Annotated in this window: 42 protein-coding genes (2 of these 42 cut by a window edge); 21 read left to right on the forward strand and 21 right to left on the reverse strand. The window is 56.1% G+C overall.

Going from position 1 to position 57,671, the window contains the following annotated elements; translation table 11 throughout:
- Window positions 1-638 carry the 3' portion of a gamma-glutamyl-gamma-aminobutyrate hydrolase family protein gene (locus QRN20_RS01375; RefSeq protein WP_096766884.1) on the forward strand. The gene continues 124 nt to the left of window position 1, outside the view, so 638 of the gene's 762 nt are visible here — the last part of the coding sequence; its start codon lies beyond the left edge, outside the window; it ends in the stop codon at window positions 636-638.
- 103 nt (window positions 639-741) lie between these two features.
- Entirely contained in the window at window positions 742-1,290 is a 549-nt protein-coding gene (locus tag QRN20_RS01380; RefSeq protein WP_029242594.1) for a cupin domain-containing protein, read from the forward strand.
- Window positions 1,291-1,310: 20 nt separating this feature from the next.
- On the opposite strand, the gene QRN20_RS01385 is transcribed toward QRN20_RS01380, so the two are convergent.
- Complete coding sequence (locus tag QRN20_RS01385) at window positions 1,311-3,461, reverse strand: TonB-dependent receptor family protein (RefSeq protein ID WP_502942008.1); 2,151 nt, start codon at window positions 3,459-3,461, stop codon at window positions 1,311-1,313.
- A 243-nt stretch (window positions 3,462-3,704) separates the two neighbouring features.
- Between QRN20_RS01385 and QRN20_RS01390 the strand changes: the two genes are divergently transcribed.
- The 3 genes from QRN20_RS01390 to QRN20_RS01400 all read left to right on the forward strand — a co-directional run bounded on the left by QRN20_RS01390 (window position 3,705) and on the right by QRN20_RS01400 (window position 5,599).
- Window positions 3,705-3,929, forward strand: a complete 225-nt coding sequence (locus QRN20_RS01390; RefSeq protein ID WP_122434661.1) for a metallothionein — start codon at window positions 3,705-3,707, stop codon at window positions 3,927-3,929.
- A gap of 215 nt (window positions 3,930-4,144) precedes the next feature.
- A complete protein-coding gene (locus QRN20_RS01395; RefSeq protein ID WP_122434660.1) occupies window positions 4,145-4,987 on the forward strand; it encodes an OBAP family protein in 843 nt (280 codons plus the stop codon).
- A 45-nt stretch (window positions 4,988-5,032) separates the two neighbouring features.
- A complete protein-coding gene (locus QRN20_RS01400; RefSeq protein WP_058432940.1) occupies window positions 5,033-5,599 on the forward strand; it encodes a cupin domain-containing protein in 567 nt (188 codons plus the stop codon).
- Window positions 5,600-5,626: 27 nt separating this feature from the next.
- Here the strand turns inward: QRN20_RS01400 and QRN20_RS01405 are convergent, their stop codons facing one another.
- From QRN20_RS01405 to galE, 4 genes are all read right to left on the reverse strand, one after another.
- Entirely contained in the window at window positions 5,627-6,796 is a 1,170-nt protein-coding gene (locus tag QRN20_RS01405) for a zinc-dependent alcohol dehydrogenase (RefSeq protein WP_122574509.1), read from the reverse strand.
- Complete coding sequence (locus QRN20_RS01410) at window positions 6,796-7,650, reverse strand: YgaP-like transmembrane domain (RefSeq protein ID WP_285359927.1); 855 nt, start codon at window positions 7,648-7,650, stop codon at window positions 6,796-6,798. The genes QRN20_RS01405 and QRN20_RS01410 overlap by 1 nt, the downstream gene beginning before the upstream one ends.
- Window positions 7,651-7,745: 95 nt before the next feature.
- Window positions 7,746-8,261 (reverse strand): ferritin-like domain-containing protein, encoded by a 516-nt coding sequence (locus QRN20_RS01415; protein ID WP_004882337.1) that lies wholly within the window; start codon window positions 8,259-8,261, stop codon window positions 7,746-7,748.
- Window positions 8,262-8,364: 103 nt separating this feature from the next.
- Window positions 8,365-9,393, reverse strand: a complete 1,029-nt coding sequence (gene galE / locus QRN20_RS01420) for a UDP-glucose 4-epimerase GalE (protein ID WP_043303620.1) — start codon at window positions 9,391-9,393, stop codon at window positions 8,365-8,367.
- 411 nt (window positions 9,394-9,804) lie between these two features.
- On the opposite strand from galE, the gene QRN20_RS01425 reads away from it, so the two are divergent.
- The 5 genes from QRN20_RS01425 to QRN20_RS01445 all read left to right on the forward strand — a co-directional run bounded on the left by QRN20_RS01425 (window position 9,805) and on the right by QRN20_RS01445 (window position 16,792).
- Window positions 9,805-10,962 carry a glycosyltransferase family 1 protein gene (locus QRN20_RS01425; RefSeq protein ID WP_285359928.1) on the forward strand — a complete coding sequence of 386 codons (1,158 nt, stop codon included), beginning with the start codon at window positions 9,805-9,807 and terminating at the stop codon, window positions 10,960-10,962.
- Window positions 10,950-12,146: a UDP-galactopyranose mutase gene (glf, locus tag QRN20_RS01430; protein WP_122428284.1), complete on the forward strand. Its 1,197-nt coding sequence runs from the start codon at window positions 10,950-10,952 to the stop codon at window positions 12,144-12,146. Before QRN20_RS01425 ends, glf begins: the two co-directional genes overlap by 13 nt.
- Window position 12,147: 1 nt before the next feature.
- Window positions 12,148-13,293: a family 1 glycosylhydrolase gene (locus QRN20_RS01435; RefSeq protein ID WP_285359929.1), complete on the forward strand. Its 1,146-nt coding sequence runs from the start codon at window positions 12,148-12,150 to the stop codon at window positions 13,291-13,293.
- Window positions 13,294-13,296: 3 nt separating this feature from the next.
- Entirely contained in the window at window positions 13,297-15,051 is a 1,755-nt protein-coding gene (locus QRN20_RS01440) for an ABC transporter ATP-binding protein (protein ID WP_122770316.1), read from the forward strand.
- Between the two features lie 133 nt (window positions 15,052-15,184).
- Window positions 15,185-16,792, forward strand: a complete 1,608-nt coding sequence (locus QRN20_RS01445; protein ID WP_029242606.1) for a hybrid sensor histidine kinase/response regulator — start codon at window positions 15,185-15,187, stop codon at window positions 16,790-16,792.
- A gap of 96 nt (window positions 16,793-16,888) precedes the next feature.
- Here QRN20_RS01445 and QRN20_RS01450 read toward each other — a convergent pair whose 3' ends face one another.
- A complete protein-coding gene (locus QRN20_RS01450; protein WP_029242607.1) occupies window positions 16,889-17,494 on the reverse strand; it encodes a TetR/AcrR family transcriptional regulator in 606 nt (201 codons plus the stop codon).
- A 119-nt stretch (window positions 17,495-17,613) separates the two neighbouring features.
- Here QRN20_RS01450 and QRN20_RS01455 point away from each other — a divergent pair, with 119 nt between their 5' ends.
- The 3 genes from QRN20_RS01455 to QRN20_RS01465 all read left to right on the forward strand — a co-directional run bounded on the left by QRN20_RS01455 (window position 17,614) and on the right by QRN20_RS01465 (window position 23,353).
- On the forward strand, window positions 17,614-18,798 hold the full coding sequence (locus QRN20_RS01455; protein ID WP_029242608.1) for an efflux RND transporter periplasmic adaptor subunit: 1,185 nt from the start codon (window positions 17,614-17,616) through the stop codon (window positions 18,796-18,798).
- A 15-nt stretch (window positions 18,799-18,813) separates the two neighbouring features.
- Window positions 18,814-21,909, forward strand: coding sequence for an efflux RND transporter permease subunit (locus tag QRN20_RS01460; protein WP_032663895.1), 3,096 nt, complete (start codon window positions 18,814-18,816; stop codon window positions 21,907-21,909).
- Window positions 21,910-22,333: 424 nt separating this feature from the next.
- The gene (locus QRN20_RS01465; RefSeq protein ID WP_058432932.1) at window positions 22,334-23,353 is read left to right on the forward strand and encodes a hypothetical protein; all 1,020 of its coding nucleotides are present in this window, start codon (window positions 22,334-22,336) and stop codon (window positions 23,351-23,353) included.
- A 122-nt stretch (window positions 23,354-23,475) separates the two neighbouring features.
- Here the strand turns inward: QRN20_RS01465 and QRN20_RS01470 are convergent, their stop codons facing one another.
- The 3 genes from QRN20_RS01470 to QRN20_RS01480 are packed head-to-tail and all read right to left on the reverse strand — an operon-like array spanning window position 23,476 to window position 26,563.
- Window positions 23,476-24,399 carry a sugar phosphate isomerase/epimerase family protein gene (locus QRN20_RS01470; RefSeq protein WP_096766894.1) on the reverse strand — a complete coding sequence of 308 codons (924 nt, stop codon included), beginning with the start codon at window positions 24,397-24,399 and terminating at the stop codon, window positions 23,476-23,478.
- Window positions 24,400-24,459: 60 nt separating this feature from the next.
- Window positions 24,460-25,629, reverse strand: coding sequence for a Gfo/Idh/MocA family protein (locus QRN20_RS01475; RefSeq protein WP_058432931.1), 1,170 nt, complete (start codon window positions 25,627-25,629; stop codon window positions 24,460-24,462).
- A gap of 13 nt (window positions 25,630-25,642) precedes the next feature.
- Complete coding sequence (locus QRN20_RS01480; protein WP_058432930.1) at window positions 25,643-26,563, reverse strand: TIM barrel protein; 921 nt, start codon at window positions 26,561-26,563, stop codon at window positions 25,643-25,645.
- A gap of 146 nt (window positions 26,564-26,709) precedes the next feature.
- On the opposite strand from QRN20_RS01480, the gene QRN20_RS01485 reads away from it, so the two are divergent.
- Window positions 26,710-27,759 carry a LacI family DNA-binding transcriptional regulator gene (locus QRN20_RS01485; protein ID WP_122570160.1) on the forward strand — a complete coding sequence of 350 codons (1,050 nt, stop codon included), beginning with the start codon at window positions 26,710-26,712 and terminating at the stop codon, window positions 27,757-27,759.
- A 49-nt stretch (window positions 27,760-27,808) separates the two neighbouring features.
- On the opposite strand, the gene QRN20_RS01490 is transcribed toward QRN20_RS01485, so the two are convergent.
- Window positions 27,809-28,678, reverse strand: coding sequence for an NmrA/HSCARG family protein (locus QRN20_RS01490; protein WP_122509837.1), 870 nt, complete (start codon window positions 28,676-28,678; stop codon window positions 27,809-27,811).
- 131 nt (window positions 28,679-28,809) lie between these two features.
- On the opposite strand from QRN20_RS01490, the gene QRN20_RS01495 reads away from it, so the two are divergent.
- Together QRN20_RS01495 and QRN20_RS01500 are read left to right on the forward strand one after the other, a co-directional pair.
- Window positions 28,810-29,685, forward strand: coding sequence for a LysR family transcriptional regulator (locus QRN20_RS01495; protein ID WP_242787971.1), 876 nt, complete (start codon window positions 28,810-28,812; stop codon window positions 29,683-29,685).
- A gap of 224 nt (window positions 29,686-29,909) precedes the next feature.
- Entirely contained in the window at window positions 29,910-30,314 is a 405-nt protein-coding gene (locus QRN20_RS01500) for a DUF2251 domain-containing protein (RefSeq protein WP_122606809.1), read from the forward strand.
- Window positions 30,315-30,321: 7 nt separating this feature from the next.
- On the opposite strand, the gene QRN20_RS01505 is transcribed toward QRN20_RS01500, so the two are convergent.
- Window positions 30,322-30,627, reverse strand: coding sequence for a hypothetical protein (locus QRN20_RS01505; protein WP_122509839.1), 306 nt, complete (start codon window positions 30,625-30,627; stop codon window positions 30,322-30,324).
- 301 nt (window positions 30,628-30,928) lie between these two features.
- Between QRN20_RS01505 and QRN20_RS01510 the strand changes: the two genes are divergently transcribed.
- Genes QRN20_RS01510 through QRN20_RS01520 form a run of 3 tightly spaced genes read left to right on the forward strand, consistent with a single transcriptional unit; the run spans window position 30,929 to window position 35,788 of the window.
- Window positions 30,929-32,182, forward strand: coding sequence for a tyrosine-type recombinase/integrase (locus QRN20_RS01510; protein WP_285359930.1), 1,254 nt, complete (start codon window positions 30,929-30,931; stop codon window positions 32,180-32,182).
- Between the two features lie 11 nt (window positions 32,183-32,193).
- Window positions 32,194-33,714, forward strand: coding sequence for a tyrosine-type recombinase/integrase (locus QRN20_RS01515; RefSeq protein ID WP_285359931.1), 1,521 nt, complete (start codon window positions 32,194-32,196; stop codon window positions 33,712-33,714).
- The gene (locus QRN20_RS01520) at window positions 33,701-35,788 is read left to right on the forward strand and encodes a hypothetical protein (protein WP_285359932.1); all 2,088 of its coding nucleotides are present in this window, start codon (window positions 33,701-33,703) and stop codon (window positions 35,786-35,788) included. Before QRN20_RS01515 ends, QRN20_RS01520 begins: the two co-directional genes overlap by 14 nt.
- 601 nt (window positions 35,789-36,389) lie before the next feature.
- Here the strand turns inward: QRN20_RS01520 and QRN20_RS01525 are convergent.
- The 9 genes from QRN20_RS01525 to QRN20_RS01565 all read right to left on the reverse strand — a co-directional run bounded on the left by QRN20_RS01525 (window position 36,390) and on the right by QRN20_RS01565 (window position 53,055).
- A complete protein-coding gene (locus QRN20_RS01525) occupies window positions 36,390-36,839 on the reverse strand; it encodes an Xre family toxin-antitoxin system antitoxin (protein ID WP_285359933.1) in 450 nt (149 codons plus the stop codon).
- A 739-nt stretch (window positions 36,840-37,578) separates the two neighbouring features.
- A complete protein-coding gene (locus QRN20_RS01530; RefSeq protein ID WP_285359934.1) occupies window positions 37,579-38,751 on the reverse strand; it encodes a hypothetical protein in 1,173 nt (390 codons plus the stop codon).
- A gap of 145 nt (window positions 38,752-38,896) precedes the next feature.
- The gene (locus QRN20_RS01535) at window positions 38,897-44,437 is read right to left on the reverse strand and encodes a DEAD/DEAH box helicase family protein (protein ID WP_285359935.1); all 5,541 of its coding nucleotides are present in this window, start codon (window positions 44,435-44,437) and stop codon (window positions 38,897-38,899) included.
- Complete coding sequence (druD, locus tag QRN20_RS01540; protein WP_285359936.1) at window positions 44,418-45,287, reverse strand: Druantia-type antiviral defence protein DruD; 870 nt, start codon at window positions 45,285-45,287, stop codon at window positions 44,418-44,420. The genes QRN20_RS01535 and druD overlap by 20 nt, the downstream gene beginning before the upstream one ends.
- 158 nt (window positions 45,288-45,445) lie before the next feature.
- Window positions 45,446-47,338, reverse strand: coding sequence for a hypothetical protein (locus tag QRN20_RS01545; protein WP_285359937.1), 1,893 nt, complete (start codon window positions 47,336-47,338; stop codon window positions 45,446-45,448).
- Window positions 47,335-48,978: a competence protein CoiA family protein gene (locus tag QRN20_RS01550; protein ID WP_285359938.1), complete on the reverse strand. Its 1,644-nt coding sequence runs from the start codon at window positions 48,976-48,978 to the stop codon at window positions 47,335-47,337. Before QRN20_RS01550 ends, QRN20_RS01545 begins: the two co-directional genes overlap by 4 nt.
- A 42-nt stretch (window positions 48,979-49,020) precedes the next feature.
- A complete protein-coding gene (locus QRN20_RS01555; RefSeq protein ID WP_285359939.1) occupies window positions 49,021-50,256 on the reverse strand; it encodes a Druantia anti-phage system protein DruA in 1,236 nt (411 codons plus the stop codon).
- Window positions 50,257-50,539: 283 nt separating this feature from the next.
- Window positions 50,540-52,435, reverse strand: coding sequence for a caspase family protein (locus QRN20_RS01560; RefSeq protein WP_285359940.1), 1,896 nt, complete (start codon window positions 52,433-52,435; stop codon window positions 50,540-50,542).
- Window positions 52,435-53,055, reverse strand: coding sequence for a hypothetical protein (locus QRN20_RS01565; protein ID WP_285359941.1), 621 nt, complete (start codon window positions 53,053-53,055; stop codon window positions 52,435-52,437). Before QRN20_RS01565 ends, QRN20_RS01560 begins: the two co-directional genes overlap by 1 nt.
- A 324-nt stretch (window positions 53,056-53,379) precedes the next feature.
- Between QRN20_RS01565 and QRN20_RS01570 the strand changes: the two genes are divergently transcribed.
- Complete coding sequence (locus tag QRN20_RS01570; protein WP_285359942.1) at window positions 53,380-55,704, forward strand: AAA family ATPase; 2,325 nt, start codon at window positions 53,380-53,382, stop codon at window positions 55,702-55,704.
- Window positions 55,697-56,500 carry an HNH endonuclease gene (locus QRN20_RS01575; RefSeq protein ID WP_285359943.1) on the forward strand — a complete coding sequence of 268 codons (804 nt, stop codon included), beginning with the start codon at window positions 55,697-55,699 and terminating at the stop codon, window positions 56,498-56,500. Before QRN20_RS01570 ends, QRN20_RS01575 begins: the two co-directional genes overlap by 8 nt.
- Window positions 56,501-56,748: 248 nt before the next feature.
- Here the strand turns inward: QRN20_RS01575 and QRN20_RS01580 are convergent, their stop codons facing one another.
- Window positions 56,749-57,671: the 3' portion of a Shedu immune nuclease family protein gene (locus QRN20_RS01580; protein WP_285359944.1), read on the reverse strand. Its footprint extends 721 nt past the window's final position; 923 of the gene's 1,644 nt are visible here — the last part of the coding sequence; the start codon falls outside the window, past its right edge — the gene reads right to left on this strand; its stop codon occupies window positions 56,749-56,751.

Here is a 57,671-nt window from a genome sequence, read left to right on the forward strand (position 1 = left end):
CAGCACTCAACGTACCGACCGAGCCAGCGCAGATACTCGAGCACCTGGACGGCCTGCTGTTCACCGGATCACCTTCCAATGTGGAGCCCCATCATTACAACGGCACGCCAAGTATCGAAGGCACTGCCCACGATGTGTTCCGTGATCGCAACACGCTGCCGCTGCTCCGGGCCGCCATCGCCCAGGGCGTTCCGGTGCTGTGCATCTGCCGTGGGTTTCAGGAACTGAACGTCGCGTTGGGCGGCAGCCTGCATCAACGCGTTCAGGATCTACCGGGCTATCTGGATCATCGCGAGCCGCAGAGCGACGTGGTGGCCGAGCAATACGTGCCGCAACATGATGTCTCGGTGCAGCCGGGTGGCATCCTCGAGTCTCTGGGACTTGCTCCCGGCTTTGCAGTCAACAGCCTGCACAGTCAGGGTATTGATCGCCTGGCGTCCGACTTGCGCACTGAAGCGCTTGCGCCCGACGGGTTGGTGGAAGCCGTTTCGCTGCCCGGCGCACCGGGTTTTGTGCTGGGCGTACAGTGGCATCCCGAATGGGCGCTGATGGAGAATCCGGTGTCACTGAAAATGTTCGAAGCGTTTCGCGATGCATGTCAGGTTTATGCCCGCGCACGGTCAGCGATCAACTACTGAGCCTTGCCGACAAACATGATTTAATATCCGGCCTCATGGCTCCAGGCGCACCGCCGCGTCGGAGCCGGGTTTCTTCACCGGATATTTTTCGCATAAGGCCATTATGGATACGGGAGCACGACTCAAGCTGGTGCGTGAAAGCTACAAGCTGTCGCAACGCGAACTCGCCAGACGCAGTGGTGTGACCAATGCCACGATTTCCCTGATCGAACAGAACCGCGTGAGCCCCTCCATCAGTTCGCTCAAGAAGCTGCTGGAAGGCATTCCGATGTCGCTGGCCGATTTCTTCACGTTCGACCAGCCGCCGGGGCAGGACCAATACGTGTTTCGAGGCGGCGATCAGCCCGATCTGGGCCGCAACGGCGTGCGCCTGTTGCTGGTAGGCGCGACACTGCCGACCCGTCAGATGCGCTTTCTGCGCGAGCAGTACGCACCGGGAGCCGATTCGGGTGAAGAGCCTATCGTGCACAGCGAAGGCGAGGAGTGCGGTATGGTCACCCGCGGTACGGTCGAGCTGACCATCAATGGCCAGATCAATATTCTTGGTCCCGGCGATGGCTACTACTTTCCGACAACCTTGCCGCATCGTTTCCGCAACATTGGCCAGGATGAGGCCGAAATCATCAGCGCCAACACCCCCGCCAACTTTTGATCATCCCCGCTGACTGCGTCTTAACGCAGACTCCAGGACACGCCCGCATAGACGCCCATACCGTCGCCGGGCGTCGAGCGCGCCACGTCACGCCCGCCATCGTCGTAGCCCGGCGTCACCGTGTTGGCATAGCGTCGATTGGTCAGATTGCGCAGGTCCAGCCAGGTTTGCCAGTCGTCCTTGGGCGAGGCGTAGCCGAAGGTCGCGCCCAGCAAGGTGTACTGATCGGCGTAGAAGGAATTCGCGTAATCGACGGCGACCTTCGAGGCATGTTCCGTATTCAATCCTGCGTAAAACCCGGTCGGATGGCTGTAACGCAATTCAGCCTGGTAATAATGCCGTGGAATGCCGGGGAGGGCGTTGTCGCCAAACCGGTCATCGTCCCGATAGTGAAAGTCGCTGAATGTGTACGCCTGACGCAGATCCAGCTTGCCAGCGGCACCGCCTTGCCACAGCGGGCTGTCGAGGCTCAGCTCGACGCCGGTGTGAACCGTCGGGCTAGCGTTGGATTCGGCAATCACCTGCGAAGAGGTCGCGCTGGCGGCCTGTGTTTCGACGCTCAATAGCTCGTGCCTGACCTGCGAGTAATACCACCCCACTTCCCAGTCACCCATCCATCCCCGGCCGCGCCCTCCGAGTTCCAGAGTAGTCGCGGTCTGGTTTTCAAGTTTCACGCCCACTCGTTGCAGACCTGTCGCCGGGCCGCTTCCAGCGGGAAAGAACTGGTTCGAGCCCCAGATCATCGACCACGCATGAGGCGGTTCGACCGAGCGGCTCAGATTGCCGTAGACCTGCAATTGCGGTGTGAAGTCATAACGCAGGCCGAGACGTGACGCATAGTCCCAGTCGTGGGTGCTGACCGCTTGCTGGGTAGCGGGGTAGGTGACACTGGTTTCGCGGCGCGTGTAAATCGCAGCAACGCCTGTGGTCAGCCACAGGTCGGGAACCAACTCCAGGTCGTTGCTCAGTTGCAGAACGCTGTCCGAGCCCAGATAGCTGTAGTCACGGGTTCTGGTGCCTGGCGTATAAGTGGCGGTGTTGCCAGCAGGGATGCGCACGAATTCTGAAGCGCCATTGTTCGGCAAGCCCTTGGTGGTGCGCAGGCCCAGGGTCGTGTTGCTCTGGCGGCCGAACATGGTGTCCTGTCGAATGTAATTCAGCGTACCGCTGATGTCGGTGTAGGCGACCTTCAGGCGATTGGTGCCTTCGCGCAGGTCCATCGGATAGTCGTGATAGACCAGACCGGTTTCGATTCTGGAACTGTCATCCAGGTAGAGCGTGGTCTTGTTGCCCAGCCAGGTGCTGCCCGGCTGCAGGCGCTTGGAATCACGTGCTGCGTTGAGCGTGTTGGCGGCACGCGGATCGTGACGAATCTGATCGCGTGTCAGCCGACCCGGCGAGTCGTTGTCGGTCTCCCGGTAACGAAAGAAGAAGCGGGTTTCCAGATCAGGGCTGAAACGATAGCCGACGTTCGCGGCGATGCCCTTGCTGCCGCCAGCGCTGTGATCCTGAAAACCGTCGTAGTTGGAATCGGTCAGGGCGACGTAGTAATCCAGATCGCCGAGCACATCGCCGGAGCTGACTTGCCTTTTGGTGTAACCGTGACTTCCGGCTTCATAGCGTACTTGCAGGCGCGGCGCATCGTAGCCGGTGTGGGTGACGTAGTTGACTGCGCCGCCGAGTGCCAGCGATCCCAGTTCAAAACCGTTCGCGCCACGACGCACTTCGACATGATTCAGCCACAATGGCTCCTTGAGCTCATACGGTGTGCCGCCGGGGCCGGTGAGTGGCAATCCGTCGAGCATTTCAAACAGCCCCGAGGCGTGCGCGCCGGGTGCCCGATTCAGCCCGGAACCACGAATGGAAATCTTCGCACCTTCGTTGTTGGCCGCCTTTGCGTAGATGCCTGCCTGATAGCGGAACACGTCTTCATTGGTGGCCACGCGCCCCTGATCAACTCGATTCAGGTCAACAACGTTGGTGCCGCCGGGCACGCTGCGCAAGGCGTCGCGAGCTGCTTCTGCTCGGCTTTCCACGGCGTTGCCATCCACTTCGATACTGGAGAGGTTCACGGTCTGTTCGGCGCGTACCTGAGTGGCGCAGGCAAGCGCCGTGGTCACACCAAGCAGTTTCAACGCAGCAGCGAGCGGGAAGGGTGGAGTGTGTTGCACGTAAAGAGGCCTCTTGGCTGGGGCCGCTACGCACTGCAGAAGGTGACGGCCATCGCAGAGCCGGTGGCCATGCGTGTTCTGGGGACAGAGGGTTCGATGCCGGATATCCCTGGCGCGTCACGTCTCAGGATGCATCCGCCACCGCTGGTCGGTGTTCGGGCAGATTCCGACAACTATCCAGGCTGGCCTGTTTCGAAAATGACAGGCGCTAAATCAGGCGCTTCTTTAAATCAGGAGAGCTTTATGACTGATAACACCTGTGCTTGTCCGCAATGCAACTGCGCGGTCGACAGCAACACCGTTGTTAAACGTGATAATCAGCAGTTTTGCTGCGAGGCCTGCGCGAACCACCATGTGAATCATGAGAAATGCCAGTCGCCGGGCTGTCATTGCGAGGAGGCGGCGGAAGACAAACTGGATGAGGCAATCGAGGAAACCTTTCCGGCCAGTGACCCGATATCGCCCTGATACCGCTTTGTGCCAACACCATTTCAAGGGACAGAATCGTGACTTTCTCAACTACCTATCGCCGCCTGCGTCATCTGAAGCACTTGCAGGTGAGCAAACGTATTGCGCTGTTGGCGACGCTGACTGGATGAGGCAATCGAGGAAACCTTTCCGGCCAGTGACCCGATATCGCCCTGATACCGCTTTGTGCCAACACCATTTCAAGGGACAGAATCGTGACTTTCTCAACTACCTATCGCCGCCTGCGTCATCTGAAGCACTTGCAGGTGAGCAAACGTATTGCGCTGTTGGCGACGCTGACAGCGCTCTCTGCCTGCAACGGAACTGATACACGCCCGCCGGTCTCGCCGCCGGGCGCTGACAAGCAGGTCTCGACTGCGGTGCTTGAGACCGGCGCCGCCATGCTTCAATCACACCCGCCACTCGATGCGTTGAATACCTACCTGGATGGCTTTCATTTCTACAACGGCACGATCAAATCGCAGATGGAAGCGCACCATTACTGTTCGATTCTCAACGAAGAGGTCATTCAGTGTGTGATCTACGACGGCAACGTCAAGGATGCGCACTTGATGGGCGTCGAGTACATCATCAGCGCCAGGTTGTTCGAAGGTCTGCCGACTGAAGAAAAAGCCTATTGGCACAGTCATTCCCATGAGGTGACCTCGGGCCAGCTGGTTGCTCCCGGTATTCCAGAACCTGCCGAGCACGCGCTCATGGAAAAGCTGGTCAATACCTACGGCAAGACCTGGCATACGTGGCACACCGACAAGGACAAATCGCTGCCCTTGGGTGTGCCTCAGTTGATGATGGGCTTTACCCGGGACGGACAGGCCGACCCGCAGATGGTCAAGGCGCGTGACGAACGGATGGGGCTGGACAGCGTCGCCGAACGCGAGGCGCGCAAGGACATCAAGCCTCAGCCCGTGTTGCCGGGTGCAAACGCCTGGATGGACGGCAAGGTCATCCAGTTGCCCGATCCGAGCGGTACGGCGTCCTATCACCCAGCGCCGAGGCCACAGGATAAAGGCACCAACAGCCGGTCTCCCGCACCTTGAGTGTGGGCTACCCGCGTGAGTGCGGTTCGACAAAGGAGTGACTGCATGAACAGCTTGAATGAGGAGTTTGCGTACCGGGAGCTTTCACTGCTGGTGCCGCATGTCCTGTTCTTCGAAGACGACGGCGCCACGCCCAACAGCCGGTTTCCGGTGCTTGTTTATGAACTGGCGATTAACCCGGACATGGATGTGGCGACGGCTTTCGAGCGTTTGTTCGAAAGCAACGAATGGTCGCCACTCTGGCGGGACGGCGTATTCGACTACCACCATTACCACTCCACGGCCCATGAGGTGCTGGGCGTCGCCAGCGGGCACGCTACATTGCGGCTAGGTGGTGAGCATGGCAGCGATCACAGGGTCAAGGCCGGCGATGTGCTGGTTCTTCCAGCCGGAACCGGTCATTGTCGCATCAAGCAGAGTGAAGATTTTCTGGTCGTCGGTGCCTATCCGCGAGGCCAGGAATACTATGACATTCAACGTGTCGATCCTTCGGTGCATGATCAGGCGGTCGCTCGCATCGCCAAGGTGCCGACGCCGCTTACCGATCCGGTCACAGGGCAGGGCGGATCGCTGATCGATACGTGGATCGATGACGAGCACGACGGGGGCTGACCCCGTCGTGGTTGATGCAGCTGGCGGTCAGGGTTCGAAGACTGCCCGCAGGCAGTGATCGGTCTTTTCCTTGAACATCGCGTAGCCCTTCGGCGAATCCTCCAGACTCATGCGATGAGTCAACAGAAACGAAGGATCCAGCTCGCCATTGCGGATATGGTTAAACAGGGTCGGAGCATAGCGCTGGCCCGGCTGTTGGCCTGAGCGCAAGGTCAGTGCCTTGTTGACGATGGCACCCATTGGAAACTTGTCCAGCAGCCCGCCATAAACGCCGACCACCGACACCGTGCCGCCCTTGCGACAGGCGCGTATGGCCTGGCGCAGTACGGTGCCGCGTTCCGTGTGCAGGCGCAGCATTTGCTTGGCCTTGTCGTAGGCGTAATCGATTTCCGTGCCATGGGCTTCCATGCCAACGCAGTCGATACAGCGATCAGGGCCACGTCCCCCGGTCAATTCCAGCAGCGCTTCGTGCACATTGGTGGTTTCGTAGTTGATCACGGTTGCGCCGACCTTTTGTTGCGCCAGACGTAACCGGTCCGGATACCGGTCAATGGCGATCACCTGCTCGGCGCCCAGCAGAAACGCGCTGCGTATCGCCATCAGACCGACGCCACCGCAGCCCCAGACCGCGACGATATCGCCGGGCTCGATGTCGGCGTTATCCGCTGCGAAGTAGCCCGTGGGTGCAGCATCGGAAACGAACAGCGCCTGATCGTCGTTCACCCCGTCCGGCACCGTGAACAGGTTCACGTCGGCAAAAGGCACGCGAATGTAAGTGGCGTGGCTGCCTGCGTACCCACCGAAGGCATGGCTGTAGCCGATGATGCCGCAGCAGGGCTGGCCATAAGCAATGTCAGTGGTCGAGGGGTTGGGGTTCGAGTTGTCGCAGCACGAGAAGTCACTGCGTTTGCAGGGCTCACACTGCCCGCAACCGATAATTGAAATGGTGATGACCCTGTCGCCTTTCTTGACGGTTTTCACCGCCGAGCCGATCTCGACCACTTCACCGAGAAACTCGTGGCCGATGATATCGCCCGGTTTCATTGCCGGAACGTAACCGCCCAGCAGGTGCAGGTCCGAGCCGCAGACCGAGGACAGCGTTACACGAATGATCGCGTCACGGGGGTTGAGGATCGCAGGATCGGGGACCGTATCGACTTGCAGTTTGTTGGGGGCTTGCCAGGTCAGCGCGCGCATCAGGCATTCCCCCTTTCCAGCAGCGGTTGCGGACGCGGCAGGGCCGCTACCTCGGGCTGCTCATGCGCAGGCTCGGGGGTGTCGGTTGTCTGGCCGTGCAGGAACAGGAAGTCACGCACTTCGCTGGCCCGCATCTGGTTGGTGCTCACTTCGCCGGTCTCCAGATGCTGCTTGATATTGCTCAAAAGATTGAGCAGCGCTTTGTCGCTGAACGTGCTGATGGCCTTGGCCAGTGCATGACCCAGGCTTCCTGCGCCGGGCTCGCAGACGGCAACGACCTTCAGCTCGGTGCCGCGGTTGCCTGGTGCGGATTTGAGGTACGCCGAGATGTCGTGCTGCCATTTGCCTTCGGGCCGGGTACGCCAGTGAAGGCTGTCGTCGATGTTCGAAGGCTGTCGTTGCACGGTCCAGCTCAGCTTGCGACCCAGCGGGCCGCGCACGGTCCATCGACTGGTATCTGCGTCAACGGCTTCGATGCTGTCGACCCATGGAATCAGCGGACCAATGTTCTGCGGTTGCTCCAGAAAATCGCGTACTTCGCTGAGGGGCTTGCCGATGGTGACACTGCGGGAAACGGCTTCACTGGCCTTCCAGCCGTGAGCGTTCTGAAACTGATGTTCAAACGGGGTCGGGGCCAGGCTGCGCTTTATCGCGCAACGCCCGGTGGCGCCGCGAAACACGCAGTAAGCGCCAGCGGCCGCTCCCAGCAAGCCGACGACACCGCCGCGGTGCAGGGCGGTGAACAGCAGCAGGCTGCCGGCAGTGATGGACAGGGCGCGTTCGGTTGTTTTCAGCTCGGGGTGGTTGACGCGCCAGATGGTGGACCTGGCTGCAACCAGTGGTAGTTGATTCATGAGTCACTCCTCGTCGAATCAATGACAGCGGGATCGTCGAGCGGCAACTGCAGTGATACGCGCCCGACCACTGTCTGGTCTTTAGGGTATCGTTATCAGCGCTTTGCCTCGACGTTCGGCGATTCAGAGCGATTCAGGAACGCTCTGGTGATTTCAGGCAAGTGCTCGCGCAGCCAGTCCGCCATGGCGACTTCCTGCTTCAGGATCTGCTCGCAATCCTTGCGGATCTGAGGTTCGCCCGCCGCCTCTGCGGCCTCGATGAGTACGGTGTACGTCGCGATTTCAATGTTCTCGAACACATAACCGCTCATCGCGCCTTTAACGACTTCGTCAGACATCAACATACCGCCCAGTCCCTGACCGACTGCCATCAGCTTTCCGCCAATGTCCTTTATTGTCGAAGGGCTGCTGTCCAGACGCGTGAGGCATGCCTCGACTTTCTCCTGCTGGCCCCGCGTTTCCTCGATGTGCTGTTCAATCCTTTTTTTGAGTACCGGGTAGTGCTCCAGTCTTTCCGCCTGGGCCGTCAGCATTTTTTCCGCCTGTTGCTCCATGGCGTGTGCATCGCGCAGCCAATCGATAAGGTTGTCCTGTTTTGTCGTCGTGCTCATGGTGCGTACCTCTTCTGAGTGAGTGGTAAAAAGTAGAAAAATGCTGCGTTGAACCGGTTCCGAGGTTTGTAAGGCAGGGTGACGAATGGCTCTGAAACAGGCATCAGCCCACCAATACCTCGAGTTCCAGGCCCTGAGGGTTCATGCATTGCCAGCGCCAGGCATCGGTCAGCATGGCTTCAAGGTCATGTCGGGCCTGCCAGCTCAGTTCACGCTGCGCCTTGCCCGGATCCGACCAGCACGCGGCCACGTCGCCTGCGCGCCGAGGCTCGAAGACGAGGGGCACCTTTACGCCCGAGATTCGCTCGAAGGTCTTCACCACTTCGAGCACCGAATACCCTCGACCGGTGCCCAGATTCCAGATAGACACGCCGCGCTGGGTGCCTATGCGGGCCAATGCTTGCAAATGGCCCTCGGCCAGATCCATCACATGCAGGTAATCCCGTATGCCGGTGCCATCAGGTGTCGGGTAGTCACTGCCGAACACATGCAGGGCAGGGCGCTGCCTATTGGCGACCTGCAGCAGGAATGGCAGCAGGTTATTGGGTGTGTTGCGTGGTGATTCACCCAGCATTCCGGATGGATGCGCGCCAATTGGATTGAAGTAGCGCAACAGGCCAATGGCCCAGCGCGGGTCCGAACTGGCGGCGCTCTTCATCACGTGTTCGGCCATGAGTTTGGAATGGCCGTAGGGATTGGTCGGCAAGCCCAGCGCGCAGGTTTCGTCCAGCGGCATGCGGTCGGCTTCGCCATAGACCGTGGCTGATGAGCTGAACAGCAGGTTGAAGACGCCGGCCTCGGCCATCGCCTGGCACAGATTGACGCTGCCACTGACATTGGTCTCGAAATAGCGCAGTGGCTCACGCACACTTTCGCCCACGGCCTTGAGGCCCGCACAGTGCACGACCGCTTCTATGGGGTATTCGGCGAACAGGGCATGCAGAGTGGCCTTGCTGCGAACGTCTCCAGGAATGAAGTCGAAATGTCTTCCGGTGATGTTTGCCACTCGATCAAGCGTTTCTCGCGAGCTGTTGCACAGGTTGTCCAGCACCAGCACCTCGTTGCCGTGCTCAAGCAGCGCCAGCACGATATGAGCGCCAATGTATCCCGCACCACCGGTCACTAGGATCATGGTTGTCCTTCCTTTGGTTTTCGCGGCCTCGGGGAGAGGCAGGCTGACGACTCCGTCCCTCATGGATCAGGGCATACGGAGTGTTTGCGAGCGAAAATCAGGACCCATCGACCCAACAGACCAGTGACGTACTGCAGGTACCAAAAAAGCATTCGCTTATGACTAGGGAAATTTCCCCGCGCATGAGTTCAACGAACTTTTCCCAGTGGTGTGTGCACTTCATCGGGAGAACTGAACGGGCGGGCCGGAACACTCTCAATACCCTCAGTAAGGGCGGGCATCAGCAGAGCCTGTAAGGGGTTCAACGCTCATGGCCGCCTTGCTTTCATTAATGAATGCAGTCGAAGTTCAGCCCTCAAAGGCGCCCTTCAGATTCGTCCGGGCACTTTTTTTCATAAGAAGGGAAACTTCATGAACCGTGCAGAAGCGATTCATTCAGACCTGTCGACCGCATCGCAAGCCAAGCCAGACACACGCCCCGTTCTGCTCTGTCTCTCTCATCTGAGGTGGGGTTTTGTCTACCAGCGTCCTCAGCACATCATGTCTCGTATGGCTCGCGACTATGACGTGCTTTTTTTCGAGGAGCCGGTCTTCGCCGATTCCCCCGACAGTCGCCTGGAAGCCTTGCCGCAGCCTTCAGGTGTAACCGTGCTGGTGCCTCATCTGCCTCGTGATCTGCCGCCTGATCAAGCGGTTCTCGCGCAACGTCAGTTGCTGGATCACTGGCTTGAACAGCATCCATCACATGATCTGCTCCTGTGGTACTTCACGCCCATGAGCCTGGCGTTCACCGATCATCTCTGGCCGCAGGCGATCATCTACGACTGCATGGACGAACTGTCGGCATTCAAGGGCGCGCCGCCTGAGCTGATCGTCATGGAGCAGTACCTGCTGGAGTGTGCGGATGTGGTTTTCACCGGTGGCCACAGCCTCTGGGAGGCCAAGAAACAACGGCACGATAATGTGCACGCCATGCCCAGCAGCGTGGACATCGAGCATTTCGCGACGGCCAGACGTGGGTTGAGCGATCCGCCCGATCAACAGGGCATTCCACGCCCACGCCTGGGGTTCTTTGGCGTCATCGACGAGCGATTCGACATCGAGCTGATTCGTCAGGTAGCCAGCGTCCGGCCTGACTGGCAAATCGTGTTGATTGGACCTGTGGTCAAGATTGATCCGGGCAGCCTGCCGCAGTTGCCGAACATTCATTACCTGGGCGGCAAATCCTATGACGACCTGCCAGCCTACCTGTCCGGCTGGGACGTGGCATTGATGCCCTTTGCGATCAACGAGTCCACGCGCTTCATCAGCCCGACCAAAACTCCGGAATACCTGGCGGGCGGCTGCCCGGTGGTGTCGACACCGATCACCGATGTGGTCAGTACCTACGGAGACAGTGGTGTGGTGACCATCGCTGCTGACGCTGCGCAGTTTTGCGATGCCATTGAGGGTGCGCTCGGGAGGGGCAAGTCCAGCGAATTCCATGATCGTGCCGACGCCGTGCTTGCGGACAAGTCCTGGGACAAGACCTGTGTAGCCATGAAGGAGCAGATCCAATGCCTGAAATAACCCTCGACTCAGCCATCAATGCTGCACAGCCCTACGATTTTCTGATTGTCGGTGCCGGTTTTGCCGGCAGCGTGCTGGCTGAAAGACTGGCCGCGGGGCTCGGCAAGCGCGTGCTGTTGATTGATCGTCGTTCCCATATCGCAGGCAACGCCTACGACCATCTCGACAGCGCAGGCGTGCTGGTGCATCGCTACGGGCCGCACATCTTTCATACCAACGCCGAACGCATTGTCGACTACCTGTCGCAGTTCACCGAATGGCACAGCTACGAGCACCGGGTTCTGGCGCGGGTCGACGGCAAACTGGTGCCGATTCCCATCAACCTGGATACGTTGAATACGCTGTATGGCCTGCAGATGGACGAGCAGCAGGCCGAGGTGTTCCTGGCCGAACGTGCAGAGCCGGTGGAGATGATCAGGACTTCCGAGGATGTGGTGATCAATCAGATCGGACGAGAGCTGTACGAGAAGTTTTTCAGGGGTTACACGCGCAAACAGTGGGGCCTGGACCCTTCGCAACTGGACAAGTCGGTGACGTCCAGGGTGCCGACCCGCACCACGACCGACAGCCGCTATTTCGGCGACAGCTTTCAGAAGATGCCGCTGCACGGCTACACGAAAATGTTCGAGCGCATGCTGGATCACGAACGGATCGATATTGTGCTGGGCGTCGATTTTGCCGAGGTGCATGAGGCGTTGTCCTATCGGCATCTGGTGTACTGCGGCCCCATTGATGAGTATTTCGGCCACTGTTACGGACGGCTTCCCTATCGCTCATTGCGCTTCGAACACAAAACGGTTGATCAGACTCGGTTCCAGCCCGTCGCGGTGGTCAATTACCCGGATGAAGAAGTCCCGTACACCCGTATCACTGAGTACAAGCACCTGACAGGGCAGCAGCATCCGAAAACCAGCGTGACCTATGAATTTCCGACTGCCGAGGGCGATCCGTACTACCCGATACCCCGCGAGGAGAACAACGAGCTGTACAAGCGCTACAAGGCCCTGGCCGACCAGTCCGACGATGTCACCTTCCTTGGGCGCCTGGGCACGTACAAGTACTACAACATGGATCAGGTCGTAGGTCAGGCGCTGGCCTTGTATCAGCGTCTTGCCGAAGTGCATGCACCTGCTGCATCAGAGCTGAAACCGCCGGTGTTCAACGAACAGCCAGCGGGGAATTAGCATGCCAGGTCTGTTCAAGAGTTTTTTTGTGGGCGGATTCGAGTGTTCAACTCACCGGCGACGCGATGGCAAACGCCTGGACCTGCTGCATTCCACAGGCCACGCCCGCTGGCCCGGAGAGGACTTCGCGGCAATGGCGAACTGCGCCATGCGCACGGTGCGCAGCGGGCTGCGCTGGCACCTGATCGAAACGCGCCCCGGTGTCTATGACTGGAGCAGCTTCCTGCCCATGCTGCGGGCGGCTCGTGCCCAGGGCACCCAAGTGATCTGGGACCTCTGCCATTACGGTTACCCGGATGATATGGACATCTGGCGTCCACAGTTCGTGGAGCGTTTCGCGCGCTTTGCGGCTGCGGCGGCGCAGGTGATCAAGGATGATGGCGAAGTTGTGCCGTTTTATTCGCCGATCAACGAGATTTCGTTCTGGAGCTGGGCGGGAGGCGATGTCGGCTATTTCAATCCCGGCGCTGAACGCCGTGGCATGGAACTCAAACATCAGTTGATCAGGGCCAGCATCGCAGCGATCGAGGCGGTGCGCGACGTCGAGCCTGGCGCGCGTTTCGTGCAGGCTGACCCGTTGATTCATGTGTTGCCGTCAAGCGGGCGCAACGATGACATCGAGGCGGCTGAAAACTATCGGCAGGCGCAATTCGAAGCCTGGGACCTGTTGAGCGGACGCCAGTGGCCCGGACTCGGAGGGCGACCCGAGTATCTGGACGTGCTGGGTGCCAATTTCTATCCGCATAACCAGTGGATATTCAACAGTCGCCGCGTGATGCGCGGCGAACCGGATTATCGGCCGTTCAGCGGCATGCTTCGTGAGCTGTACGCACGCTACGGCAGACCCATTCTGGTGTCGGAAACGGGTGCCGAGGATGAACAGCGTGTGCCCTGGTTTCGTTATGTGACCGATCAGGTCAGCAAAGCCGTGCAGGCGGGAGTGCCGGTGGAAGGCATCTGCTGGTATCCGATCCTGGATTATCCCGGCTGGGATGACGGACGGTATTGCCCGGCGGGTCTGCTGGGCTACGCCGATGGCCAAGGTCAGCGTGCTGCGTTTCACCCGCTGCAACTGGCGATTCGTGAAGCAGATGAGGCGTTCGAAGCCCTGCATTCATCGTCTCTGAATGCTGACAGAGGCCGATGAAGCATGCGAGCGAGCACTGCGACACCTCTGCCGGAACGTGCCGTGCCCTTTTTGATTCGCTACGTGTCTTTGCGGCCCTGGCATTTCGGCGCCATGTTCTTACTTATCGTAGGCGCGGCCAGTTGCGCCGTGGCTGTGCAGTACGGCATGAAGATGCTGGTCGATGTCATGACCCTGGGCGACCGCAGAAGCGAGCACGTCTGGTTTCCGTTCTTCCTGTTCCTCGGGCTGATCGTGGTCGAAAACCTGTTCTGGCGGCTGGGTGGCTGGCTGGGTTGTCGCACCGTAGTCGCCAGTTGCGCCGACCTGCGTGTGGATCTGTTCAATCACCTTACCGGTCACCCGATGCGCTATTTCTCGCAGCATTTCTCGGGATCACTGGCCAATCGCATCTCATCGGCCGGTGCGGCGGCAGGCTCGATCTACGGTGGTCTGGCCTGGAAGATCATTCCACCCTGCGTCGACTTTCTGGGGGCCGTAGTGGTGCTGTACACGGTCAAGGTGGCCATGGCGAACGTGCTGATTCTGTGTGTGCTGCTGGTCGCTGTGTTGATCACCGTGGTCGGGGTGCGCGGTCGCTCGAAACACATCGACTTCGCCGCGCAGTCCGCCAGGGTCGGTGGCGAGATGGTGGATCTGGTCTCCAACATCTGGACCATCAAGGCGTTCTCCGCCCGCGAGCGCGAACGCCAGCGGCTCGAGGCATCGATTGGCATTGAAGCACGCGCACAGCGGCGCAGCTGGATCTACCTGGAAAAGGCCCGTGTGCTGCACGATATCTGTCTGTCGGTCATGGCCGGCGGAATGCTGGGATGGGCCATTCTGTTGTGGCGGGCCGATGCCGTGACCGCCGGTGACGTGGTACTGGTCAGCGCGCTGACCTTCCGTATCCTGCACGGCTCTCGAGATCTGGCTCTGGCGCTGGTCGACACCTCGCAGCAACTGGGTGTGATCGCCGATACGCTGCGCATCATCATCCAGCCCTATACATTGAGCGATGCCAAGGCCGAGTTGAAACCGAGTCGAGGGGCGATCCGGATTATTGATGTGGCTTACCGCTATCCAGAAGGACGTCGAATATTCGAGCACTTGAATCTGGATATTCCTGCTGGCCAGCGTGTCGGGATTGTCGGCTCCTCGGGCGCTGGAAAGTCCACCTTATTGAGCCTGTTACAACGTCTTGACGATGTCAGCAGTGGCGTGATTCTGATTGATGATCGCGATATCAGAGCCGTCAGCCAGGACAGTCTCAGGAAACAGATTGCCGTCGTTCCGCAGGAACCCACGCTGTTCAACCGCAGCATTTACGAAAACATCGCCTACGGGTTACCCGATGCGCGTTACGAAGACGTTATTCAAGCTTCGCGACAGGCTTACTGCGACGAGTTCATTCGCGCGCTACCGGAAGGTTATGACACGTTAGTGGGTGAGCGGGGCGTGAAACTGTCAGGCGGTCAGCGCCAGCGACTGGGATTGGCCCGGGTCTTTCTCAAGAATGCGCCGATCCTGATTCTTGACGAAGCGACGTCCGCACTGGACTCGCATTCCGAAGCAGTGATTCAGGCGGCACTTGCCAAACTGATGCACGGCAGAACTGTGCTGGTGGTGGCGCACAGGCTGTCTACTGTGGCCAATTTCGACCGGGTCATCGTGCTGCACGACGGACAAATCATTGAAGATGGACCGCCTATGCAACTGCGCAGACAAGGCGGTGTCTATGAGTCGCTCTGGGTCGCTCAGACACTCGTCGGCGAATGAATCAGGTTCTCCCGGCCCATCCATATGCATATAATTCTGTTTTTTTATTGCTGCATAGAACCCTTTCGAGGGTATTGAAGTCGTAAGCGGTGAGTGCGTGCAGTCACGCTGATATTATTCTGGGAGTTGTGGCGTGTCGGAAAACAAGACCCGTGTTGACAATACGGCGAGTGGTGACATCTCCCATAAGGGAAAGGATATCTTTTTCGCAGCGGTAGAAACGACACGCATGCCGATGATCGTGACTGACCCCAACAGTGAAGATAACCCGATCATCTTTGCCAACAAGGCGTTTCTGGAAATGACCGGATACGCCTCCGAAGAAATCATTGGCTCCAACTGTCGGTTCCTGCAGGGTCCGGAAACCGACCGGGCAGTGGTGCAGACCATTCGCGATGCGATTCATGAGCGCAACGATATCTCCACTGAGATACTCAACTATCGCAAGGACGGTTCGTCGTTCTGGAACGCTTTGTTCATTTCCCCGGTGTACAACGACGCGGGCGATCTGATCTATTTCTTTGCGTCACAGCTGGACATCAGTCGTCGCCGCGATGCCGAGGAAGCGCTTCGTCAGGCGCAGAAAATGGAAGCGCTCGGTCAACTGACTGGCGGCATCGCCCATGACTTCAACAATCTGCTGCAGGTCATGGGCGGATACATCGATCTGATCGGCACGGCGGCCGAAAAGCCGACCATCGACATTCCGCGCGTTCAGCGCAGCGTGCATCACGCCAAATCTGCTGTGGAAAGAGCGAGCACGCTCACCAAGCAATTACTGGCGTTCGCCCGGAAACAGAAACTGCACGGCCGGGTGCTCAATCTCAATGGTTTGATATCCAGCACTGAACCGCTGATCGAGCGTACGTTCGGCTCGGAAGTGACCATCGAGACCGATCTTGATCCGGGTTTGAAGAACTGCCGGATCGACCCGACGCAGGCAGAAGTCGCGCTGCTGAACATCTTCATCAATTCCAGAGATGCGTTGATTGGCAGGCCAAACCCCAAGGTCTTCATCGAGACGCGTAACCTGGTGGTCGATGAACTGGCCAACATGTCTTACGACGGTCTGTTGCCGGGACGCTACGTCAGCATCGCTGTGACGGATAACGGCATCGGCATGCCGTCGAGCATCCGGGACCGGGTGATGGACCCGTTCTTTACCACCAAGGAGGAGGGCAAGGGTTCAGGTCTGGGCCTGTCCATGGTGTACGGCTTCGCCAAACAGTCGGGCGGTGCAGCACGTATTTACACCGAGGAAGGCGTGGGCACCACCTTGCGCCTTTACTTTCCGGTTGACGAAGCCACCATTGCCAGTGAGTCGCCTCAGGCGCTTGAGCAGCGGCAGCGACTGGGCAGCAGTGAGCGAATTCTGATCGTGGAAGACCGACCGGATGTTGCCGAACTGGCCAAGATGGTGCTGGATGATTATGGCTACGCTTCAGATATCGTGCTCAACGCACGGGAAGCCTTGAAGAAATTCGAGTCCGGCAGCACGTACGATCTGCTGTTCACCGATCTGATCATGCCGGGCGGTATGAATGGGGTCATGCTCGCTCGTGAGGTCAAGCGTCGTTATCCCAAGATCAAAGTGCTGCTCACCACCGGCTACGCCGAGAGCTCGATAGAGCGGACCGATATCGGCGGCTCGGAGTTTGATGTGGTGTCCAAGCCCTGCATGCCTCACGATCTGGCCAGAAAAGTCAGGCAGGTGCTGGACGGGCCGAATGGTATTGCCTGACCGATGAGTGTCCAGTGACTAGAAAAGCCTGATTTCGATCAGGCTTTTTTTGTCCGGGTCATTGCGCTGAAGCCTCTCGGTGTTCAGGCGCGTTTATCAGACGCTGTAACCTCGCACGAAGGTTTCGACCGCTCGCTCTACCGCACTGTCGATTTCATCGGCGGTCAACGCGTCACGAATGCCCATCAGCCGCGGGAACACGGTTTCCGAGTCAAACAGGGCAATAAGGTGGCGAGTGACAATGTCTGGATCCGCACGGCGCATGCTGCCCGCATCCATGTGCACGCTGAAGAAATCGGCCAGCAGTTTGAATGCGATCCTGGGCCCTGCCTCGTGAAACAGCATGCCAATGTCGCTGCGCCCCGACTCGCTGATTACCGTGCGCAACGTCTTGATCATGGCTTCGCTGGCCACGACGGACAGCGTTGCTTTTCCAAATGCGGTGAGCACTGTCGACAGGTCCTTGTCCTCGGTAGCAAGCAGCTTCTCCAGACTGGGCAGCAACTGACTTTTCGCAGCCTTGCTGCTGACGGCTACAAATAGCGCTTCCTTGGAGTTGTAGTATCGGTAGAGCGTGGATTTGGAGCCACCCACCCGAGCTGCTATCGCAGCCATCGAAGCGGCTTCGAATCCATCTTCCTGAAACACCTGCGCCGCAGCGTCAATAATCGCGTCCCGCTTGGCATCTGTGAGCACTCGCACATTCAATTCTCCTATTACGATACCGAACTGTATCATTATCGCTTGACGGAACACGACCACCAAAATATAACAGTACCGATTGGTATCGTTATGTCGAATCGTTGTCCGGAGCTTCCCTTATGTGTTCTGTCTTTCTCTGTCGCCGTCATGTCATGGCCGCTTTTCTGTCGATCAGTGTTCTGACGGGATGCGGCAAGCCGCCGGGCGGCCCTCCACCTGCACCTGGAACACCTGAAGTCGGCATACTCGCGGTGCAGGCACAGCGAGTGGTTTTCAGCACGGAGCTTCCGGGGCGCACTGCGCCGTTCATGATTGCCGAGATACGGCCCCAGGTCAGCGGGATCGTTCAGAAGCGCAGCTTTACGGAGGGCAGCACGGTCAAGGCGGGGCAAGTGCTCTACCTGATCGACCCTGCCACCTACCGCGCTACGTACAACAGTGACCTGGCGGCGCTGGCCAAGGCAGAAGCATCATTGACATCGGTCCGGCTCAAGAACGAGCGCTACAAAGAGCTGGCTGCCCTCGATGCGGTCAGTCGGCAGGACTACGACGATGCCGTGTCTTCATTGGGTGAGAGCCGGGCGGATGTTGCCTCGGCCAAAGCCAATGTCGAAAGCAGCCGTATCAATCTGACGTATACCCAGGTCAACGCTCCGATTACAGGTCGAATCGGTAAATCCGGTATCACCCCGGGCGCACTGGTCACTGCGAACCAGACCTCGACCATGGCGACCATTCAGCAACTTGACCCGATATACGTCGATGTCACGCAGCCGAGTGCGGCGTTGCTGCGCCTGAAAAAATCGCTGAGCAACGGCGAAATCCAGAAGAGTGGCGCCACTGCCGCCAAAGTGAGGTTGAAGCTTGAGGACGGCAGTCTCTATCCGCTGGAGGGCACCCTCGAGTTCTCCGACGTGACAGTGGATCAGGACACGGGCGCGATTACCCTGCGTGCCGTGTTCCCCAACCCGAATGCCGATCTGTTGCCTGGCATGTATGTGCGCGCGGTGCTTGAAGAAGGCTTCAAGGAGCAGGGATTGCTGGTTCCGCAGCAGGCAGTTTCCCGAGACAGCACGGGTAAACCCATGGCGTACGTGGTGGGTAAGGACAATACGCTGGAGCGCCGTGAGCTGACGACTGACCGTGCGATCGGTGATCAATGGCTGATCAGCAGCGGGTTGAATGTCGGTGACCAGCTGGTTGTCGACGGTCAGCAGCGCGCCTCGGCCGGCGTGAAGGTCAAGACCGTGCCATGGAAGCCGCAATCTGTAGCGGCAGTTGCCACGCCTTCCGACCTCCAATAATTCCGGGTAGATAACATGTCGCGCTTTTTCATCGATCGCCCCATCTTCGCCTGGGTTCTGGCCATCATCGTCATGCTCGCAGGCATCATGGCGATTCTGACGCTGCCCATTGCCCAGTACCCGACGATTGCGCCTCCCGCGATTGCGATCACTGCCAACTATCCGGGCGCATCGGCCAAGACGCTTGAGGACACCGTCACTCAGGTGATCGAGCAGAAGATGAAGGGCCTGGATAGGCTCAGTTATATCGCTTCGACCAGTGAGTCCAGTGGTTCGGTGACCATTACGCTGACCTTCGAAAACGGAACGGATGCCGATACTGCGCAAGTGCAGGTGCAGAACAAGCTCACTCTGGCGACGCCACTGCTGCCCTCTGAGGTTCAACAGCAGGGCGTGCAGGTCGTCAAATCATCGACCAACTTCCTCAATATTCTGGCATTCACCTCCGAAGACGGGCGAATGAACGGCGCGGATCTCTCGGATTACGTCTCGGCAAATATCCAGGAGGCGATTGGCAGGGTCGACGGCGTCGGAGATACAACGCTGTTTGGCGCGCAATATGCGATGCGTATCTGGATCAATCCCGACAAGCTGGCCAGTTACAAGATGACGCCCATAGACGTCAGGAACGCCATTCAGGCGCAGAACGTTCAGGTGTCGTCGGGACAATTGGGTGCGTTGCCTGCGGCGGGCAACCAGCAACTCAATGCAACCATCACCTCTCAGACGCGCTTACAAACCGCCGAGCAGTTCGAAGACATCCTGTTGCGCACCGAAACAGACGGTTCCCAGGTCCGGCTGCGTGACGTTGCCAAGGTCGAACTCGGCAGCGAAAGCTACAGCAATACCAGTCGATTCAATGGCAAACCGGCGGCAGGTCTGGCGATCAAGCTTGCCACGGGCGCCAATGCGCTGGACACCGTCAAGGCCATTGACGCGCGGATCGAGGAACTGAAGCCTTACTGGCCGGAAGGTGTGCGGGTTCAAAAGCCTTACGACATTACACCGTTCGTGCGTATTTCCATCGAAGAGGTGGTGCGTACGCTGGTAGAAGCCGTTGTGCTGGTTTTCCTGGTGATGTACCTGTTTCTGCAAAACTTCCGGGCCACGCTGATACCGACCATTGCGGTGCCTGTCGTGCTGCTTGGTACGTTCGGTGTGTTGGCGGTATTTGGCTACAGCATCAATACCCTGACAATGTTTGCGATGGTTCTGGCTATCGGTCTGCTGGTGGATGACGCCATCGTCGTGGTGGAAAACGTTGAACGAGTGATGAGTGAAGAGGGGCTTGAGCCGAAAGCGGCAGCCCGGCAATCCATGGAGCAGATCAGCGGCGCACTGGTGGGTATCGCTCTTGTTCTGGCCGCAGTGTTCATCCCGATGGCGTTCTTCAGCGGCTCTTCAGGTGTTATTTACCGGCAATTCTCGATCACCATCGTGTCGGCCATGACGCTCTCGGTGCTGGTTGCGATGATCCTGACGCCTGCGCTCTGCGCAACATTGCTCAAGCCGGTCGGCATCAACCACGGACAGGAACGTCGCGGGTTCTTCGGCTGGTTCAACAGGGCCTTTGATCGCGGTAGCAACCGGTATCAGGGGGTCGTCGGCCACATGCTTGTCCGACCCTGGCGTTACATGATCGGCTATGGGGTCATCGTCTTGCTGGTGATGCTGGGCTTCAGCAAGCTGCCTGTGGGCTTTCTTCCCGACGAAGATCAGGGGACCCTGTTTGCGCTGATCCAGCTTCCGCCAGGTGCCACGGAAAAACGAACCGACGAAGTGCTTCGTCAGGTCGAGCAGCATTTTATGGTGGACGAGAAAGATGCGGTTTCGGGTGTTTTCACTGTGTCCGGTTTTAGCTTTGCGGGCAGCGGCCAGAACATCGGTCTGGCGTTCGTCAAGCTGCGACCCTGGAACGAGCGCAGTGATGAATCCCTCACGGTTACCCAGGTAACTGCGCGTGCCTGGCAGGCTTTTTCTGGAATCAGGGACGCTCTGATAGTGCCCTTCGCGCCGCCTGCGGTGTCGGAGCTGGGCAATGCCACCGGATTCGACCTGATGCTTCAGGACCGCGGCAATCTGGGGCATGACGCGTTGATGAAAGCGCGTAATCAGTTGCTGGAAAAGCTGAGTAAGGATCCACGCCTGGTCGCGGTGCGTGCCAATGGCCAGGAGAATGCACCGGAGTTTCGTCTGCAGATTGACGCACACAAGGCCGGAACGCTCGGGCTGTCGATGTCGGATATCAACGATACGTTTTCCATGGCCTGGGGGAGCAATTACGTAAACGATTTTCTCGATCAGGGAAGGGTCAAGAAGGTGATGCTTCAGGCAGAAGCGCCGTTTCGTATGCTGCCTCAGGACATTGGCCGTTGGTACGTGCGAAACAGCGCCGGAACCATGGTGTCTTTTGCGGCCTTTGCCAAGGCTGAGTGGACTTCCGGTTCACCAAGGCTTGAACGTTACAACGGCGTGTCGTCCATCGAGATACTTGGCATGGCCTTGCCAGGTCAGGCGTCAAGCGGAGAGGCGCTGGCCATCGTTGAAGCGGCGGTCGCCGAACTGCCGCCGGGCTTCGGCTTCGAGTGGACAGGGCTGTCGCGTCAGGAGAAAGCCTCTACCGGACAGACGACGCTGCTGTACTCGCTCTCGATCCTGTTCGTGTTCCTGTGTCTGGCGGCTCTTTATGAGAGCTGGAGCGTGCCGTTATCGGTGATCATGGTCATCCCGCTCGGCGTCTTCGGTGTGCTGCTGGGCGCAGTTCTCACCTGGAAGATGAACGATGTGTACTTTCAGGTAGGACTGCTGACCACCATCGGGCTCGCGGCCAAGAACGCGATTCTCATTGTGGAATTTGCCAAGGATCTCCATGACCGCGGTACAGGAATCATCGAGGCGACGTTGCAGGCAACCCGAATGCGCTTGCGCCCGATTTTGATGACATCCTTTGCGTTCATTCTTGGCGTATTGCCGCTGGTGCTGAGCAGCGGTGCCGGCGCGGGTGCGCAGAACGCGCTTGGCGTCGCTGTAACCGGTGGCATGCTGTCGGGGACGATTCTGGCTCTGTTTTTCGTTCCGCTGTTTTTCATACTGGTCTATAGAAAGCGTTGATCAATCATCGTCCGCTGCGGCTTGTAACAGCGCAGCGGTCGCCTGTGTTCGTGGAAATGTTCATGTCATGTGGGCCTGTTCATTCAAAACGCTGCTGCCTTATCGCTCTGGTTCCATTAATAGCGCTACTTATATCAAATGCAGTGTTTGGCAGGATCGATAGTCAACAGCGCAATAGTAAACAACAGACAACTGATGACATCGCTAATCTGTATTGATTTATTATCGAATCTGCATGAAAAGCGAGCGAGTTGGAACATGGGTGAGCCGTTCCGTTCCGTTGGGTTTTGGCTAATATTCATAGAGTATTTGCTCTTCAAAAAAAGTTGTCGAAATCATTAAACTTATTCAAAGGGCCTTGGGTCATTGGAGTGTACGCCAAATAACTTAGCGTGTTCTGCCACTGACTCGAAGGATTACCACTATGATTCGCGATGACCGTATCGCCCCAGGCGCACCTGTCTATCAGGACACCCACGCCATGGCACCTTTGCTCAAACGTATTTCCTGGAGCGCGATTCTGGCCGGTGTGGTACTGGCCATGGTTGTTTCCCTGTTATTGAATCTACTGGGTACTGCCATTGGCACCGCCAGCATCGATCCCATGCAGGAAGCCAATCCGATGTCCGGTATCGGCACCGGCGCCGGTATATGGGTCGTTGTCAGTTCGGTCATCTCGCTGTTTGTCGGCGGCTGGGCTGCGGGGCGTCTGGCTCAGCGCGAAGGCGCTTTCCACGGTCTGCTGGTATGGGCGAGCGTATCGCTGATCACTGTCTATCTGGTCACCAGCGCTGTAACTGGCGTGGTACGTGGCGGTCTGAATCTGGCAGGCAGCGGCATGTCGGCACTGGGCAGCGGTATCGCTCAGGTTGCTCCGGCCGTGGGCACCAAGATTCAGGACCAACTGCGTGAGCAGGGCATCGAATTCAACCTGGACGATATTCAGGGTGAAATCGAAACCGCCATGCGTCAGACCGGCAAGGCCGAACTGAACCCCGATGCCATCAAGCAGGAAGCTCAGGCGACCCAGCAGGATGCGCAGAACACTGCAGAGCGCAGCGCGCAGAACCCACAGCAGGCTGACGAGCAGTTGGGCGGCCTGATGGATCGCATCAAGGCCAAGGGTGATCAGGCCTGGGATGCCGCTGACCGTCAGGCGCTGGTCAATCTGATCAAGGCGCGTGGCAACAAGACTGATGCAGAGGCCAACCAGATCGTAGATCAGGCTCAGGCCAGCTATCGTCAGGCTTATGCCAAGTATCAGGAACTGAAAGCCCAGGCTGAACAGAAAGCACGTGAAGCGGCTGAAGTGACGGCCAAGCGCGTATCGCAAGGCGCGTGGATTCTGCTGATCACTCTGGTGATCTCGGGTCTGGTCGCGGCCGGTGCAGGTGTACTGGGTCGTCGTACTCAGCCACCGGCCAAGGTTGTTGCTGCGGTCTGATACACGTATTGAGTTGAGCGAATGAAGAAGGGGACGATAATAGTCCCCTTTTTTTAGCGCTTTTATAAGCCTGACTGTTCAACGGAGTCAGGGCGGTTTTACAGGTTGTGTGTTTAATACTGTCAGCTTCGATTGACAGCTGTGTCTGGCCAATACTTGTCCACGTAACTCTGAATCTCTCGCCGCATGAAAGTCCCGGACTGATCGGCGCGTTCTTCCCAGCCGAATACGCACGCTGTGACAATCCCGTCGAAACCGACTTTGGCCAGCGAAGAGAAGAATACGTCCCAATCAATTTCGCCCTGATACATGTCCATATGCTGATGCACTGTCACTTTTGCCCCTGGGGGATTGACGATGTAGCGCAGTCCTGAAGACGCTTTGTGATTCCAGGTATCGGCGACGTGCACATGCGCAATCATCGGGCCGGCTTCGGCAATCATCTTCGCCATGTCATCGCCAAAGAAGAAAGTATGCGGTGCACAGTACAGAAACCTGACGTTACTGGAACCGATGTTCTTCAGCATGTCGAGCGCAGGTTGCAATGTTTCGCACCAGTCTTCGGGGTGCGGCTCAATGTTGAGGTTAACTCCCTGCCTTTCAAGTTCAGGTACCAGTTCCTCCATAGATCGCCACCACGCGGCTTCGCTGGATTCGTGGCTATGACTGCCGCCGCAGCAGTTGCTTTTATGCCCTCGTTCGGGTGACGGGCCGCGACCGAACTCGGAGTTCATGGTGTCGCAGTCCAGCTCCACGGCGACCTGAATGGCCTGCTTCCAATAGTCGACTGCCGTCGTGCGTTCATCTTCGTGTGGGCTGGCCCAGCGGTACATAGGCAGCAGCGAAGCAACCTTCAGGTCATGGTCTTTCAGGGCCTTCTTGAACTCGGCGATACGTTCCTTGTGCGCACGGGGTCTGACCCACCAGGGCAGAAAATCCTCGCGGGGCGACAGTTCCAGGTATTCGTATCCCATCTCTGCAGCCTTGCGACACACCTCAGTCAGGCTGAGATGGCGATGCATGTAAGGATCCAGGGCTATTTTCATTGTCATTCTCCAGTGGATGAACCTTGAGCAAAATCTGTCCGGCCTTGCGGGATCTGGAACTCAGTAATCAATCCATATCCCACCCTGATCGGCCGACTCCACGCAGCGCTGCACCCAGCGCACTCCCTCGACACCTGCGTTTATGTCGGGGTAGCGCAATGCCTGCAGCGTCGCCGCATCGCCACGTGTGGTGGCGTTCATGGCCAGAGCAAAGCGGTAGTAAAGGTTGGACCAGGCTTCGAACAGGCCTTCCGGGTGCCCGCCACCAATACGATCGTCGAGCAGCGCGTCTGGATGCAGATACCCCATGCCGCGCTCCAGTATCTGGGCGGGCTGGCCTTGCACTTCGAAGCTGAGCTGGTTGGGACGCTCATCCCACCACTCGAGGCTGGCCCTTGAGCCGATCACCCGAACCTTCTGGCCGTGCATTGACCCGGCGTTGACGGCACTGGACCAGACCCAGCCCATGGCACCGCCTTCGTACTCCATCAGGGTGTAGGCATTGTCTTCGAGCGGTGCCCGGCTTTTCACGAAGCTCTGTCGGTTGCATTGCAGCCGTTTGATTTTCAGCTCAGGCAACATGACTTCGGCGATGTACAACGGATGGGTGCCCACATCGCCCAATACATAGCTCGGCCCCGCAGTGCGTGGATCCACACGCCACTGAGTGGCCTGGTTTTGCGTTTCGACCGGAGCGCTGTGAAAGCCATGGGCGAACTGCATGTGCACCATGCGAATCTCACCAAGCTCGCCTGCGGCAATCATATGTCTGGCCTGCTCGATCAACTGGTGGCCCGCGTAGCCATAAGTCACGCCGACGATGCGCTGGTTGGCTCTGGATATTTCCCTGAGGGTCTCGGCTTCTTCGAGCGTGAAGCACAGCGGTTTCTCACACACCACATGCAAACCGGCTTCAAGTGCCGCTTTGGTGATGTTGAAGTGAGTGCCATTGGGTGTGGCGACGGAAATGGCCTCGATACCGTCCGGGCGCCGGGCTTCCTGTTCAATAAGCTGCAGGTAGTCTGGGTAACAGCGTTCGGGGTCCACACCCAATTGTTCGCCAAAAGCACGGCCGCGCTCAGGGTCGATATCGAACGCGCCTGCAATTAACGCGAAGTTCTGGTCACGCAGTGCTGCCGAGCGGTGGATGTAGCCGATCTGGCTGTTCGCGCCGCCACCCACCATCGCCCATCGAACAGGGCGGGAAATACGCTTGCTGCCGTTGATCATGATCTTTTCCTTGTCAGAAACCGCAGCGGGTCAGGTAGGTACGGCTCTCGGTAACATCTGCCAGGCTGCCGCCGACATGGCGCGGGTCGCGTTCCTGCTCGACCGTGATATAGCCCTGGTAATCCAGTTCGCGAATGAGCGTGCGTAACGCGGGGTAGTCAATGAATCCGCGCCCGAGCGGGCACATCACGCCTTTGGCGCAAGCGGCGAAGAAAGTGATGCGTTCGCCGAGTACCTGATCGAACACCAGCGGATCGATGTCCTTGAAGTGCAGGTAATCGAGGCGTGACGCGTACTGGCGCAAGGTCGCTGCCGGGTCCATGCCTGCGTAGTAAAGATGTCCGGTGTCCAGGCACAGCCCGGCAACATCCGGGTGAATGTCCTGCACCAGTTGCGCCAGCTCGTCGGCGAACTCGATGTAGCCTCCGGCGTGGGGATGAATCACGGCCCGCACGCCGTAGCGATTCGCGATGTCTGCGATTTTGCGGATGTGCGCCATCATGGCGGACCATTCGGCAGCATTCAGACGAGGCGCCTTATCAGAATGCCCGGCTGCGTAGTCGCGCACCTCATGTCCCCAGTCGATGATGACCAGATAGGGGGCGGGAAGGTGTGGCTCCTGCTGTTGCCCGGCAGGCCGCAACGCTTTGAGCAGCGCACAGATATCGTGGGCCTGTTTCAGCAGCGAGGGCAGGTTTGCCGGGTCGACCAGATTGTCGAAGATCGTGCCTGCAATCAGGTGCAGACCATTCTCTGCCAGTGCTCCGCCAAGCTCGTCGACATTCAGCGGGAGATATCCATAAGGGCCCAGTTCGATGCCCCGATAACCAGCCTGCGCTGCTTCGCTGAGCACCTGACGCCACGGTGGCAGATAGGGATTGTTGACGTCGTCTACGCCCCAGCAGCAGGGGGCGGTGGATAAATGGATGGCCATTGGCTCACTCCGGCTGTTGTTATTGTTGTGTCAGGGGAGGGGTGATCGGTTGCATCAGGATGCTAGGTCGGTGTGCGCGGCACTGCTATAGTCCAGCCGGTAAAACTGTCAAAACCTTTCATGGATCGGTCAGAGACTTTCATTTCATGTCAGAGCACGATTCCGACTCACGCCGGCCCACGATGGCCGATGTCGCCCGGGAAGCCGGGGTCAGCCTGTCAACGGTAGATCGGGTACTCAACCTGCGCGCTACAGTCCGGGTCGACACGGCGCAGCGCATTTCTGCTGCCGCGCAGCGTCTCGGTTTTCACGCCCGTAGCGTCATCGAGCAGCGGCTGCAGCACAGCCGACCCACGGTGAAGTTGGGGTTTCTGTTGCAGAAGAGCGGGGTGGCGTTCTATCAGGGGCTGGCACAGGCCCTGGCAGACGCGGCAGCCGTTAGCCCTCATGCTCGGGTCCGGGTGATGATCGGCTATCTGGATGACCTGAACCCGCGCGTGGTCGCCCAGCGCATTCTGGCGCTGGGCAAGGACGTCGACGCCCTTGGCGTCGTGGCCGCTGACCACAAAGAGGTGCAGGACGCCGTCTGCGAGCTTCGCCTCAGCGGGACTCCTGTGGTGGCAATGATTTCGGAGCTGGGAAGCCATGCCGGCGCAGGTTTCGTCGGAGTGGACAGCCGCCGCATGGGACGCGTTGCCGGCTGGTTCGTTGATCGACTGGCAGCACGTCCCGGTCCTGTCGCCGTGATGGTCGGCAGTCAACGGTTCCAGTGCCAAGAGCTTTGTGAACTGAGTTTTCAGAGCTACATGGCTGAATCGTCCGGCGACTGGGAGCTACTGGCTTCGCGCCTGACACTTGAGGATGAAGAATTCGCACGCGGCAACACGCTGGATCTGCTCACGGCATGCCCGGATCTGGCTGGTCTTTATGTGGCGGGAGGCGGTATAGAAGGGGTGGTCAGTGCATTGGAGGAGATGCGCAGTCGCCGGGCATGCTTGCCGACTGTGGTATGTCACGATTTGACGGACCTTACCCGCAGCGCTCTGCAAAGCGGACTGGTGCAGGCCGTGCTGTCCCATCCCGTGGAGACGCTCGCCAGGCGCTCCATGGAAATGTTGATCGATGCCGTCGTTGGCACCAACCAGCTCGGCCGGGTCTCGTTGTCGTTACAGACGGACGTCGTTGAAAGCGTTTGAACGCAGGGAAGGGGGCAGGCACCGTTTGCCCCCTATTTATCTGTCGGAATCAGATGCTGCCCGTGGCCTCACGAACGAAATCTTCGTAAGTACGCAGAGGACGCCCGATGATGGTTTGCAAACGATCAACCGTTCCCTCGGCCGCCTGCATGCCGAACTTCTGGATACCCGACATCATCAGGCGAAGATCGTACGCCAGCCAGGCCGGGATGTAGGAAGCCATCTGCGCTTCAAAGGCTGCGACATCGTCACCGCCATAAGCCACCTCACGACCCAGCGCGGCACTCCAGATTTTTGCCACTGATGGACCCGTGAGGACCTGCGGACCGACCAGCTCCAGCGTCAGGCGCTCCAGCGCAACGGGTGCCCGATCACGTCGCAGCAATTCCGCGACTGCAATATCGGCGATGTCGCGTGCGTCGATCATCGAAACGCCCGCATCACCGATCGGCATCGGATACACCGAATAGCCCTGAATCGTTTGCTGAACCATGCCTTCGTTCTGCATGAAGTAAGCCGGACGCAGAACGGTGGCAGCAATGTCGAGGCTCTCGATCATGCGCTCGACCGAATGCTTGCCGGTGAAGTGCGGCACGTTGGTAAACCTGTCCGCGTGGATGACCGACAGGTAAACGATGCGTTCGATGCCGGCCTCTTGCGCGAGATTGAGCGTGATGAGCGCTTGCGTGACCTCATCCGGCGTAACGGCATTGAGCAGAAACAGGGTTCGTACCGACGTTAACGCGGCGCGTATCGAAGGCACATCGGTCAAGTCCGCAACCACCTCGGTGACGCCAGCCGGAAAGCTTGCCTTGCCAGGCTGACGGACGAGCGCTTTGACTTCAGCGTCTGCTGCAGCCAGACGTTGGACAATGAGTGAACCGACAGTGCCTGTGGCTCCGATGACAAGAATGCTCATGGTTGAATCTCCGTAATGAATACCTGATGAAGTCAGCGAGCAATCCCGCTGCGTTGAGATCAAGGTATCTCGTTGCAGGAATAAAACGCAGACGCCAATATATAGATACACCGTCTCAATAATGGAACGCCATGAACCTCAACGCCCTGATTGATTTCACACTCGTTGCTGCCAATGGAGGGCTGGGAAAAGCCAGCCGCGCAAGCGGTCGATCAAAGGCCACGTTATCGCGCCGAATCGCCGAGCTTGAAGAGCAACTAGGCGTCAGACTGATCGAGCGCAGTGCCCGAGGATTAAGGCTGACCGAGGCCGGGCAGATGCTGTTGGACAGAGCGGAAGGACCGTTGGGCGAGGTGACGGAAGCCATGACAGCGGCGAAGGAGGGCGTGTCGATACCTCGCGGGCGATTACGCATCGCGGCCCCGATCCTGTTCTCGCAACTCGCGATGGGGTGTATCGGTGCCGATTTTTGTGCGGCCTATCCCGAGATCGAGCTTGAGGTGGTCGCCGAGGATCGTGTGGTTGATCCTGTCGAAGAGCAATTCGACGCGTGCATTCGGGTAAACCCACGCCCGGACAGCAATCTGGTAGGGCGGTGCTTTGCCAAAGACCGGTTGATCGTTGTCGCTGCGCCTGAAATACCAAAGCCGACATCTGATGCAATCAACCCGGTATCCGCAATCGTGGCCTTTAATTTTCAGCCAACCATCTGGGCTGTGGACGGCGGGGCGCTGAAACTGGAACCTGTCCCAAGACTCAAGTTCTCTTCGTTTCTCATGATCCGCGATGCAGCCATAGCCGGCGGCGGTGTGGCTCTGATCCCGCAATCCATCGTGTGGAATAACCTGGCCAAAGGAGAGCTGGTTCAATGGGGCGTAGTGTCGGACGTAGAAGCTGAGCTTTGGGTATTGCATACATCAAGACGACTGGCCGCTCCCAAGGTCCGCGCATTCGTCGACTTCATGTGCGCCAGATATCCGAATGTTTCGTTGGTATTGGAGGGTTAGGGCTGATCGACTCTGAGCTTCGTATTACATAACTAAACTAAATGACTCTTTAGTTGAGTTATCAGATATTTGCATATTACAGATTTGGAAGGATAGCGCGAAATAGCCCGTTTCTGAAGGGCTGATCGGCGCATGGAGCTTAGGAGCATTGAGGTTGATCTGCATGCAAAGGCAGAATATCGAAGTCACTATCAAGTAAGTCCAAACACCTGAGGATTACGCAAATGCCTGTTTATCTGGCTGCTGAACACGAATTGAATGTGGGACAGGCCCTTGTGGTCGAAGCCCCAGCGCAGGAAGGCACCTTCGTCATGGTATTCGAAGATGACGGGGACACCGGCTATTGCTACGCACTCGACACTGGCTCCACGGACAATCCCATCCAGGACGCACTGCACATTTACAACGTGGCAGACGTTACTGACCGTGCAAAAACCTCGAATATCAAGATTGGCTGGTCTCTGGATCACGGCAAAGCAGTCCTGCTGATCAACGATTATCCCCATGCAATCGTCGATCTCCAGGCGAAACAAGGCTATTGCCGCACCGGATTCCCGCCACCAGTGGATAACGGTTGGTCAGTTGCCGGACATGAATGGGACGAGACCGCGCTGCGGCTGTTTGCGTGATTACGGGTTAAAGACCCTTCATGCATGCGCGCACATTCTCATCGATCAGGTTGTCAGGCTTCATGCATTCGCGCAGGGTTTTTCTGTCTGCGGTTTTATCGAGGCCTCTGGAGTTCGTGAGCGCTGGGTTATTTCCGTTGCGGCATTTAGGTGACTTTCTTGCGCCAGGCATTCCGGCAGTGACTTCACAGGCGAACGCATTGCTCAGGGTATGAATGTGCTTGCTGAGTGGCGTGGCCTCGAAGGCATTCGGACTGGCTGACCAGGCAGGCAGACTGATGCAGGCGAGAACGAACGTCAGGGTGCGGTTCATGATCCATCCTTGAAATGGTGCAGGTTAAGAGCGTGCGGGACTGTCGAGGGATTTGTCGCTGATGTCGATTGGGGGCATTTGATGATTTCGGTGGGTGTGGCTTTTGAAATGGTGTGTACCAATGCCGTTATGGATAATGCCTAGGGCCGCATAATGTATATTATGTTAAATCATGTGCTATGTCAGATATGTTCATAAGCCACGTAACTCACTGATTCGACGTATTCGTTTCTGACCTCTACTCTCTCAACGGGCCATGTCCATGGTGTTCATGACAAGTCCTTGAATGAGGTGGCTGCCGATGAAGCTGATTCAGTGCCGTTTCTCTTCAGGTCAGCGTGTTCCGCTGCTCGTGCACGCTGGTAACGCGGAGCCGTTGCCCATACTCGTTCCGTTCATCTACGTCCAACTCAGACTCAGGCACCGGGCTTACAATACGGCAGCAGCACATCTGCGCGCGATCCAGGCTTTCTATAGCTATGCCAAAAGCCGTGACCTCAATATTGATGACGCCATCTTGGCCTGCCAATTCGAATCGATTTTGGCTTTACTGGACGGTTACGCCATTTGGCTCCAAAGCGGCCGTCAAGCCGACAACCTGGTTGCCCGAATCGGCAAAGCTGAAACGGCACCTTTTCCGCAGATCGATCCGCGTACTCGTGACCAGTACCTGCGTTTGCTGAAGCTATACCTGTCCTGGTGTGTCACCCGATACATCCCGCGCGCTCGTCAAAATTCAACCACCCTGGCTAACATCGAGGTGGTATTTGCAGATGTCGCTGACGTGATAGAGCGGCGCTTTGAGAGCCATATCATCAATGTTCGTCCCGACCATGCTCGTTACCGCAGCCTGACAGATACGCAACTTCAGATCGTTCGCACACTGATTCGCCCCGGCGCTACGGCGAATCCGTTCCCGGAAAGGCTGCAACTGCGCAATTGGCTGATGATTGAACTACTACTGGAGACCGGTATGCGCCGAGGGGAGCTTCTCAAGCTCTACACCACCGATGTCAATGATGGGTCTCAGCATGCCTATGTCAGCATCAATGATCGCGAGCATGAGCCAGGTGACCCTCGTGCTGAAGAGCCTGCGTTGAAAACACACGGACGGACGTTAGGCATTTCCGCGCAGTTGTATGAGGTCTACGAACGCTATATCCAGCGCGAAAGACGCCCTTTGCGTAACGGCAAACCGATGAAATTGCTGTACCGCTATCTGTTCATCTCAGACCGAGGCCGCCCACTGTCGATTCGCGCATTGTCTAACGTCCTTGATCGGCTGTTTCGGACCATTGAACTGGCTCATCCGGGGTTGTTGCCTACACTTTCCGCGCATGACTTTCGCCACACCTTTGCCGACCGGTTTTTGGCTTACCTGGTTGAGAAGCTTGGGTATGACCTCGAGCGGGCCACGGACGAACTCCGACGAGTCTGCGGTTGGTCTGATACTTCGACGATGCCACGCCGTTATGCAAGTCGTTATCTAGCCGAGTCGGCCAACCTCCACAACGCCCAGCGTGCCTTGGCAGCCTGGAGCCGACTTGACAGTTAAGGAAGTTCGCAGTGACCAAATCAGCCGATCAAGAACATGCTTCACCCTCCTCCTCTTTTCCGACCTACGTGTTCAAAGGCCCGGCTCAGATTGCGATTCGAACTCGCACTAATGACCAGCCAAGGTATGTCGATACTCGATTGAACGTCTGGACGTGGTACGACGGCGGCATGGCAATGAATATTGATTGGTCTGGTCTAAAGTTGAGCTCGGAGTTTGTCGAAATAGCCAAAGCATTTATGGTTCATATGTTAGAGAAATATTCCCCTTCAACTGCATATAGGGCCGCTCGAATGCTCTATCGGGTTTCGGAAAGTGATATTTCCTTGAGATTCCCTTGGGCAGCCGACGAAATTATTAGCGCATTCAAAAGCTGGAGCAGTTCAAGAGAGTACGTAGTCGTCTTTCGCACGCTTTATCGCTGGGCAATGGATAGAGGAATCACCGGATTTAGTAACGACATTTATCTAAAGATAAAAAACTTCAAAACCGAACGTTCATCTCCCTACTCTCGAATTTTTCTCTCTCAGTCGGGTTTGGAACTCGATGAGGAAATTCTATTGCTTAATCGCATTGAGCGACAATCTTTATCTGACTCTTGGGAGGATATCCAGTTTAATATAGTGCTTCACTTAGGTTTCGAACTCGCACCTCGATCGATTCAATTTCATTCGCTAGACATTGCGGATTTTGAGTTTATTGAAAGCGCTTATAACGAGAAGTACTACACCCTGTGGCTACCCATGGCCAAAAAAGTTGGCCAACGCAGACCTGAGCGGCGCCCCCGTAAAATAACCGCGCCTCTGGGAGTGAAAATCTCACGCCACGTTTTAGAAATTCAACGCCGTTTTGGTAACGACTGTGAACCATTATTTGTCAATCCTTGTGGAAGGCGTCTCTCGGTTAGCGAAATCGGTTCAGGCCTCAAACACGAGTTGCGTGAAGCAGGGATAGATAGGCCGAATCAGGTATCCATATTGTTGCGTCATCACCTCGGGCAAGGTTTGGCGGATCAGGGTACTCCGGCAGACATGATTGCCGAACTGCTCGGGCACAACAGCACGGTTGCGGCCCGTGCTTATGTAACGGCAACCCCCAACATTGCCCGGATAAAAGAGAAAGCACTGGGTAAGAGCCCGGCCTATCAACGCATCATGCGCAGCTTATTAACTGGGAAAATCGTCCAACGCCGCGATACTGCTCCTGAAAGAGTCGTCCGCGGCGTCATTGATACGCAGTACATCGGCGATATTGGCGCCTGCGCCCTGCCGGTCCATACCCACTGTCCCTACAACCCTATATACGCCTGCTACACCTGCAAGAAGTTCCACCCCTTTTCTGACGGCCGCCATGAGCAGGTGAAGGAGGCGTTGCAACGAGAGGCCCAACGGTTCATTGATAGGGCAGAACAAGCCGGTGACCTCATTCACAACCGGCCCGTGGCCCAGCATCAGACAACCATTCTGGCGGTAAGCGCTACGATCGAGCGCTGCCGGCAGCAAACTGAGGATGCCGCGGATGACGCTGTCTAGAGCAAGTCAACGCCTCGGAGGTTTTGTTACACAGGAACAAGCGATTTTCCATTCGTTACCGATTTCAACACCGTGGGCGTCATCGTTATGGGGCGTCGGAAGCTGGTTACCACAACGTGGAAAGCAAAATACGCTTACCTTCGAGACGCATCGGCAAGCCCTCGAAAAAACGGGCTATCCTTCTCCGGCGAAGGGCCCACTTCCCCTCGTGTTCCAAGATTTTAACAAGGCCCTGATTTTGTATCTACAACGCACCCGGAGCCTGCAGTTTTCGATGGTCGCTGCATACAATATTGCCGTCCGGCGGCTCTACAACCCCTTGTTTGAGCGCGGTGTATCCGATCCCACACAATTGACGCGAGGCGACTTTGATCGCGTCGTAGGATTTCTCCGTGAGAGCGGCTACAAGAATCTCTATGACGCGATCTCTCACCTCCAAGTAATAGCGGATACGATTGATAATCTGCAATTAACCGAGATCGCCATCCACTTTGATCATGATGAAAAACCAGAAAAGCGCCGTCACGACTATATTTCGCTGCATGATCCCGATCGCACTGTAAAACAGCGTAAATCTGATGAGAAGTTGCCCTCTCGTGAGGCGATGGAAGCCTACGCCCTTTGTTCGAATAATCCGCTTAATGACAGCGAAGAAATCCTGCTGCGCGTGATTGATTTGCTGATCGCGACTGGGCAACGGGGTAATGAGGTTTCAGTAATACCTTATGACTGTTGGGTCGAAAGACCAATCAAAGGAGCGATAGGTGAGGTGGTTGTAGATGCAAATGGCAAGCGCCTGGTCGAATGCGGAATTAGGTACTTTGCGGAAAAGCAGTTTCAATCCCGTGTTCATTGGTTCGCAGAAAGCGACGTTCCTTTAGCCAGGCGTGCGGTCGAACGATTGAAGGTGCTGACGCAAGAGCAACGAGAAATCGCGATGTGGCAAGAGGCCCATCCAGGCCGCCTGTGGGATTACTCGCCGCAAAAAGAAATGTCAGAAGCTGAAGTTTTTAGCTGGCTTGGATTCAGTCAAAATCGCGATGCCTCTCGAAACCTGAGTGCGTACTTCTCACGAAATGGAATCCATCCTAGCAAGGCGGCGAGGCGAAAGTATTTGGCTGGCGATATTGAGAGTTTTCTCGTCCCTAAACTTCACGGGCATGCCGCGCTTACCGAAAATGTCAGCGGTAAGCTTCGTGTTGTCTTAAAAACAAGTGAAACACTTGCCATCGCATTTGACGGACAATTTCGTTTGGGGGGACGTGAGGCCAACGTGTTCCGTGCCATTCCACGACGAGTGATGTTGGTTGACATTAACCGAGCACTCGGCGCGGATCCGCGATTCTCGTCCATATTTTCGCGCCGCTCATTATTTGAAGCGGATGGGACACCGATCAAGCTGACTAGCCATCAACCGCGCCACTGGCGAAATACTATTTACCATCTGACTGGCATGAGCAATGTTCAGCAGGCGCTGGCCTTGGGGCGAAAACGCCTCGACCAGAATGTCTATTACCAACACACAAGCATTGAAGAAAACACCGCTACCCATCAAGAGTTCTTGGCGTTCAATAGCCATCACGAGCGTATCGACTTTCTACATGCGGGCATAAGAGATAAGCGCATTCATGGCGCTTTGACCGACAGTTACCATGCGCTGCTGTCAGATAAAGGCGCGATCACGGCAGATGCATTCCTCACCGTACACGCAACGGCGCTGCACGTGACACCCTTTGGAGGTTGCATTCACGACTTCTCCCAAGCGCCCTGCCCTAAGCATCTTCAGTGCTGGAATGGCTGCTCGCATCTGCATCTGATGGGCACACCATCGGAACGGGTTAACCTTAAGAAACAAGCCGATAATCTGACGACCGCAATTACCATTATGCGCGATGCCGGTGCCGGAGAGGCAGGCAGCGATGTATGGCTGGCAGACCAGGAAGACAAGCTCAATAATTTAAGATCCGTCCTTGCACGCGATACCAATGTAGGCGTGCAACGCGTGTTTCCAGATGGGCATCCTGTGACAGTTGCAGATACGGACAAACGACACAGTTCGGTTTCAGATGACTAGAGGCTACTATGGCGAGACGACAGATATTGCGGGGCGGGACTCTAGATGAGGCAATAGACGCCCTCCTCGCCCAGATGATTAGCTCAGGAGTGGAGCTCGCCCCCATTTCCCGACCGGAGGTGCAGCGCCGGCTGGGCCTGACAAGCCGAGCTACGCTAGGAGGTGAACGTGGAAACAGAATCGAGTCTGCGCGAATCGCACAACTGAGGGAAAGCGGGAGAGACCCAGATGGTGCCCGTCGACGCAGGAGCCTTGAGGAGCGTATTGCAAGTCTTAAGACGGAAAATGCAGTTCTGGTGAGGCAGCGAGACCAGATTTTTGAAGCCCTTTCGGCAATAGCGCACAATTGCCTACTTAGCGGGCTGGATGTCGAGTCGATAATGGCACCGCTGAGGAACACTCATAAATCTACCTAGCCAGGTCATCGACTACAGATTACGGCATGATCAGCGGAGTTGCCCTAGGACAAGTTTGCACAGGTTTCTAACGACTATACATTACGGTATGGGTTGCTCGGCTACCGCTCCACGCCCTACCGCTTTAGCCATCCAACCAGGCAGACCTTACTGAAATGTCTCCACCGGCTGACCTATTTGTAGGGTCACAGCATGAAGCCCTCTGCGAGTTGCAGCAGCATATCTTCAACCTGGCTTGTGCCTTGCTGACTATTCAGCATCTGCACAGGAGCCATGCCGCCGAATCGCACCTTGGGCTTTGAGAGCCAAAGCTTGGCTTTGTCGGACTCACCAAACACCGCATCGGCCATAGCGTGGATATGCGCGACGCGAAAGAAGCGATCGCTCTCCTCAACTGTCAGGAACTGATTACGGCTGATGCGACTCTTTAGCGTTTGCGGTGGGATAATTTGATCGCGTTCGAGCTGCGACACCGTTCCGTCTTCAGTCAGCTGCACCAGTCGGGTTGCAGGAAAACCCTGTGTAATACAGTTGTGAATATCCATATCACTGGCCAAGACCGAAATATCTAGCAAGGTTTTAAGGCGCACACGGTACGCTGAGTATCCAGAGCCACGAAGAATTTCAGCTCGCATGGCGAATCTCCTGAAATCGTGATACCACATGATGCGTGGCGGTCGCGGTTTGATGCAAGAAGATTGACATCTGCGTCAATCAACTATGGTGTTTACCTGTAGCCCTTGAGGCACTTTAGTTCTATCCCCTAAAGGGGTCTGCAAAGCCCGGCAACGACCGGTTTTTTGCTTTTCTGTTTTTTGCTCCTACTCAAGTGCTAGCGATAAACCTCCGAACCCTGAACTACCGAGGAATTCTCGGTAGTTGCCGCTTTGAATTAATTCCGCTTGCGGCGATCTCGCATGCGCCTCCCCTCGCGGCCACACGACTATCACCGTTGCGATTTCCAACCAGAAGCGCATCGCATCGGTCGCAGTAAAGACTGCTCTGGTCGTGAACATTGACGGTAACCGCAAAGTTCTGGACATGCAGGCTGCCACTTCAGAGGCTGAGCCGTTCTAGGCGAACCTCCTGCGTAACCTCAGCACTGAGGCTTGAGGTGAAAGCTGGTCATTTTCGACCCTATGAAGGCCTGAAGGCGCCGGGCTCCACGCCAATTGGCAGCGCTTCATGCGTTGGGATAACTCGGATTGCTCAGGGCGCCTCGTAGTCGACCTCAGTTTAAGACAACGAGACATCTACGGAACACGGGGCGATTCAGTGTTTCCGAGCTTGCCGGCGGTACCTTTCCGCCATTCGTCCTGAACATGCAAAGAATTATCCTTACCGGAAGGCTGCATATCGACCCCAAGCAGTGGTCTATTTTCTTTCCTGCTCGGATTTTAGTACCTGCACGCCGTGGACATCCGGTGTTGCGCAAAATACTTCTAGCGCAGCGGCTTTAACGCAAATATTGTTGTATCCGCCAAGAAGTTCGTAGCTATTTACCGTGAGGACCGCATTCACCCCAGTGGCAATCCTAGTCCTAATTTGTTCTCGTACGCTTTCATCAAAACCATATTCCCTTATCACCCGGTCCAATGTGATATCAACAAACGCGTGCTCAAGCGCGACAATACAGTTTTTGGATACATTCATATAGGTGAGGGGGCCATTTCCCGAGTCTTTAACCACCCCAGTATCCGTGAGTAGCGCACAGCGCTCATCGAACACAGCGACGAATATAGTTGTGGAGAACTCTGGAGCTATAAAAAATTCATTTATAAATCCATCCAACTGGGACTCATCGTCATATCTGTCAACGTAGAGAAACAGTAGCAACAGTCTAATCCACTGCTGATACTCCTTCGACGAAACGCCGTAAGTCTTGCAGATATACGCTTCTTCAGATGAGTTTTTTTTGGCCAGCGCCAGATACAGCGAATGGGCGCCAGGTTTATCGAGGGAGTGATCTAAGAAGGTATCGAACCGCTTTAACACCTCCTTGATTTTATAAGGGTTTCGCAACCAGTTCATTGTTTTATAGGTATAAATAAACTTGACGTGACCGAGAAACCTCTCAAAGTCGAAGCCTTCTAAATCCTTCAAATGTATTTTAGGTTGCTTATCCAAGCGACCTCTAACTTCGTTGATCATAGCAAGTAAACTGGACACATGCTCAGGATAGGGAGCTTCGTGAGGTTCGAACAAGCGCTCGAAATTCAACCGGTCTTTCTCGCCTGTTCGCATGAAAGTAAATAGATCCTGAAATCCAAGATTTCTCCAGATCTGAGTCTTTCCTTCCAGACGGATTATTGGTTTTTTGCTATCAACAATCGAGAATCGATAGATCTCAGCCTTTTTTGACTTGGTATCTTTCGAGCAGGAGTTCAGCCGTTGCTCGGATCGTGAAACGAAATGCTGGTTAGCGGTAGGGTTTATGAAATCGTCAAGACTCGTCACATCTGGCCTTTGGATACAAAAGAGTGGGAGGATGCCACCATTACGGATAATGGCGCCCAGAGAGGAAGGAGTGAGCGTGCCCTGATTCATCACGGCCTGAAATAAATCAGCGGGCTACCCAATCAAGCCCAAGTGCCAAGCTTATGTCAGACTCGCCGCCGCAGGTGAGCTCTCACAAAACGCTCCCGTCAGTCACGCACCGAGCCTGACTGAGCAGGTGCCTATGTTTCCTAAACTACGTTTTGAAAAGCGCTTGAACTTTCAACTGGGCGTTCGCGAGGTCTGATCGTAGCAGGTACTCGTTGAGGCCGATTACCGCGTGAATTCCTGCTGTGCTGACGCTGGGTTGCTGCTGCTTAATGTTATCAATAAGCCCTGGGTAGCAACCCACCGCAACCGTTTTACCACGTTGTTCAACCAGCAAAGGCGCAGACGAAATCGGGCCAACCCTACAGGCATATCCCGCTAATTCAAGGCTGGCACGAAGCTGAGCCAGTTTTACCAACTGGTCGGTGGCCGATGAACAGGCTGGAATCTCTCCTCGTACCGCGTAACGCAAGAGCATCGCACCCAAATGCCGATCAAGGCGGTGCCGAAGGTGTTGGTTATGGAAGTGGTTGAGGCATTCTGTGCAGGAGGCCTCACATGTGCAGTTTTCCAACAGATTAATAGTGGAGTCTAAAATCTCTTCCATGTGCCGCGCTGCAATCTCTGCGTACCCTGCGCCCCCTGACAACGTGTCGTACAAAAATAGGTCCAGGATACGGGCGTCATCCTGCAGCGCAGGCTCAATCCTAAAGCCAGAACCGAACTCGGCAGGGTCCAGATCCAGTTGCCGATGCCGACTGGCCGCAAGCCGCAGCGCCTCTGCAAGTGAATGCAAGGCATCTTCGAGAATATGCAACACCACCCCGTTTACCGTGTCGGTCACGATAGGCTCCGCGATTTTGAGGCGCAACAGTAGAAGGTCCGTGTCGAAGTGATGGCCCAGCAACACGCGTGCGAACTGCCCAGAGCACTTCGGAGGTGTTCCTTTTGGACCTAGTGGCCTGTAGGGGCGGTCATGTGGCCCCGCGTTCGCCTCCTGATCAAAGACTGAGGCATGGCCGCATTCCATGCACACTGAAAAGCCCCCTTCCCCTGTGCCTTCCTTACCTCGGTTGACGGTGACGAGCGTGCGGTCGATGGCATGGGTATAGCTTGCATACGGACCACAGGCGGAAAAGCGGAAAATCTCCGGATCGACAGGTTGCGGCAACTGGGCCATCGTCGCGTAGGTGATTTCCTGCTCGCGGTCATTTTCCGGCAAATCCGCGGCGCTCTCCGGGCCGAACACCTCTGGCACAATCATCTGTTCTGTCACCAATTGTTGGCCGCAGACGGGACAGTTCATCTGTTCTTTGCCTGAACGATTGGGATCACGTACAAACGAGCAGGCTTTACAGTGTGTGTGCGGTTTTTTGTTTTCGAAGAGAGGGCCTGCACGATTTACGACACCCGCTGGTAGATCTGCAAAGACACCGCCAGAGCGATAGGTTTTCTTGTCAATAACGATGAGGCGCCCCGGTGCATACTCGCTCAGGGCTTTGATGATCGACTGTTGCGGGCGTTGCACCGTCCGCACTTCCCAACGTTCTCGGGTGTTTTTGCTCAACTTTTCCACGAGAAAACTGCAAAGACTGGTCGGGAACGCGTAGCTCGGGAGCAACCCGTGAAAGAACAAAAACTCCAGAAGTTCCGCCTGTTCCGTACTCGGTGGAGGATCCTCGCCATCCTGGATACCTTGTTCAGCGAGACCTTCATGCCTCGTAGTCACCTCGACGGTTATGCTCAGATTCTTGAGTTCCTCAAGCAAGCCCTTACTGGTATCAGCCAGCCATTCCATCAATGAAAGTCCGCGGGTATCCAATCCCGGCGGTAGCCAAGCGACAATGGACTCGCGCAGATCGCCGTCACTGGCCAGGACCCGACGAGCCACCCAAGCTTCGAAGCTATTCAGAGTGGGACCGGTTTGCTCGGTGCTGCAGAAGAAATCCTCAGTAGGCCCTAGTGCTTTGAGCAACGATGAATTTTTCTCAGTCAGCGCACCGGTGCATTGCGCCATGATTTCATGGAAAAAAGTCTGGATCAGGTAAGCGTGGAGATGCCGACGGGCGATTTTCGCATTATCGATCTTGACCTCCGGTGTCCGAGGTGGACCTGCCACGATACTTTCAGGGTTTAAGAAGTAGTGGCTGTCATGCGGACCATTCTGTGAGTAGGTGACAACGGTAGAGACCGACGAACCGCGCCGCCCTGCCCGACCAGCGCGCTGTTGGTAGTTTTCACGCTGTGGAGGGACATTTCGCAGCGCTACTGCCACCAGCGAGCCGATGTCGACGCCTACCTCCATTGTCGTTGTGCAACTGAGTACGTCGATCGGGCGGTCTCGATCCTCAATTAGCACGTCTTGGAACCGCATCTCATAGAGCTCTGTGGTCGCGTGCACCCTGCTACGGTCACGGTTCGACAATTGTGCGGTATGTTCCTCGACGCTCATGTTGGACAGCTCCGCTCCGGGCGTTAGCGCCCTAGCTACTGGAAGCCGCCAGAAATTTTTACGAGCCGTGACATATTCGCTGTTCTTTGGATCGAGAGACGATGCTGCGTCGCTGCCGCATGCCAGACAAACTTTGCCTTCCAAGGCGAAAGGCATCAGCACAGTGCAGTCAGTGCATTGCGCCCAACAGTGGGCTAAGTCGACGACAACGGCTAAGGAGTCAGGCACCAGGAACCAGGCGCCCTCGAATTCTTCCGCCAATTGGTCTCGGAAGATCGCTTCAACGCGCTGTACTGCCTCACTTGACCAACCGAAATGATTGGTTAGACGCTCCTTCAATGATTTTCCAAACTGACCGTTGCTGCCCCAGGCCGAATTCGCATAACCGGCTGCCTTCCAGCGATAGACCGACTCAATGGATTTGTCGAACGCATACTCCTGCAGCATCGAGTCAATCCACCCTACCGCCAATTCACGGACGTTCGCTTCGCTGATCGCGAGCCCGGTCTTCGACAAGTGCTGGCTGAGTTTTCGCAATTTCAGAGGGGTTGGCTCAACGAAGCCGACCATTGTCCCCGTTAGTGAGTAATAGTTGCCACAAAGGAGTTTTAGTAGGGCAATCTGGTAGCGCGCCGGGATTTCCTGTGGCGTAAAATTCGCTTCAATGGCTTCCGCTAGGTCGGAATCATAATTGTCATCAAATAATTTACGTGCGCTCTCGACTCTTCTCGAATCACCGCCATCGAACATAGGCAGGTCGTGCTCGGTCAATACGGAAAGGAAGGCTAAATATAGTAAGGCTGTGGGCTTGGCGGGTTTTTCCAGATCCATTAGTTTGTGACAAGCCAGTGCGACAGCCTGTCGAAACACGTCGAGTTCGATATCACGTGGAATATCACGTGCTAGCCGAGCGGCCTTTTGCCGACCATCTGAGAAAATCAACACCTTGCGCCCTGCGTTCGGATGCCGTTTATCTTTGGCTCGACTGGCGGATTGTTTCGCCATTTGCGTCCGGACGAGCGCAGTGAACGGCGCCTCCCCCTTGGTGAGGTGATCCATGATTTTCGATGGGGCATCTTTGGCGTTTTTGATCTTACGCGTACAGACCGGACAGTGATCAAAAGTGAGATTGCCTGCATCCGCCGCCTTGTCCGGTACACGGACCTTCCGGAACCCGGCTTCATCGCTCGGCTGTTCATCAGAGAGCCTGCCACTGGCCATATGTAGCCATTTCTCGATATGTCGACTGCGAGGATGGATCGCGTCCTCCACACACAACTCTATCGGCATCAGCGTGGAAACCGAACCGTCGGATAACGGCCCACTGGGCTGATGCCAAACGAAGTCTTGGTCCTCGTTTACAAAACCACGTAAAAAAGCGGCTCCGCAGTCACGATGTGTGAGCAGTTCATACACGCGGCCATTGGCTTCGCAGCCACACTGGGTTGAAGGTTTCGTATACAGACGGCCCAAGATAGTGGGACCGTCATGATGGCCTAAGCGCTTGGAGCAGACAGGGTTCACGCAAGCGAACAGGCCAGGCAATCCGCGATGGAAGAGGTGCAGGCGCGTCGGGAGCAACACCCGCCCATCCGTGCTCCGCTGTGCGTAGCTACCCAGTGCTAAAAGCGTGTCCGTGGCTTTTTCCGCATCGACCGCAGGGTATCTGCCAAACAGCCGATCACTCAGATCGTCTAGTCGAACCGCACGCCCTGATACCTCGGTGATCAAGTTTTCTAGCGGTTCGAATCCGGTGAGATGTTCGAACAACCAGTTTCGAAACGCAGCATGATCCCCGCACGGTGGTTGGCTCCAGCCGAGCCGATGGGCGAGTTGCGCCGCAGCTTCAGTTGCCGCATTTAGGTCCTCGGCCGAACGCTGAAAATCGTCCAGATTAAAATCTGCCAGCGCCTCAAGATGTGCTGCTGGCGCTGCCTGTGATACGCAACGTTGCTCCGGTGTCCCCCGGATAACCCTGACGCGTCGTGGCGATGCGTCGGCCAAGCCCGTCAAGTCTCGCGCAAAACGCTCGCCATCAACCGAAGCGGTGGCTGCGGGTCCGAGACTCGCACTGGTCATGATGCATCGCATGCGCTCTCGTGGAATGTCGAGCCGCGCGCAAAGACGTCGGATCAACAAAGCCACCTCGGCTCCACCGGCTCCCCTGTACATATGCGCTTCGTCCAGAACGAGGATAAACTCGTTGCGTGGGTCCGCTTTGAGCCAGGCCTTCGTCTGATCAAAGATATTGCGCTCGATAGGTCGCATGAGCATGTATTCGAGCATGGAATAGTTGGTGATCAATAGCTCGGGACAACGCGCTTGCATTTCATGGCGAGTCATCATTTCGCGATCAGTGGGCTGGGTCTCAAGCCGGCCTGCCCAATGCTTTCTGGTGAAGTTGCCGCCCTTCTTCTTCCCTGATGCATAGGTCTTGGTTTCAATGGCTGCGGCGCCGTAGAACCCCTCCAAGTCCTTGCTCGGCCAGCGCCCGATCCTGACCAACTCGTCTTTCACGGCAGGCTTCACGGCCACTTTATTATAAAACTCTTCAAACAGTGGCTCTATGAAGCGCTCGTCGCGCTCTTTGGAGCGCTCTCCCGGGTACGGGGTGCGCCCGGTATAGCTACCGAAACGGATCGGCTGGGAGCGGCTTTGAGTCAAGATCGACGATGCCTCAGTATTTCCTATGAGGCGTCGGATCCGCGCCAACTGGTCATTGACCAAGGCGTTCATGGGGTAGAGCAACAGCGCCCGACAGCCGGGCAACTGTGCTGACTGGGGGCGCTCCTGGCCCTCAATCGCCAATTGACCAATGATTGGCATAAGAAAACTTTCGGTTTTGCCAGAGCCGGTACCCGTTGCAACAACCAGGTCCGCGGCCTCGGCACCTAAAAAAGCCGTGAGCGCTTGCGATTGGTGCTCGTAGGGACGAGGGTAAAGCCCGAGCCCCATGAGCGACAACTGGGTGAGCGTATCGGAAGCAATCCTCGGAATGGCGAGTTGATCGAACGGATCGCCTATTTTGTAGACTGCCGTCGCTTCCACATAAGGTGTCTGGACAATAGTTTCAGAGCGCAGCAGCAGAGCATGACGCTCTCTGACGAGCCCTTCATCACGAATATGGTATTGGGCTTCGATGTATTGTCGAAGGCTATCGGCCAAACTTTTCGCTGTCTCGTGAACACCCGATGCTTCATTCATTGAAATCCCCCCATTATTGTCTTCCCTCTGCAATCGGGCGTTCTGTCAGGTCCACGCGCAACCCGGCAAGTGCTTGACGCAGCAGCGGAAACATCTCACGCGGTATCACATATTCGGTCGTCCCTGCACCGCCAGGCGACGATATTTGCCAGCCCAGCAGCAGCGCTCGTGCCTCTTCCCGCGGCAAATGACGATTCAGGCGTAGTCGAACCTGTGATTGCGACACATGCGCTTGAACTTTCATGGGATAGCCGGCTTGTGCGTCGAGGTGAAACTGCAAGCGCCTCGCCTCTTCCCGTCGCAGTCCCGTCATTTGCCGAAGATGCCCTCGCGACACCTGTACCACAAAGTATTCAAACCGTGGACCTGTGCGGCATCTGGCAAGGAAGAGACCTTCTGCGGTCGCGCAAACAGGCAGTGCGATCCATTTGCCACTAGCCCTTATTGAAACGTCCGCTAGCTCACTAGTCGCAGGTGTCAGTTGCGCCTTGGCACTTGTCAACAACTGGATCGACCACTCCTGCAATCCTTCGAGCGGCGCGCCAATCCATTCCTGTGGTTCCCAGAGGTCTATGCGTCCTGCGCAGGCATCGATGTCGATCAGCCTGAGCCTCCCTGCCCCACGCATCGTGATTGACCAGGGAAAAGTTTGTGCAGGCCCACCGCCAGTGATCACGGCCAGCGGGCCTCCGGTTCTGATCGCCTGTGGCGGGGGGGTTAGCCAACGTCCGCCGTCGAGTCGCACCAGATCCCCTAGCTCTCCCAGGTTCTCCAGAATCGCTTTGACGCCCGGTTCAGCGGCTTGCTCATCGTCGAGAGTCGGCCACAAGGGGAGCAAACGCCGGCGAACCAGACTCGTCAAACTGAGCGTGGTCGCCGGCACCCAAGCTTCCCGATCCGTACTGGGGGCAGAACACAGATAGGATGCGGCCCGAAGACACTCCGCTACGGCCGCGATCCTCAATCCTTCACCGTCACTTCTACAGCCCAAGCCGGTTGCCAGAGTTTTCCGAGCGGCATCGCGATCGCACCCTAGCCACTTCACTCAACACGCTCCGCATGGACCGCTTGCACGTCGATTTCACTCAGGAGCTCGGTGGCGCTGCGCGTTAGTGCCTCGACCGGTCCCCCGAGGGATTGCGCCCATGGCAGTGCCCACTGCTTCAGCACCGCATGAAGCGCTCGCTCCGAAGGGCCTGATGATAGGAGTCGCAATTGGGCGTATGCCCGGTCAGCGACTCGCAGCCAAAGATTCCCTGGGATAAAATCCACCTGTGCAAGGCGCTCCCTCAACGTGCTCGGTAGAGCCAACAGTGTGGTCTCAGCAGGGCCGTGCAGGGCTTTCCAGTCATCCACAATCCGTTGGCCAAACTGCATCAGCGGTACCTGGGCGGATACCCCCCGCATAGCGAATTCATCCGTATCAAACACGGGCCCGAGTTCAGACAACGTACCGCCGTCTGGAAATGCCGCTGGGCCGTGAGTCCAAGAAGCAATAAGAACCAGGCGCGTATCGACCGTCAGGGTGAACTGACGACGCGCCACAAGATCGCGGATGATACTGCCATACACCTCAAACGCAGAGCGGTTGGCCCCCTTGAGCAACAGACATCCAGACGACTCGATCACGACTTCGAGGCAGTCGGTCGCGGCATCCTCTGACAGGAGGCCGACGGGAACCCGCCACTCATGGAAAATCATCCCCCCTACGGCTGCTGCCACGGCATCAGCAATTAAGTCCGCAGTTGATCCTTTGAACTGAATCAACTGGCCGGAGATGACTGCTGCCAGGATATGCCGTGCGTAACTATTGGCATCGTTCTTCACTACACCGCATGCCTGAAGGTTGTTGGCGATGACCTTCCAGGCAACGTCCACAGAGCCGACCTCAACGAACGGGCCGCTTGCTTCGTTCTCGATCAAGCGGACGCGTGCCTGGCCACTGGTCTCGTCACGTGGTTTGGCAACCCGCAAATCATGGTCGTCGAGGCGTTCGCGCAACGCCGCTATGGTGGCTACCGTGACCTCCCAGTCGGGAATGCGCGCACCGAGGGTGGTCAGTGCTTCCTCGATCGCCAGAACCTGCGGGCGTTCAGCCACCAGGTCGGCGACCTGAACAGCGAGGGAGTCCAGCGCAGTCGACATGTGCTCGCCGTGGAGCACTGAGTGCGCTAACGCTTGCGATATCTCTTGCTGCGCCCCGGTCGTTGAATGAACCAGTTCGCTCAGTTGTTGCAAGCGGTCAGTGACACTGTGCAGCGCAGTACGCAATGCTTCGACGTCATTGCCAACACCAACGAAGCTGCCCGTCAGTTGCTTAACCGCTTCGGTCGTTGCAGTGGCAGTCGCTTCCAACTGGTCGATGCGCTCAGCGGTCTCCTCAGCCGCCGCTTCGGCCAGCTCAAAATAACCCTCGATTTTATCCAAACGCCCCGGCAAGCCATCGATCATCCGATCTCTGGCCAGGGTGGACGCGGGATGAAAGCTGTTCAGGGCTGCCAACATCGCCGGGTTTTCGGCGAAACCGCTGTACGCGGCCAGCCGCTCGACCGTTTCCCGAGGGGCGTCCGGGTACAACTCGGCTAATCGTTTGAAGAAGCCAGCGCCTGTGTCCGCCGATTGGGGTGACTTGTCTGCTGCGGGAAATGCGCTGTCCAAGCGGCTCTTTGCCCACGCCACCCACAGGCTAGCGAAAGCTTGCCAGTCTGCCTCCCCTTTCTGACCTGGCTGGGGATGCACCAGATGCCCGATCAACCGTCGTTGTTTCTCCTTAAATTCTGGCGGGGATCCGCGCCTAAACCCGGGGATCGAGGCTTGACGATCGAAGAACGACTTGCGAAAGGCATGGGGTACCTCTTCGACGAACTCGGTAATTATCGTGACCCCGAATGCCGAAATCCGCCCTCGTGCCTCTTTGCTGTACAGGTAGCTCATCGCGAGACCCCATTCCCTGAATAACGAATATCAAATCCACAGGCGCGCACAGCAGCCGCCAGTTGACGGTAGTGAGGGAGCAACTCTAGCCTAGGCACTGATGCGCCAAACGCGCTGACCAATGCCTGATCACTGCCAGAGAATGCCGTTACCCCACCGACGTGCAGTTGGGATAGAAAGCTCTGCAGACGCAAGCGCAAGGACCGCCCAAGCGACAGCAAAGCAGGTGCGGGGTTGGCCAGCGGCTGCGTAGCACCGATGGCCAAGCGGCCCAACCCGCCAAAATCCAAATACAACTGGTATAGCGGGTCGGTGAGGTATTGTTTGAGCAGACTATTCATTGCCGGCGGCATCTGGCATTCATGTGGTGCGTGGTCAGCCGACACTTCGCTAGACGTCAGTCGGTGGTATTCCTTATGCCCACTGGGTGAGACAACCTTCAGCCTGCCTTTGGCCCCTCTCGGCATTGTGAGGGAGTCAAAGTGCAGTTCCCCCGCTCGCGTGGCCACCACATAGGATTGGCTTTGCCTGCGGTGTAATGAGGCAACGAGACGTTCGCCACGCTCGTCAATGAAGACTAGATCCACAGTAGCGTGTTTAAAGCTTCGCCCCAGCGACGTGCTCTTGGAAAAAAACTTGTCGACATCCGGATGGCCGCTCTTGCCGACCCTGAATTTATCGCTTCCAGCGCGTATCACGGTGAATAGCGCGGGTGATCGATCGGGGGCTGTTGCAGAAATGCGATCACGCTGATTGACGGCTTGCAAGGTTGGTCCGCTATCCTGCGGGCCACCCGGCATCCTATGAGCGGCCAGGATGACCGCGTCGGACTCGATGTATTCAACCGTATTGATGCTCGCGTTGCGGCTTAGAAACGGCCAAATGGTGGTGATCGCGGGCGCCGCCGGCATCAAGCTCAGTTGGGTGAAGGCTTCCAGCCAACTGATGCAGGCGTCTGAGGGGGCTTCCGGCACGGTTACCAACGCCAAATTCCAGCCCTGCCGCGGCTTGAGCCTGTCCACCAACAGTTCCTCAGGGAATTCCCGTGTCACCGGTGCCGACCATAACAGGGCGTAGGTTTCGCAGCGATTTAGTGCTTGGGCGCGGGGAAATCCGCTTTCGGTGCCTCGACCAATGGCAGTAAAAGCGGCCGCACCCGACGCTGGTAAACCCGGGCACGTCTGCGCAACTCCCGCGACGAACGAAGGGTCCGGCTTGCCTTCGAAAGACATGATCCTGTAGTCATTCGCCGTGGGTTCGGCCATGACCCTGAAGCCTGAGTCCATCCCGCGCATATCGAGCTTTTGTACCCTGCCACCGACATCGAGCTTGACGAAGGCATGACACGCTCGACAGGGGGGCAGGACCAATTCAATCCACCAGGCCCCGGCGTTCTGGCCTTTTTTTATCAGCAGCCGTAACTCCATCTGCCGCGTCAGCGATGGTTGAACCTTGTCATGATTGACATGGCTTACTGGCCCCGACATGAAATAGGCGCAGGAACTGGAGGACACGCCGCGCCAATGGGCGAAGTAGTTTTTTCGCGATGGCCCCGAACGTAGCCCGACCCGCTTGCGGCAGTAGGAACAAATGTAATAGCCAGTGCGTAACGCCGTATCGGCGGTAACCGGTTTATTCATGACCGGATCTATAGCGCAATCCATCGCTCATCTCCTTCGCAGTTAACCGCGTAAACCGACAATGCTGCGCGACTCAGTGGCTCCGCGGCTCGTTGCTGGAAAATGGCACGCCTGACTGCCGTACAAGTGAATGAGATCCACCGGGTTCCAACCGCGAAACTCGGGTCTGTTCCTTGAACGTGGAATCATCCAACGATTGAGCGCTAATTCACCGATTTCACCAACCGACAACAGCGATTGGGTGTCCGGTTTTCCACTGCCGCCATGGAGGAGCTTTGCGGCGTTGCCGGCCAATTGACAAATGAAGACTTCGCGCTGGATGCCGTGGCGCATCAGGTCGTCCTTGAAGCCCAGTGCCTTCAGGGCCGCACGCGTGGTGCGCAATCGCCAATTTGGCCCCTGGCCGAAGGCGTGTTGGTCGGCATACTGATGGTCGAGCTCACGGAGATAGTCGCGAAGTTCAATAAACAACCAGTCGGGTATATGGAAATGTCCCCAGCCACCGGTAAAGCCAATGGACTTGAGGTACTCCGTACCATCCAGCTTCAATCGGTTATAGACTGCGGAGCGTCCCATCGATGAGGTCGTCACGACGGCTAGCAAACGCGCATTTTTTTCGGTTTGCGAGATTATGCCCGTAGAACCGCCGTAGGCGGTGGCAAAATCATCATAAATGTCCCGGCTGCGAAGCAGGCAAGCTACCAGCTTACCGCCCAATAAGGCGTTGTAAGGTGGGATCGCTCCCAGGACATAGGCATCCATCAAGTTGACCAGCCGGGCAGCCCTGTCCGCGGTACCCCAACCAATGAATTTATCTCTGACGCCAAGGTTGAAAACCGGATCACCGATGGCAATCAACCCCATCAGTTTGCCATTCGCCTGGTCCCAGACAAGGTAACGCAAGCGCCTGCCAAAGCCGTTGGAAACAGGGACGGACCAGGACAGTGACGCCAGCCGAAAGAGGTCACTTTGCCACGTGCCGGACGACACACGTTCAAGCGCCGGGGAAATTTTTTCCGGTACAACCTCGCAGCCACTTGCAAAATATGACATCAGTTTGGCAGTGCTGCGCGCAATAAAACGTTCGCTGGCGCTGAGCCGTTCTTCGCGTTGGGCACTATGCAAGGCACGGATCGCTTCCTTACCATTTCCAGGCGGACACAAGGCCCCTTCCTGAGTTCTCGTGAAACCTAGCTGGTGCAAATGCTCTCGCACTTTTCGCTTGAGATTTGCTTCTCTCGGATTGACTCCAATAATAATCGCGCTGCCGGTTGGCATGTTGCTGCATTCCTTGCTTGGAGTTCATTTCAACGAGGTAATCGAAAAAGGTCGTGCTGCTTGGCTTCCGGCTGCCAGAAGTAATGCGCGCAGGCGTCAAAAGCCCTGCACGTCGAGGAGAAATGCAGGTAACTACCGCATAGAGCCCGATCCTACACCTCACCCACCATTTTATGAAGATGCGCGCCATCAAAATGGCATCGGTGCAACCAAGCATGCCTGATAGGGCGACTTATGAATCGCTCGCTCCAGTTGCCATACTCAGCGTAACTCGTTCGGGGCCTTAATCGCTGAGTAGAAACCAGGGCACTCGATTCGGGAAAAGCAGTGACGCGCAAATGGCGCCAATCCGCGTTGCAGGGTCTCGAAGCGACAGGTCATTATCCATCTGCGGTTTGCACACCTCCGCCCAACGCTGAGTAACATCTGCCACCGTCCAAACCTTGTGACCGATCTGGAACACATGGTTTATGCCATTGGGAACGAATGGCTGACTGAACTCCAGGTAGCTTTGCGGGATGAAGATGTTGAGGTGCGCGTGATCGAGACTCGCCAGGTTGTAGTCCAACTCCTCCTCCAGCGAGTGTCGCCCACTGATGAGCAGGACAAGCGCCAAGATTTCAGAGGGCGAATTGCTTAAGGGTTTCAAAGCAACTGAGTCCTTGTCTGCGCGCGCCTTGAGATACGCAAATACATCCCTCGCCGGCAGCAAGGGCCTGGCAAGCCGACCCTCATGCTCAACGAGAGCACTGATCAGTGTGCTGACGACCAGTTCGCCAAGGCCATTAAGGTCATCGGTTTTGATGGCTGTCAGGAATGCTGCCCAGTACGGCGCTTCGTCTTCGCTCATGCCCGCACACGTGCTTGCGTAGTGCTCCAGCAGGAGTGCGCTCAGGTGCTCTAGCGCTTCTCTGAGTGGAGCTTCACTGATGCCGAGTTCACGAGCCAGATGCACCGCTGCGCCCGCCCATCCCAAAATCCGAGATATGCGCTGCGGAAGATAGAACAGATCGGGAACGCCATGACGGCACAACGAGGTGGGATTCTCTCGAAGTCCAAGGATGATATTGCAAAGCAGGTGCTCAACCTCCCCTACAATCTCATGGGCAAGCCCCCCAATGCAGTCGCGCGCGGTAGCGTCCTTATGGGACGACTGAAGGAGCAGAGCCACACACGTCGCGCTCAGTTCTACCCGCGAGAAGCTGTTGGCGTGACGTCCCGTGCTCTTCTCCAATGATTGCCAGATCCCGCTAATGAACACGCCGGCTGAGTTGGGTAGGTCGGCCAAGCGATCAACGAATTTGGTGAGAACAGGAAAAAGTTTATCCGGGGTGAGCTCGTGCTCCGGGGCGAACATGAGCGTATAGAGCTCGGCGGAATGACTGCTTATGGCTTGTCCAGCTGGGGACGCGGGTAAGATCCCTGTAAGCCCCAGTAAAGAGGATGTTGGGTTGTCGGTATCATGCGGATTGCCAAACAGCGGCATGTGACCGTAGAGGTTGACACCCCACACGGATGGCATTTGCCCTCCCTGGGTCTGCTCTGCCACATACTGCGCTGCGGGCCGGCCTATATCCAGCAGATCGAGCGTCCTAGCCCGCGAACCCGTATCGATCTCTCCATTCAGCACTTTGAGCAACGCGAGGGTTCCATACCCTCCACGACTGCTCTCGCCAGCGTACTGATCTGCCGCTGAGGACACAAAAAATGTGACGCCGAATGTCTTAGCCTTCCCGATCACCTCAGGCTTCAGCAGGATGTTCAGGTTGGAAACCATACCACCCGCGTTGCAGGCATCGATGATGACGTTACAGTGAGCAGCTTTGAGCTCGTTGAAGTATTCGAACAGACGACTGAGGGCAAACCCGGTGGTGGAAAGGCGATCAACTCGGGTATCGCTCAGGCACAGGAAATAGCTGTCATTGGCTTCTCCGCCATGACCTGCAAAGAAGAGCGTGAAACTCTCAATTTCATCGTACCTGTCTTGAATATCAAGCAGCGTTGCGTCCAACTGATGCCGGGCCGGAGATCTAAGCAGATAGGCGTCCGCCGGCTGGATACTGCTCAATGGCCCTGTGGAAAGCGCCGTATGGATAGTAAGCGCGTCACGCTCGGCCCCAGACAGCTTATTAAGGGCCTCGTAATTGTCACATCCGATGCACAACAAAACTTTCGCCATTACTGCTCCCTGCTACGAAATTTGGACTTCCGTGCGGCTTCCCCTGCCAACGCCTGAGCGATTTTGAGCTTCTTGACCTCCTCGGCCCTCGCCAGCAGTGCTGGTTCTTGGAGCGAAGGATCAGAATGGAGGCGTTTGGCGAGGCTGGGGTGCATGCGAAATTCTGGAAGCGATACTTGGCCATCCCGATCCACCGAGTATTCGACTTGCTCGATGGCCTCGAGCATCTGCTCGCCCAAGCTCCCTGTGGAGCCAACAATGACGTTACCGCTCTCTTCACACGTATCGGAGATCATCTGATAAAACGCTTTGGCAAAGCTGTCCGCCATGCTGTTGGAAATCTCATCGACCGTGCGCTCAATGACGTCGAGCCGGCCCTCCATGATGTCCTCGAAGCGCAACCTTGTCTCGTGCTTAATCGTCTGCATCTGGTCAACACGGTCAGGGGCATAGCTGTGATGTGACTGCCAGGATCCTCCGTGACTGAAGCGCTGGACTTCATCTCCGCCACCCACTTGTTTGCGCGCTTGATCGAGCCTTTCTCCTGTAGCTTTCATGAACGTTTTCATGACGAGCTCCGCTTGCGCATCAAACGGGAAAGGATGGGTTTTATCCCTCATGTCTCACTCCTTATTGATCAAGCTCCGCTCGGCCGGCCAGACCACATCGCTGCCAGAACCATGCGGCTGCTTCTGCCTCATGACCTCCGTGATTAACAAACACGCTGGCGGCACAGCTCCTGCAACGCCTGCAATTGCTTCGGTGACGGATGGCGATTGTATGGCATGTTAGCTGAATTCATGCGAGTCCATTACACGTGATGTGAGTAGACGTGAATCGCCCCCGGTGGTTGATGCTATTGAGACATCAAGGCACTATGCTGGCCATCGTTTGATCCGAGTAGCGCTCTCTCTGCTGCGTTGCCGACAGCCTGGAATTTGAACATGTATTATGACTATCGGGATTTGGCCGCAGCGGCAACGCTGAAGAAGATTCGCAAACAAGTCACAGGTGTTGCACTTGAAGATGAAACATTCCATCTGGCCTGCGCACCCGTGATTTCGTACTTGGTGCAGAATAAAGTAGCGCTTCTGCACTTTGACGATGATGTCAATCAATATGTTGACGATATCATCGCCTTCTCACGAAATGCGCACATGCTAACAAGCGACCTGATGGTAAATGCTGTTTATCCAGTAGTGGCAAGAGCGCTAATCAACTTGCCAGCTGATGAGGCCAAGTACCTGGCCAACTATACTTGGAATATTCTCCTTGGCAGCCAGGGAAAAATTGACTACCGCCACTGCAAAATAGTTGCAGGTTTTGCCGGTCAGTTTTTCTCACACCTTCGCAGTGAAGTCGTAGATATCTGCCCCAACACTGCAGAGCTTTCGCTTGGCGTGCTCGGATCCGCACCGCGAAAATCGTTTCCCATGTCTGCTGAAATTGCTCAGCAGCATAGAGCAATGATTGAGCTAAAGCTTAGGACCAACAACATTCAGCCTGTTTTTGTTGATGGGCTTGGAGAGTTCTATATCCATGGTTCACAGGCAGCCTGCCTGATTGACTCACCGTCACAAGATGCCTCGTCAACAGCCCATCTGGACACGCTGCGCAGCGCCACTTCCGAAGATATCTACTTGCAGCTTTCTCAGGTGCTAGGCAAACAAGGAAAGTTTATTCTCACCCGAACCAACACAGGGGCAACGTCGACCCAGGCCAATCAAAAATGGGAAAAACTCCAGGACCATGAGAAGATTGAAAGCGTTGTTGCCTTCGACAGTTACTATCAGGGCAAAGCCAGGAAATTCATAATCGTTGTCATTGACAACACCCGCGCCGCCGCCGACAGCACGGTGTACATCAACGTCACCGCGAACCCTGCGCTCGCTTCACTCGATGCTATTGAGCGCACTATCCTGGCGGCAAGCATTTACCTGATGTGGCTGGGCGTGCCAGTCGACTCTAACAAATGCACACCAAGGATTGCGACCATTCTCAATAGCCAATTCAAAACTGGCTATCGTAACGTCGACGGCTTGTGCAAGCAGGTATCACGTCATGAGCAAACGTTGCGAAACACCTTCCGCGTTAGCCAACACGTCGATTTTGCTGCAGCAGACCACAACCGAATAGATGTGAATGGCGATGAGATCGTTGCCTTGATCGATGCAGAAAAACCACGCAGCATCTATGTGATCGGCAATAACGGCGCCGGCAAAAGCCTGCTGCTCGGTGATATCGCTAACAAACTGCTGAAGCAGAAAACCCGAACCGTAGGAATTACCCTGTCGCAATCTAGCCGTTTCCCTAAGGTTACCGACAAAAACCACGAGTACTACCAGACCTGCGGCAGCAGTTACCTCAGCGCACGCTCGAAATTCAGAAAATCTGAAATCATCCTCGATGCACTCGAAACCATTTTCCGCGATCAATTGAAGATAGACGCCCTAATCGAATGCCTAGGGGTGCTGAAGTTCAGGGCGCAGATGTACCTGGCGCCCCGCGCCCATTCCAAAAGTGAACAGATGGCGCATGAAAGCGACGCAATGATCGCCTTGAGTATTAACGCGGCAGAAAACAGGATTGAGCTGGATCAGATCCACCTGGAGATTTACACCCTGGCACTGAGCAAGGACACAGGGGACAAAGAGGTCAAAGACAACCGCTATCTGCTCTTCACCGATCTGAGCTCAGGCGAGCAGAACATCTTGCTGCTACTTGCCCACATCATCGAGACAGCTCGAGAGGATAAACACACCATCGTACTGCTGGATGAACCCGAGGTCAGCCTGCACGTGAGTTGGCAACAGACACTGCCTAAAATTCTCAACACCCTCGCCGAACGGCTTTCGCTAAGCTTTGTCACGGCAACCCACGCGCCGGTACTAATTACCAACGCGCCAAAAAAAGACACGCCCTGCTACTTACTTGAGGCCGGGAGATTAATCCCGATTGCGCCTGATCGCCGCCATTCGGTGGAAACCATTCTGGTCGCTGGCTTCAATACTTACACACCGCATAACCGTGAAGTGTACGAACGCTGTGCGCAGCTTGTTGCCGCAGTGATAAAGCTGCAAAACAAAGAGACGACGCCTCCAGACTTCAATTTTGAGAGTGCCCTCGAACAACTGAAGACCTTGAAAAGTACCATGGACAGTTCTGATATGGACCAACAGGACAGCCGCTTCCAGCGCGACCTGGAACTGATCAACACCGCACGTTCCGCTATTTCCTCGGTCCAAGAAGAGGTAGCAAGCAATGGTTAGCGTGCCAACGGAAGCAGCGCTAGAAGCCATACTTGAGGATTACCTCAGGCAGTGTCATGGTGACCCTGCATATGTGACGGCGACCCAGGACTACTTGAAAGTCATGACAAGGAAAGCTTTACGGCAGTTCAGAAGGCGACCAAACAATAAGCCAAAAGTTGAAATAAACTTATGGAATGAACTTTATAAATTCTCGAGTAGTAAAACCCCGGAAATCTCTGGAGCGCTGATAAGGAAGCAACTACGCATACTCCTTGAAAAAGAACAAAACTATCAATGTTGCTATTGTCGACGCCCATTGTTGAATAGCGGGCACGCCAAGCCAATAGAGCATGTCCTGCCTCGCTCAAAGTGCGTACAGCATACTTTCAATTTATTCAACCTTGTTATATGTTGCGTCGACTGCAACCTGAGAAAAAGCGATCATATATGGTCACTCAAGGAAGGCGAATTCACCAGTGAGCAAGAATACCCATCACCGGAGTCATTTGACGACCTCTACCACCCACGCTTCCACAATTACAACGAACACATCAAGTTCATTCGCCTGCAGTCTAACCACCACAATATTTCAATCTACAAAGGCCTCACTGGCCAGGGTAAAAACCTTTGCGCAAACATGCTAACTCATCTTTCGCAAAAAGAAGTGTTTGTAAACGGTAACCCCGATCTCAAGGAATACATCACCACCATCGATCAGCACACGGCTGAAACGAATTCTAAAGCCGACAAGGCCATTCGCGTTTTTCAGACGGCCTTTGTCAGCGCGACCGATGACCTACTCTACGAGCTTTGAACACCGATGCCACTCGCCTTAACCGCTGTCAATCACGTGTTCAATTAACAAGCCGTTTATCGATAGGTAGGCTAACTTGCTATTCGAGCTCCACATACCCCGACGACCACCTCAAAGCAAACAGGCGTTGCCCACAACAAGCAACATAACTCTGGCATACTATATGTGCACAATATGTCTGAAAGCCGAATTAAATCCGCACCATCATGTATAAGCTTGCAACTGACTTGCCTTATTCGATCAAGCTTTCAGCGGTACAGGTGATGACCGTTCCAATCGCAACTATTGGCGAATGCATCTACAGTATAAATCTCTGCGCTCGAATAAGCTCCATCACTCTTAGCAGAAGAGAATATGACTGGTTCTATCTGTTCCCGAAGCGGGGCTGACAAGTTAATACGCAACAGGCCTGCTCGCATGAGATAATGCAGCGAGAGCAGGTTCTTGCACTTCTCCACCGATCTATCCATCCTCTTATTAACTCGCAGATCATCCACGATCACAGCCACCAAATACGGACGAATTCCTAGCGGGACAGACATAAATGCCCGAAACCACTGTCCAATTTCAGTCTTGGATCTGTCGTCTAGGTCGTCACTTTTCTTGAACAAGCTCATCAATATTTTAAATGTTTTCTCCATCCATAGCGACATAAATTTCGTTATCTGTAAGTCAAGATCAGGACGATATGGCTTGCGCCAAGACAATTTCTCAACCATCAGTCGGGCATCAAACTTTGAGAAAACGTATCCTTGTAAGATGCTACTTCTATGGCTTTCACATAGCGCAGCAGTGTAATGTTGAGCATTACAATGGTCCCCTCGAAATTTAAAATCTTCCGGAAAATTTTTAAGAACAGACTCAAAATGACCTCCGAGCCCTTCCGGGTACATCACGCGCTCGCAACAATTTGGAAACTCGCACACCCCTGCAGAGCGATAAAATATTTCTCGAATAGACTCTGGGTAAAAAGGCATTCCTTTATTATGCGTTTCAAAATAATTTAAACCGAGTCCTGCCATCTTCACGCCTAGGTGGTCATCAATACTCTTCCCAAACGGAGCCAGTTCTGACGAGCTTTTTTTCACCTTTACGCCACTAGTCTTTAAGCTGAGTATATGTTTGTGTCGGCACTTTTCCCTCACTCGCTCAACCATCATAGGATAAGTCA

Origin of the sequence: Pseudomonas sp. fls2-241-TYG-175 (genome assembly GCF_030209155.1) — a bacterium.
In the GTDB taxonomy this organism is placed as follows: Bacteria; Pseudomonadota; Gammaproteobacteria; order Pseudomonadales; family Pseudomonadaceae; genus Aquipseudomonas; species Aquipseudomonas viridiflava.

Coding starts and splice junctions, on each gene's coding strand:
- QRN20_RS01490 (WP_122509837.1), bottom strand. CDS start 28,678: ATGAGCATTCTTGTCATCGGAGCCACAGGCACTGTCGGTTCACTCATT.
- QRN20_RS01380 (WP_029242594.1), top strand. CDS start 742: ATGGATACGGGAGCACGACTCAAGCTGGTGCGTGAAAGCTACAAGCTG.
- QRN20_RS01505 (WP_122509839.1), bottom strand. CDS start 30,627: ATGAACCGCACCCTGACGTTCGTTCTCGCCTGCATCAGTCTGCCTGCC.
- QRN20_RS01495 (WP_242787971.1), top strand. CDS start 28,810: ATGAACCTCAACGCCCTGATTGATTTCACACTCGTTGCTGCCAATGGA.
- QRN20_RS01545 (WP_285359937.1), bottom strand. CDS start 47,338: ATGAGCTACCTGTACAGCAAAGAGGCACGAGGGCGGATTTCGGCATTC.
- QRN20_RS01525 (WP_285359933.1), bottom strand. CDS start 36,839: ATGCGAGCTGAAATTCTTCGTGGCTCTGGATACTCAGCGTACCGTGTG.
- QRN20_RS01575 (WP_285359943.1), top strand. CDS start 55,697: ATGGTTAGCGTGCCAACGGAAGCAGCGCTAGAAGCCATACTTGAGGAT.
- QRN20_RS01410 (WP_285359927.1), bottom strand. CDS start 7,650: ATGAATCAACTACCACTGGTTGCAGCCAGGTCCACCATCTGGCGCGTC.
- QRN20_RS01400 (WP_058432940.1), top strand. CDS start 5,033: ATGAACAGCTTGAATGAGGAGTTTGCGTACCGGGAGCTTTCACTGCTG.
- QRN20_RS01550 (WP_285359938.1), bottom strand. CDS start 48,978: ATGAATAAACCGGTTACCGCCGATACGGCGTTACGCACTGGCTATTAC.
- QRN20_RS01455 (WP_029242608.1), top strand. CDS start 17,614: ATGTGTTCTGTCTTTCTCTGTCGCCGTCATGTCATGGCCGCTTTTCTG.
- QRN20_RS01475 (WP_058432931.1), bottom strand. CDS start 25,629: ATGATCAACGGCAGCAAGCGTATTTCCCGCCCTGTTCGATGGGCGATG.
- QRN20_RS01435 (WP_285359929.1), top strand. CDS start 12,148: ATGCCAGGTCTGTTCAAGAGTTTTTTTGTGGGCGGATTCGAGTGTTCA.
- QRN20_RS01530 (WP_285359934.1), bottom strand. CDS start 38,751: ATGAATCAGGGCACGCTCACTCCTTCCTCTCTGGGCGCCATTATCCGT.
- QRN20_RS01425 (WP_285359928.1), top strand. CDS start 9,805: ATGAACCGTGCAGAAGCGATTCATTCAGACCTGTCGACCGCATCGCAA.
- QRN20_RS01485 (WP_122570160.1), top strand. CDS start 26,710: ATGTCAGAGCACGATTCCGACTCACGCCGGCCCACGATGGCCGATGTC.
- QRN20_RS01465 (WP_058432932.1), top strand. CDS start 22,334: ATGATTCGCGATGACCGTATCGCCCCAGGCGCACCTGTCTATCAGGAC.
- QRN20_RS01555 (WP_285359939.1), bottom strand. CDS start 50,256: ATGCCAACCGGCAGCGCGATTATTATTGGAGTCAATCCGAGAGAAGCA.
- QRN20_RS01405 (WP_122574509.1), bottom strand. CDS start 6,796: ATGCGCGCGCTGACCTGGCAAGCCCCCAACAAACTGCAAGTCGATACG.
- QRN20_RS01570 (WP_285359942.1), top strand. CDS start 53,380: ATGTATTATGACTATCGGGATTTGGCCGCAGCGGCAACGCTGAAGAAG.
- QRN20_RS01440 (WP_122770316.1), top strand. CDS start 13,297: ATGCGAGCGAGCACTGCGACACCTCTGCCGGAACGTGCCGTGCCCTTT.
- QRN20_RS01390 (WP_122434661.1), top strand. CDS start 3,705: ATGACTGATAACACCTGTGCTTGTCCGCAATGCAACTGCGCGGTCGAC.
- QRN20_RS01500 (WP_122606809.1), top strand. CDS start 29,910: ATGCCTGTTTATCTGGCTGCTGAACACGAATTGAATGTGGGACAGGCC.
- QRN20_RS01460 (WP_032663895.1), top strand. CDS start 18,814: ATGTCGCGCTTTTTCATCGATCGCCCCATCTTCGCCTGGGTTCTGGCC.
- QRN20_RS01560 (WP_285359940.1), bottom strand. CDS start 52,435: ATGGCGAAAGTTTTGTTGTGCATCGGATGTGACAATTACGAGGCCCTT.
- glf (WP_122428284.1), top strand. CDS start 10,950: ATGCCTGAAATAACCCTCGACTCAGCCATCAATGCTGCACAGCCCTAC.
- QRN20_RS01480 (WP_058432930.1), bottom strand. CDS start 26,563: ATGGCCATCCATTTATCCACCGCCCCCTGCTGCTGGGGCGTAGACGAC.
- galE (WP_043303620.1), bottom strand. CDS start 9,393: ATGATCCTAGTGACCGGTGGTGCGGGATACATTGGCGCTCATATCGTG.
- QRN20_RS01520 (WP_285359932.1), top strand. CDS start 33,701: ATGACGCTGTCTAGAGCAAGTCAACGCCTCGGAGGTTTTGTTACACAG.
- QRN20_RS01565 (WP_285359941.1), bottom strand. CDS start 53,055: ATGAGGGATAAAACCCATCCTTTCCCGTTTGATGCGCAAGCGGAGCTC.
- QRN20_RS01470 (WP_096766894.1), bottom strand. CDS start 24,399: ATGAAAATAGCCCTGGATCCTTACATGCATCGCCATCTCAGCCTGACT.
- QRN20_RS01415 (WP_004882337.1), bottom strand. CDS start 8,261: ATGAGCACGACGACAAAACAGGACAACCTTATCGATTGGCTGCGCGAT.
- QRN20_RS01510 (WP_285359930.1), top strand. CDS start 30,929: ATGAAGCTGATTCAGTGCCGTTTCTCTTCAGGTCAGCGTGTTCCGCTG.